This is a genomic window from Sphingomonas sp. BL-S-28 (assembly GCF_055521515.1).
Genome location: NZ_CM145483.1, coordinates 1,419,655 through 1,477,325, shown reverse-complemented (window position 1 = coordinate 1,477,325; position 57,671 = coordinate 1,419,655). Strand labels below are relative to the sequence as shown.

Sequence of the window (57,671 nt, the reverse complement as noted above, 5' to 3'; positions counted from 1 at the left end):
GCCGCTGGACAAGATCGTCGATCATGTGCGCTTCCCTGCCCGATCGCCCGACAGGAACGGCAGGAACAGGTCCCGCAATGCCACCGCGCCGGCGTACGTCATGTGGTTGTTGTCGAAATAGAGCGAGACGCCCCGCTGCATCCCGCTGCACTGCGCGGCGCAGAGGCGCGGCCAGGGATCGATCAGGCGCACGCTGCCCGCCGCCACCAGCGGATCGATCGCATCCTCGGCCAGACGCTGGCGCGCCAGCGCATCGGGCAGCGACACCGTGGCAAGCCGGCGTGCCTGTTCGGCGGTGAGCCGCCCATGCGCCATTTCCCGCGCGACGATGGGGCTGCTGTAGTAGGGCAGCTCGGGAACCTGCCGCAGCAGGAAAACCTGATAGCCGTCCCGCGCCAGTTCGCTGATGGTCATGCGCAGCGCCGCCCCGAATAGCGCGCCCTGCGCCTCACCCCCACCCTGCGGCAAACCGGAACCGTCGACGGGTGAGAGCCGGATCACGTTGTTGGCATCGCGCCCCACGCCGATCCCGTCGGCGTAATAGCTCCAGCGGCCCACCAGCAGCAGCCGCTTGACCGAAGGAAAATGCCGCAAGGCGTCGCGGATGCGCAGATTGTCGGTCAGGCAGGCGCGGTCTTCGTCGGGCGTTGCGGCGCTTTCCTGCTTGGCGACGCCGAACAGCGGCGGACATCCCGCATGCCAGATGATCACGCCGGGGCTTTTCGCCTCGCGCGCGGCCAGCGCCAGCCCGTCCATCTGCGCGCGCAAGTGGCTGTCTCCCCAGATCAGCACTTGCGGCGGCCCTTCCGGCCCGATGGCGCACGTGGTGATGCCGGCAAGCGGCCCCTCGGCCGACTGGCTGCAGCGGCTGGTATCCTGAAGGAACCCGCTCGATGCCGTTATGTGCACGCGCGTATCGGGGCTGAACCGGTCGGTCAGGCCATTGCCGCTCCAGATCACGAAGCCCAGCGCCACGGCCAACCCGCCCGCCAGCGCCATTCCGCCCAGCAGCTTCACCGGGCGGGGATGCGGCCCGCGCCGGAACGGTTGCTCGACGAAACGCCAGCTGAGCACCGAGAGGGCGAAGACCAGCGCCAGCCACGCCGCGCTTTCGCCGGGCGATCGATAGCCGTCGCGCCAATAGCGGGACAGGATCAGCACCGGCCAGTGCCAGAGATAGAGCGAATAGGAAATCACCCCGATGAACGCCAACGCCGGGTTGGCCAGCACCGCGGCGACCCGGTTGCGGCCCTCACCCCCCGTTCCGACAAGCAGGGCGCAAGTTCCCACGACCGGGAGCACGGCCTGCCACCCCGGAAAACCGGCGCTGCGAACCACCGCAATCGAAACCAGCACCAGCGCCAGCCCCGCCCCGGACAGCGAAAGAGCCAGCGCCGGGGTGAGGCGCGCGCGCAGCTTCAGCCCCGGATGCCGGAGCGCCAAGGCCACCAGCACGCCCGACAAAAGCTCCCAGGCGCGGTAGGGAAAGAGATAGAACGTGGCCGTGGGATGCGCCGGCGTCAGCAGCACGCAAGCGGCCAACGACAGGGCCCACAGCAGGCCGACACAGACGGCGATCGCCCCGCCGTTCCGGCGCAGCGCCGCCACCAGCATCAGGCACAGCGGCAGGAACACATAGAACTGCTCCTCCACGGAGAGCGACCATGTGTGCAGCAGCACGCGGTTCTCCGCGCCGATGTCGAAGTATCCCGCCTCGCGGTAGAACAACACGTTGGAGGCCCAGACGCTCGACGCGATCAGTTCCTTTCCGAAATTGCGGTATTCGAAGGGCAGCAGCACGAACCAGCCGACGATCCAGCAGCAGAAGGCCATTGCGAAGAAGGCGGGCGCCAACCGGCGGATGCGGCGCATGTAGAAGGCGACAAGGTCGATCCTGCCGCTCTGCGCCAGTTCGTCCACCAGCAGGCCGCCGATCAGATAGCCGGAGATCACGAAGAACACATCGACGCCGACGAACCCGCCCCGAAGGCCCGGCACGGAAAAGTGGAAAAGCACCACGGCCAGCACGGCGATCGCGCGCATCCCGTCGATTTCCCGGCGATAGGCAAGATGCCGCCCGCTCGCCGCCGCGCCGTCCCTGCCCGGACGCGCCGCACGCCACACGGATCCGGGAGCGGTACTGGAAACCTCGGGACAGACGGCTTGGCCCATGGACGGCATCACTCACGTTCGCGGCGGCTGCGAGCCACTGGCTCCCGCGAACTATACCGGCAGGCGGTTCGCCAACGTCATTTCTAAAACTGCCGTGTCGTTTTTCCGGATATACCGAATTGCCCTTTGATTTCCGCCGGACTTGGCGACCGGGAAGCCGGCCTAGTTAATTGGCTTTGCGAGAGGGGCGCACGATCATCACAACGAGCGGCAACAGAACAACCAGGCCAAGAACCACAGTCAGGGTTTTTATAACTCGGTATGCCACCGCCATGTGATCGACAGTGAACACGCTGTCATTGAAATTCAGCGCCGAGTTCGACGGATTTTCAGCTTCATAGGCGATAGGGACGGTGTGATTCCTCCTGGCCCAGGAAACGCGCGGATCATCTGATCTGCTGTCGCTGCCCAGATCGCCATAGCCGATCACAGGCGGCGTTCCGGGCGCGCTATTGCCGGGCACGAATTCATATTCCGCGCTGATGCGGCAGTTTCGCTTGCCGCAACTGCTCTCATAGATATCCAGAACCCGCGCAACCGCGCGCGTGCCATGCTGCTGGATGTGCGTCAGCGCCTTGCCCTCGATCAATTCATGCACGGAAAGCGCGCCAAATCCGAGCAGCACCAAGACCGCAATCCCCCCGAGAAAGAACCTCCTCGTAAAGGCCTTTTGCTCATCCTCATCCGGCATGTCTTTGGTCTTGTGCTTCATCCACAAGACACCACAGACAAGCATGCTGAACAGCAGGATTATAATACCGGTGGTACCGTGGAAAAGCACGTTTCGGGCAGATGAAGGCTGCACAAAGATCGGTATACCCAATTGGATCAAGGGCAGCAGAACCAGGATGATCGACCCGCGCTTCATCATTCTCTCCGGAACGAAACTCGCCCGGACATTTCTCTATATTTCCTAATAATCGATTACATGCCGCCGCATGCTGAAAGTGCTTTGCCAGTGTGTGCGCCACAATCGGCAATATCGAGAGGTTTTCGCAGTTTCTAAAAGCCGATTAAATTCCTGAAATTTGCCGCGCCAAGGCGCCGCAAGATTTATGTAAAATTAATCCGCCTAATTGTCGCCGCGTTTCCCGACGAAGATCCTCTCTGACCAATAAATAGGATCAGCATGGAAGCCACCCTAACTATATCTGAAACGCCCACGGATGCGATCTTGCGTTCGCTGGCCGCCTTCAAAGCCGAAAACGGCTACCCGGCAGACCCTCGACCGGTTGCCATTCCGCTTTCGGGAGTCCGGCTGAGCTTCGCCTATGGTAGGAAAGTCGGAGGAAAACCAGCGCAGACACTTTGAACCGGCGTCATCCCAGCGAAAGCTGGGATCGGCCTCACAATCGCGTGAGGTCGATGGCGATCCCAGCTTTCGCTGGGATGACGAGGGACTGACACACGCAGCGACGCGGGTGCTCAAAGGGCGTATGCCGCAAGTCATTTTCCCCCTTCAACCTGGCGGAAATCGCAAGATCAAAGGGGAGAGCGGCGTTGCCGGCTCTATTTCGAGTTCCTGTCCAGCGTCTGCCGGGCAGCCTCAGCCAGCTTGCACTCCTTCCCGGTCATCCGGCATTGCTGCTCAAGCGCGTCCACGATCTTCTGTTGCTCTTGCAGAACATAGGCATCGTGCCGGATATCCGGAGACCACATGTTTCTTGCCGGCGATTGGGAATGGGTCGGACGCAGACGGTCGCCGCCTGCCGGACCGGGCGGAGACACTTGAGCCGGGCGGGGAACTGCTAACCCGATCGCAATACCGGCGATCAGGAATGCCGCCGCGATGGCCACTGTTCCGCTGCGGGGGAAGCGCGTCATAGGCAGTTTTCAGTCCTGTCCGTGTCACCAGCGATCGTCGAGCACCGATCATTATGGCGAAACGTCACATCCTGCGATGCGAATGTTCTCCCCGAAAAGGCGTTGGCCAGATTGGGGCCCGATAGGCGGCGCGTCGAACGGGCCCGCTACCGGATCGGATAAGTCGCCAGCTTCACGTGCAGCACTTGCGGGGCGGCGGTGAAGTTGAGGCCCCAGTCCACCTGATCGCCGTTCCACACGCGCTGGAACTGCCACTTGCCTGCCGCATCGTAAGTGCCCTCCTCCACGCGGTCGAGGATCAGGTTGGCGGCTTTGGGGTCAGCTAGCGCGAACTCAACGCGGGCGAAGTAGCCGGTGACGAGGTATTCGTCCGGGCCGATCTGCGCGATGGCGACGCCGCCGGTGGGCTTGGCATTGCCCTTGGGATCGGTGGGGCCGAAGTCTCCGTTGCCGAAATTGGCGGTGGCGACGTACTTGCCCAGCGGGATCACCTGCTTGTGGCCATCGGCGGGGTCTTCGGGCTCGGACGCGCCCCAGACTTTGCCTTCGAAGGCCAGCTTTGCCCAGACGCGCGTCATCGGTGCGAACAGGGCGTAGTTGGCCGCGAACGGTGCGACTGCCTCGTCATCCAGCTTCGATGCCAGCGGCAGGCTGGGGCGATAGCGCAGCGGGTCGATGCCGAAGGGCGACCAGCCGATCGCGCCCTTGCCCAGCGCCGCGAAGAAGTGCCGCGCATATTCGGGCGCGTGGCCGGTCTCTGGCACGAACAGCGGATTGTCCGCGCGGCGATAGGCGTCGAGGAAGCCGAGATAGGCCTTGTGCTTCGGGTTGTAGATGTCCGGCGCCACCAGATCGAGGTGCGGGGCGGCGGCCTTGTAGACGTCGATCACGGTATTGGCCGGGCCGCCGCTCGCGTAAGTGTTCGGGTCCTGCCAGGTGAAGGGGTCGTTCGGCAGCGCGGCGTTGACGTACATCGGCAGCGGCTTCACCGCCTTGCCCGCCGCCGCCACTTTGTCGATGTAGCTGGCGACCTGCCAGGCGTGGAAATAGAGTTCGGCATCGCGGCCGAACAGCGCGCTCCAGTTGCCGGCGGGTTTGCCGAGGCGCTTGCGCAATTCTTCGGGCACGGGCGCGGCGAAGGCGGCATTGGCTTCGGGGGAATGATCGCGGGCGAGGCCGTAGGATCCGGCCTCGTTCTCCACCTGCATCATGATGACGGTGTTCTGCCGGTCCACTTCGGCCAGATGCGTCATCAGCGCGGCAAAGGCCTTGCTGTCCGCCGCCAGGGTCGCCTTGCCGAAGGGGGATAGGGCGTAATGCAGGGTGCCGTCCGCACGGCGCATGCGCGGGAAGCGGGCGTTGTCCAGCTTCACCCAGCGCGGGGTATATTGCGGGTTGGTGTTCTTCCAGGTGCCGAACCACAGCAGCACCAGCCGCACATTTTGCGCACGCGCCTGTTCGAGCAACTGGTCGACGAACGTGAAATCGAAGCGGCCTTCCTCGGGCTCGATCTGCTCCCAGCCGATCGGCACTTCCACGGTGTTGACGTGCATCGCCGCCATCATGGGCCAGACTTTGGGCAGCGTCGCCGGCCATGCGCTGGAGTTGTTGATCTGCGCACCCAGCATCAGGAAGGGAGCGCTATCAACGATCAGCGCATGACGGCCATCGCGGGTGACGATACGGGGCACCTCGTCGGATGCAGCCGACGCCGGTAATGGAGCAGCAGCAAGCGCGGCGCTAAAGGCGGTGAGGGTCTTCCAGGTGCCTCTCATGTCGCGTTAGGTTCCTTTAAGGTGCGTTTAGGTTCAGGCCACACCGCGACCTTCGATCTTCACCACCGGCACCGTGCCGAGCCCTTGCGGCAGGTCGATTTCCATCGCCTCCGCCCCCTGCCGGAACGGCAGCGCGCCGCCGCCGAGCAGCGTGACTTTTGCCACCTGTCCCTTGCCTGCTTGCGCCATCGCGCGGCGCCCCAGCGCCTTTACCGAGAGCGGCTTCTGCGGCGCTGCCAGCGCGAACATGTAGAGCGCACCGTCCTTGACGGTGAAGCGCACGTCGCCCTCGACAAAGCCCTTGAATCCGCCCTCGTTCTGCATCCCGACCGAGAGCACTGTCGGCCCCTCGCCATACACATGCCAGGGGCGCGATCCGAACACGGCCTGCCCGTTCACCGCCATCCAGCGGGCAAGATCGTCGAGGATCTTCTCCTCCTCGCTATCGATGGTGCCGTCACCCCGCTGGGGGATCGAGAGCAGCAGGTTGCCGTTCTTCGAAATCACGTCGGCCAGCCGCTGGAGCACGCCCTGCGCGCCGACATAGCTTTTCTGCGTGAAGCGGTTCCGATTGTAGAACCAGTCGCCGATGCAGGTGTCGGTCTGCCAGGGTTCGTCCCAGAGATGGTCGGTAAAGCCGCGCTCCACGTCCTGCACCAGCCCAAAGCGGGCGTAGGACTTCAGCTGCTTGGCGGTCAGCACCACGTCGATCTTGCCGTGCCATTCGATCGAGCGGTTGTAGTAGTCCGCCGCCGCCGCCAGGCCGTACTGGCCGAACGGCAGTTCGTAGTTGTCGAAATAGCAGAAATCCGGGCGATACTTGGCCACGAGGTCCATCTGGCGCAGCAGCCACTGGCGCGCGAACGTCTCGTCCCCCGGCGGCGCGGTTTCGATCCACTGGCCGTCGTTCTTGTCGTGCCATTCGTTCATCGCCGCGATGGAATCGATGCCGTCAGGGGCGACCATGTGCGGGCCGGTATAGAGTTCCTGCGGGTCCAGCCCATCCCACCACTTGCCTGCGCCATCGGCCTTGGTGAGGCGGTAGGCGTCGTAGCGCTCGCCCTTGCGCGGGCCTTCGGGATCGTAGGCATAGGCCGGCTGATACCAGTGCCAGGCATGCGAGATATGGTTGGAAACGCCGAACTTCAGCCCTGCCGCGCGCGCGGCCTTCTCCCAGGTGCCGACGACATCGCGGCCCGGCCCCACGCGCTGCGAATTCCAGGCGTGGTGCGAACTGTCGAAACAGTCGAGGTTGTCGTGATGGCAGGCGAGCGAGACGAAGTACTTCGCACCCGCCTTCACATAGCGCTGCATCAGCGCTTCCGGATCCCAGGCTTCCGCCTTCCAGCGGTTCTGGATCTCCATCATGCCGGTATCGGCCGGGTGGCCGTAAGTCTTCAGGTGATGTTCGTACATCGGATGCCCCTGCATGTAGAGGAAGCGTCCGTACCAATCGCCCTGCTCGGGCACCGCCTGCGGGCCCCAGTGCGACCAGATGCCGAACTTGGCATCGCGGAACCAGTCGGGATAGCGATAGTGCTCGACCAGCGAGGCCCAGCTGGCCTGAACCGGGCCGGCAGCCGCGCCGGTCGAGGCAGCAGCGGCGGCAAGCGGCCGCGCAGAAGCCCCTGCGGCAAGTGCGCCCGCCAGAAAGCGGCGACGATCCGGCCTCAGCCCCTTCACGGGTTGCACCTGCTGCGAAGGATTGCGCCGACCATCGTGTAAAACCCTCTCCTGATCCCGTTGAAATCTTGCCTGGCCGTTGTTTGGAAAATGCCCGGATGGGCATTTTCGGCGCGGTACCGGCCCACTCCCCCGCCCGACCACCCATCAAGGTACGCTCGTGGGTGGTCGGGTGGGGGCGTGGGCCGGTGCCGCAAAATTCGCCTTCAGCGAATTTTCAAACAAACCCTCAGCGCTTGGGGCGCTTCACTTGCAGCGCCTTGCCGGTCCAGCGCACTTCGCTGTCGAAGCTGTTCTGGTCGGTGACGGCGGTGCCGGGGACGATCCACTTGATCCGCACGGTGCGGGTCTGCGGCATGCCGGCATAGCCCTTGCCCTCACGCGCGCCGATGGAGACGGTGCCGGTGGCATCGTCATAGCGCACGGGCATGCGTTCCCACGCGCCGATGCGGTACTGTTCCGAACGGCCATCGTCGTTGTAGACCGAGAAGGAACCGTCCGCGCCGGTGTAGATGACCAGCGTGATCGGGGCGTCGGGCTTCTCGTCGGTGTACTGCATCACCGGGCCCATCGGCACGATCGAGCCTGCTCGCACGAACAGCGGCATGCGTTCGGCCGGGGCCGAAACCGTGGCGCTGGTCCCGCCCTGATAGGCCTTGCCGCTGGCGAAGTCGTACCAGGTCAGGCCCGCATCGCCGGGGAAATAGACCTCACGCTCGCGCGCCTTGTAGGTCGTGACCGGGGCGACCAGGAAGGCCTTGCCGAACAGGAACTGGTCGTTCGCCTTGCGGGCCTTCGCATCGCTGGGGAAGTCCATCACGAGGCCGCGCATGATCGAACCGTCGTTCTGGTACGTGTCCGCGCCCAGCGTGTAGATGTAGGGCATCAGGCGGTAACGCAGTTCGTCATACCACACCATCGAGGCGCGCATGGGCGAACCTTCGGGCGAGATTTCGTAGATCTCGCGCCAGGGCTGCTCGCCATGGCTGCGGAACAGCGGGCTGAACGCGCCGAACTGGAACCAGCGCAAGTTCAGTTCGCGCCACTCGTCGAGGTCCTCCGCCTTGGGCTTTTCGGCGGCAAAGCGCGGTTCGACCGAGAAGCCGCCGATGTCATGCGTCCAGTTGGGCAGGCCCGACATCGCGGTGTTCACGCCCGCAGAGATCTGCGCGTGCAGATCGTACCAGCGCGTCGCCACGTCGCCCGACCACACCGCCGCGCCATAGCGCTGGAGACCGCCGAAGCCCGAACGGGTCAGCAGGAACGGGCGCACGTCCGGCTTGAAGGCGCGCCAGCCGTCGAAGAACGACCGCGCATTCATCAGCGGGTAGGAGTTGAAGAACTCCGTGGCCGGCCCCATCGCCGTCGGGCCCATGGTGTCGATGCGCTTTTCGATCGACAGGTTCGAATGCATGTCGGGCTCGCTGGCGTCCGCCCACCAGGCGTCGAAGCCGAACTTGGCGATGCGGTCTTCCACCTGGCGCCAGAAGATCTGGCGGCCCTTGGCTGAATAGGGGTCATAGAAGGTGTTGGCAAAGCCCGGGCCGACCCAGTCCTTGTTCCCCTGGCGCAGATTGCCGTGATAGATCGCGCCGGCCGCATCCAGTTCCTTGAACGTGTCGGTGGTCGGATAGAACTTCGGCCAGACGGAGATCATGATGTTGGCATGATCGCCGTGAACCGTGCTGACCATCGCTTCCGGATCGGGGAAGCGGCTGGGATCGAACTTGTGGCTGCCCCAGGAATCGTCGGTCCAGTAGCGCCAGTCGAGCACGATGTTGTCCAGCGGGTACTGGCGCTTGCGGTATTCCTGCACAACGCCGGTCAGTTCCTTCGCGGTGTCATAGCGCTGGCGGGACTGCCAGAAGCCGTAGACCCACTTGGGCATCATTTCCGACTTGCCGGTCAGCTGGCGATAGCCCGCCACCGCGCCGTCCATGTCGCCACCGGCGATGAACCAGTAATCCTTGTCACGCGCGACTTCGCTGGTGAACCACACCGAATGGCGGTCCGCCTCAGGCAGCGGATCGTTGTGGAGCAGCGCCATGTAGCCGGCGTTCGGATCCCATTCGATGCGGATGTGCGCGGGCTTGCCCGCCGTCATCGGCACTTCGAAATTGGCGTACCAGGGGTTCCAGTTCTGGCGCCAGCGGTCCAGCTTCAGCTCACCGTCGACATAGACCTTGTAATAGCTGGAACCGTAAAGTTCGAACTTGTGCGTGCCGGTCTTGTCGGGCTGAAGATCGCCTTCCCACACCACCTTCTGCGTCTGCACGGCGTTGCCGGCAGTATTCTGGCCCTGCTCCGACGCGACGGTCTTGGCCTTGGCCGCTTCCGGCCACTTCGCCTGATCGTCCAGATACTGATAGTCGATCGTCGTTTCCTGGCGTTCCACCGCCAGCTTGTCGTCAAGGTAATAGCGCGCGGTGAAGCCGGGCTTGCCGCCGCTCGTCACCTTCATGCCCGTCTTGTCGCCAACCAGCGTGTAGGGCGCCGGGTTGCCGAAGCGGGTGATGCTCTCGTTATCCCAGAGCAGGCCGTAGCCCTTGCTGGAAACGACGAAAGGAATGCCGATGTCCATGTTGTGCTGGGCGAGCTGCACGTCCTCGCCATTGTAGTCCATCACCGCCTGCTGGTGCTGGCCAAGGCCGTAGATGCCTTCGCTGGTGCCGCGGTTGAACTGCTGCGAAACGGTGACGTAGGGGGTGCCGTCCGCCTTGGTCTGGGTGAAGACGGTGGAGGCCGCCTCGCCCAGCAGTTCCTTGCCCGCCGCGTCCAGGAAACGCACCTGCCCGCTGGCAAGGTCGATGTCGGCGGTTGCCTTCGCCGCCTTGACCTGCACGTGGCCGCCGGTCTGGCTGACCGTGTACTTGCCCGCTGCCGGGGGATTGGGCGCCATCAGGCTGGCGCTGGCGGCCGGGGCCTGAAGGCCGCGCGGATGGGCAACGACGTGGAAGATGCCGTCACCGTGCAGCGTCACTTCGACGCGGTCCGAAGGGCCGCTCTGCGGCGTGACCGCCACGCCGCCGGGCACGTTCTCCACGCCGCCGTCGGCAGCCAGTGCCATGGCCGGCATCAGCGCAATGGCGGAGCCCGCCAGCAGGGTTGCTATCGTGAATTGCTTCATGTCGTGATCCTCTGCCGCTTCAGGCAATTACTTGGAAGAATAGAAACCGGTGGTGATCTTCAGCACCTGCGGCCGGTCGATCAGGTTGATGCCGTAGTCGGTCTGGTCACCGTTCCAGACGCGCGTGGTCACCCACTTGCCGTCCTTGAACGTGCCTTCCTCCACGGCGACGATCACGCCATTGCTCTCCCCCTTCGCGGGCGAGAAATTGACGCGGACGTGATCGCCCATGACGAGGTATTCGGTGTCCGAAAGCTGGGCCACGGCCACGCCGCCCACCGGCTGATCGGCCCAGGGCGCGGGCTTGGTGGGGATCCAGGTCCAGTCCTTCTGGCCGAACTGCCACTGGCCCCAGTCGGCCGAAATCTTCCACTTGCCCATCACGGTTTCGCGCACCGCGCCGTCGTCCGGCTTGGCGGCGCCCCAGGTGGGACGGTCATAGGCGATCTTCGCCCAGTCGCTGGCGATCGGCGCCAAGGTGCCATAGGGCAATGCGAAAGCGGCCAAGGTCTCCTTGTCCAGCGCGGTCGCGCCGAGCGGGTAGTTGAAGTAGCCGGTGTCATCCATGCCGAAGGGCGCAAAACCGATGCCCCCGCGCCCGATGGTGGCCCAGAAGAAGCGCGCGAATTCCTTCGCATTGCCGATTTCCGGCACCATCAGCGCATTGTCCGGGCGGGCGTACTTATCAAGGTACTGGACGGCGTTGGCGCTGTTGCGGTCGTAGATATCGGGCGCGGCGAAGTCGATCGCCGGGGCGCCCGCCTTCCAGATATCCAGCACGTCCCACTGCGGGCCGCCGCTGGCGACGCCGGTGGGATCGGGCACGTTCGACGGCCCGGCGAGCGAGGCGTTGACGTACATCGGCAGCGGCTTCACCGCCTTGCCCGCCTCTGCCAGGGCATTGACGAACTGGGCGACGTACCAGGTGTTGAACGCGCGCGGGGCCTGCTTGCCGAAGGCGGCGTCCCACGAACCGGACTTGCCCGTCTTCTTCGCCAGCGCGGCCGGGATCGGCTTGGCGAACAGCGCGTTCGCCTCTGCCGAAAAGTCGCGAGGCACGCGGTAGGATCCGGTCTCATTCTCCGGCTGGACCATGATCACGGTGTTCTGCCGGTCATGATCGCGCAGGTATTCCATCACCTTCACGAAGGCGCGGCGGTCCGCCGCCATCGTGTTCTGCGACAGCGGCGTCAGCACGTAGTGGTCCGAGCCATCGGGCGCCTTCATCCGGGGAAAGCGCTTGTTGTCCAGCTTCACCCACGACGGCGTGTAACTGGGGCTGGTGTTCTTCCAGGTGCCGAACCACAGCAGCACCACCCGCTTGTCATGCGCGCGGGCGGCGTCGAGCAGGTTCTGCAGGTAGGTGAAATCGAACTTGCCTTCGACCGGCTCGACTTGTTCCCAGGCGACCGGGATTTCAAGCGTATTGGCGTGCATCGCATCGAGCACCGGCCAGACCGCATCGAGCATCGCGGGATAATTGCTGGAATTGTTCGCCTGTGCGCCCAGCATCAGGAACGGCTTGCCGTCGACGATCAGCGCGTGGCGGCCATCGCGGCTTTCCAGACGCGGCACGGGGGTCGCGGCATCCTGCGCCTGAACCGGCGCGGCCACGCCGATGGCGGCCGCGAGCATGAGCGATGCGATGAAGTCCTTGCTTTTCATTCTGTCCCCTTCCCGGGCTTCTGGGCCTGCCGTTCCTGCGGGTCGCCATAGACGATGCCCCGGCCGTCGGTACCGATGTAGATGCGCCCGAACTGGCGCGGGTCGCCGGAAATCACGCGGATGCGCAGGCCCCACTGGTGGGCCTCGTCATTGATCCGCTGCCATGTCGCGCCGCCATCGATGGAGCGCCACACCGCGCGCAATCCGCCCACGGTGCCCAGCGCATAGAGCGCCGCGCTATCGCGGCCCGGAGCGGCTTTGCCAAGCCCGTAGCGCTCGATGGCGATGGCCTGTCCGGTGCGCTGCCAGGTGTTCCCGAAGTCGGTCGAACGATAGAGCGCACCGCCCAGATTGAGCCACAAGGCCCCGGCGCGGTTCGGATCGGCCAGAATCGGCGCGGGTGCTTCGCGGTTGGCGCTCTGGGCGGCGGAAAGGTCTGCCGGCAGGCCCTTGCCCGCGAGCGCGTGGAACCGGGCACCACCATCGTCGCTGCGCACCACGCGGTTGTTCGCAAAGTCGATGGCGTAGAAGCGCCTGGCGTCCTGCTTGTCAGCCGTGACGCGGGTGCGGCTGGGCAAGCCGCTCACCGCCTGCCATGTCGCGCCGCGATTCTGAGTCAGGCGGGGCTGGTCGGTTTCGACAAGGAAGGTCTTGCCATCGGCCGAGACGGTGATCGCCGCATTGCCGGTCTCTTCGGGCAGCGGCGTGCCATCGGCATGCGGCGTGCCCTTGGGCACATGCAGAGGGCTCCACGTCGCGCCGCCATCGGCCGACCATGCCAGCGAAGTATCGGGCACCACGCGGGCATGGGTATTGCCGCTGCGCGCCATCACCAGCGGCGCGCGGCCGCCGTAATCGAGCGTGTTGGTGTTCGACAGGAACGGGTTGATATGCTGGTGCGCGGGCGAGACGGTGAAGTCGTCATGGCGGAAACCACCGATGTCGCCGAAGCCCGAAACCAGATGCGCGCCGCCGGTGGGGCTGACCAGCGTGATGATCGCGGTCTGCTCGATCCCCTGCGTCCACGGCGCCCATTGCATGGTGCCCGGCTTCTGCAAGGCGTCGGTCGCATAGACCGTGGCGCCGGTCACATAGGCGGCGTGGTTCGCGTCGAAGGGATCGATGGCAAGGCCCGCGATCCAATGGCCGAAGTTCGCCTTGCCGCCGAAATCGAGGAAGGGCGTTGCCGAAACGTCGCGCACCGAACGCTTCCAGAGTTCGTCCCAATGCGCGCCGCCGTCATGGCTGAGCCAGACGGTATCGACCGGATTGCCCCGGTCCACCGTGCTGACCGCGATGGTCTGCGGATCACTCGCGGCCACCGCCACACCCATGTAGCCGCCGATGGGAGCCTGCGCGCCCTTGATCGGTGTGACATCGCGCCATGTCCCGCGCACGGGATCGAAGCGCCAGACCGCGCCGCGCGTGATGCCGTTGGGGCCGATGCCGTCGCAATAGGTGATCGTCAGCACGCCGTCGCCGCCGATGACGGCTTTCACCGGCAGCATGTCGGCCGCCGGGCCGCCGGCAACCGCGCTCCATGTCTTGCCGCCGTCGTCCGAGCGGAACAGATGCCGCTCGCCCGGATCGGCGCTGCCCACAAAGACGCGGCCGCGCAGTTTGGCGTCGAACACCACGAACGACAGCCCGCCATGCGTCTCGCGCCGATTGGTCGGCAGGCCCAAACCGGCAAGCGGGAAGGCATCCAGCTTGCGCCAGTTCGCGCCCGCATCGTCGCTGGCCCAGAGGCCCTGATGGCGCGAACCGAACAGCAGGCGGTCATGCGCGAAAGGATCGATGGCCAGCCGCTCGCCCAGTCCGCGTCCGTTCTCGTTACCGCCCATCGCGAAAGGCACGCGCGTCTCGCGCCAGGTCTTGCCGTAGTCGGCCGAACGGAAGATCGCGGCAGGGGCAGACCAGCTCATGCCGGCGGCAAGGTAGACGGTGCCGCCATCGACCGGATCGGCGGCAATGCTCTCGATCCCCATGAAGCTGCCTTCGGACACGCGATCCTGCAGCGGCACCCACTGCTTCGCGGCGGCATCCCAGCGATAGGCCCCGCCCATGTCGCTGCGCAGCCAGACCAGACCGCGCTCGACCGGGCTGAACACGACGCCGGGCGTGAACCCGCCGCCGCCCACGCGCACGCCGCGCCAGTCATAGGCCACATCACCCGCTCGCGAAGAATCGATTCCAGAGGACGAAACGGTATCCGCAAACACCGGCGCAGCGCCTGCAGCAAAACCTGCCGCAATCGCTCCCGTCGCGATCGCTGTGAGCGCAACTAATGGCGCTCTCCTTGCCCCGCTGATGCCCACGGCCTCCCCTCTTTCCTCTCGCTTCCAAACCAGCGGATCACGGGTTCCGTGACCCGTCTTGACGTTGCGCTGCCGGTCGTAGATAACGCTAACACACCTGGAGAGGAATAGCGGTGACAAAAAATAGTTCGGTCGCGGATCGCGGCCTGCCCCATGACTGGCGTGAGGGTATTTTCCTGGGGCGCATCGAGACCGCGGAAGGTCCTACTCCCATCCTGATTCGCGGCGGCCAGGTTTTCGACATGGCCCGCATCGCCCCCACCACCGCAGGACTGATCGCCGCCGATGTGCGCAGCGGCGGGGAACTGCTGGGCGGTATCGAGGTGCTGGAATCCGCGCAGCTGCTCAGCCCGGTCGACCTTCAGTGCGTGAAGGCCTGCGGCGTGACTTTCGCCGTCTCCGCACTGGAACGCGTGATCGAGGAACGGGCGCGCGGCGATCACACCGTCGCGGCCGAAATCCGCAGCAAGATCGAGGCCGTTCTGGGCGGTTCGGTCCGCTCCACCGTGCCCGGTTCGGCCGAGGCGGATGCGCTGAAGCAGACGCTGATCGATGAGGGCATGTGGTCGCAGTACCTTGAAGTGGCCATCGGCCCCGATGCCGAAGTCTTCACCAAGTGCCCGGTGCTCGCCACCGTCGGCCACGAAGCGCCGGTGGGCGTGCGGTCGGATTCCGGCTGGAACAACCCCGAACCCGAAGTGGTGCTGATCGCCGGCCCGGACGGCAAGGCCGTGGGCGCGACGCTGGGCAACGACGTCAACTTGCGCGATTTCGAAGGGCGTTCGGCGCTGCTGCTGGGCAAGGCGAAGGACAACAACGCCTCCTGCTCGCTCGGCCCGTTCATCCGCCTGTTCGACGACGGTTTCACCATGGAAGACGTGCGCACGGCGGACGTGGCCATGACCATCGTGGGTGAGGACGGCTACGTCCTCGAAGGCCACAGCACGATGCGCGAAATCAGCCGCGATCCGGAGGAACTGCTGCGCCAGACCATGAGCGAGCACCAGTATCCGGACGGTTTCGCGCTGTTCTGCGGCACGCTTTTCGCGCCCACGCAGGACCGTGACGAGCCCGGCCGCGGCTTCACCCACAAGGTGGGCGACACGGTCACCATTTCCAGCGCGCGCCTCGGCACGCTGGTCAACCCCGTCACCACTTCGGCCGACGCGCCGGCGTGGACTTTCGGGATCGGCCAACTCTTCTCCAATCTGGCGCGCCGCGGCCTGCTGGCGGCATGACGGGCAATAATAAAACCATGCTCACACAGACTTCTTCGGGCGGCCTGACCGCCGTCTATCCCGAACTTCAGGACCGCCGCGTGATCATCACCGGCGGCGCCACCGGCATCGGTGCCGGCCTTGTCGAAGGCTTTGTTGCGCAAGGCGCGCAAGTCGTCTTCGTCGACATCCAGGATGCCGAAGGTGAGGCGCTCGCCGCCCGCCTGACCGCAGGCGCGCGCCACGCGCCGGTCTATCGCCATCTCGACCTTGTCGATATCGACAGCGTCAGTCAGACGATCCGCGCCATCGTTAGCGACATGGGCGGCATCGACGTGCTGGTGAACAACGCCGCCAACGACGATCGCCACCAGATCGCCGATGTCACGCCCGCGTTCTGGGAAGAGCGCATGAACGTGAACCTGCGCCACCTGTTCTTCGCCGCACAGGCCGTGGCGCCGACGATGCGCGAGGCGGGCGGCGGTGTGATCGTCAACTTCGGTTCGATTTCCTGGCACCTCGCCCTGCCCGATCTGGTGCTCTACCAGACCACCAAGGCGGCGATTTCCGGCCTGACGCGCAGCCTTGCCCGCGATCTGGGCGGCGACAACATCCGCGTGAACACCATCGTTCCCGGCAATGTAAAAACCCCGCGCCAGGAAAAGTGGTACACGCCCGAGGGCGAGGCAGAGATCATGGCCGCCCAGTGCCTGCCGGGTCGCATCGTGCCGCAGGACGTGGCGGCGCTGGTGCTGTTCCTCAGCTCCGACGGCGCGCGCATGTGCACCGGGCACGACTATTTCGTCGACGCCGGGTGGCGCTGAGCCATGCAGGCTGAGCACCTCCTCTCGGTCGGCGCCGAACTGGGCGAAGGCCCGGTGTGGATTGGCGACGCGCTGTGGTTCGTCGACATCAAACGCAACACCGTGTTCCGCTTCGATCCGGCGACGCGCGACCTTGCCAGCTGGCCCGCGCCCGAGCATGTCGGGTGGGTTCTGCCTTCCTCGGAAGGCGGCCTGATCGCCGGCCTGAAGAGCGGCCCGCACCGTTTTCTGCCCGAAACCGGCGCGTTTGAGCGGATCGCCCATATCCAGGCCGACCTGCCCGACAACCGCCTGAACGACGCGGCCATCGATGCCGAAGGCCGCATCTGGTTCGGCACGATGGACAACCTTGAAGAAAGCGAGACCGGCAAGGTCTTCGTGCTCGACAAGGGTGCGGTTCGCGAGGCGGGGCTCGATCCGGTGACGATCACCAACGGCCCGGCCATCTCGCCTTGCGGATCGCTGGTCTACCATGTCGACACGCTGGCCCGGAAGGTCATCCGCCACGCCGTCTCGGCCGATGGCACGCCCGATGCAGGCGAGCTGTTCCTCGACTTCACCAGCGAAGACCGTGCCGACTGGGGCTATCCGGACGGAGCGATCTGCGATGCCGAAGGCGGCGTCTGGCTCGGCTTCTATGCCGGCAGCGCGGCGCGGCGTTTCGCCCCCGATGGCAGCCTGACCGACGAAGTGCGCTTCCCGGTTTCCAACGTGACCAAGATCGCACTGGGCGGGGAGGACGGATGCACCGCCTTCGCCACTACCGCGCGTCAGGGGCTTTCGGAAGAACAGCTTGCCAGCCAGCCACTTGCGGGCGATCTGTTCACTTTCCGCACGGCGATTCCCGCCGCACCGCCACGCACCGCAAACACCTAAGACAAACCGGGCCCGGCCAGACAGAAAGATCAGGCCGGCCCGCCGGGAAAGGATATCCTGATGGACAGGATCGATATCAACAAGCGCCTCATCGCGCTGGTCGTTGCCGTGGCGACCATCGGCGGCTTCATGTTCGGCTACGACTCCGGCGTCATCAACGGCACGCAGAAGGGCCTTGAAGCCGCCTTCGCGCTGGGCCGTCTGGGCATCGGCGTCAACGTGGGCGCCATTCTCGTCGGCTCCTCGATCGGCGCCTTCATCGCCGGCCGCCTGTCGGACCTGATCGGCCGGCGCGGCACGATGATGCTGGCCGCGGTGCTGTTCCTGATCTCCGCCCTTCTGGCCGGCGCTGCCGGATCGTCGGAAATCTTCATTTTCGCGCGCATCATCGGCGGCCTTGGCGTTGGCGCGGCCAGCGTCACCTCGCCCGTCTACATTTCGGAAATGACCCCGGCGAACCTGCGCGGGCGTCTTTCCAGCGTGCAGCAGGTGATGATCATCACCGGCCTGACCGGTGCCTTCGTCGCCAACTTCGTGCTGGCCCGCTGGGCCGGTGGTTCCACCGCCAACCTCTGGCTGGGCTTCCCGGCTTGGCGCTGGATGTTCTGGCTGCAGGCCATTCCCGCCGCGATCTACCTGATCGCCCTGCTCTCGATCCCGGAAAGCCCGCGCTACCTGGTCGCGCGCGGCCGCAAGGACGAGGCGCATGCCGTGCTTACCCGCCTGTTCGGCGCGGGCGAAGCCACGCGCAAGGTGGCGGAAATCAACGCCTCGCTCGCGGCCGACCATCACCGCCCGCGCCTGTCCGACCTGATCGACAAGACCACCGGCAAGATCCGCCCGATCATGTGGGTGGGCATCGGCATCGCCGTGTTCCAGCAGCTGGTCGGCATCAACGTCGTCTTCTACTACGGCGCGACGCTGTGGCAGGCGGTGGGCTTCACCGAAGACAACGCGCTGCAGATCAACATCCTTTCCGGCGCGCTGTCGATCGGCGCCTGCCTTGCCGCCATCGCGCTGATCGACAAGATCGGCCGCAAGCCGCTGCTGCTGATCGGTTCGGCGGGCATGGCGGTGACGCTGGGCCTTGTCGCCTGGGCCTTCTCCACCGCCGTCGCCGGCGCGGACGGCGCACTTACGCTGCCCGGCCATTCGGGCCTGATCGCGCTGATTTCGGCCAATGCCTATGTCGTGTTCTTCAACATGAGCTGGGGTCCGGTCATGTGGGTCATGCTGGGCGAGATGTTCCCCAACCAGATCCGCGGCTCCGCGCTGGCCGTAGCCGGTTTCGCGCAGTGGATCGCCAATGCCGCGATCTCGGTCAGCTTCCCCAGCATGTCCGAACGGCCCGGCCTTGCGGTGACTTATGTGCTCTACGCGCTGGCCGCCGCCGTCTCGTTCTTCTTCGTGCGCGCAACCGTGACCGAAACGCGCGGGCGTGAGCTGGAGGACATGCAGGGATGAGCCAGAGCGGGATGATCCTTGCCGCGGGCGACTGGCGCCTGACCCTCGATCCGCATCGCGGCGGGATGGTCCGGGCGCTGACCCGGCGCGGCGCGGACATCCTGCGGCCGATGCCGGAAGGCGCAGATGCGCCTTTCGACAGTGCGTGCTTCCCCCTCGCCCCCTATGCCAACCGCATCGCCGGCGGCCGCTTCACATGGGATGGCAAGGCCTATGCGCTGGCGCCCAATGCTCCCGGCCAGAAACACCCGCTGCACGGCACGGCTTGGCTGGGCGACTGGTCGGTGGAGGCGCAGGAGGCGGATTCCGCCACTCTGATCCACCACCATGCCGCCGGGGCCGACTGGGACTGGGCCTTTACGCTGCGCCAGCATTTCCGGCTCGACGCCGATGGCCTTGAAGTGCGGCTGGAACTGACCAATACCGATGGCAGTGCGATGCCTGCGGGCCTTGGCTTCCACCCCTGGTTCACGCGCAATGGCGTGACCGGCGTGGCCTTTACCGCCAAGGCCGTATGGCTGGCCGATGCCGACATGCTGCCCACCGTGCGTGCCACCGCCGACACGCTGGGCGACTGGAGCCGGGGCGCCGGGCTGGAGCGGGCCGACCTTGTCGATCACTGCTACGCCGGTTGGAACGGCCAGCTACGCATTCAGCGCGAAGACGGCGATGTTCTGATCGAAGGGGACGACACGCCGTTCCTGCACTTCTACGTGCCGCCGGGGCAGGACTTCTTCTGCGCCGAGCCGCAGAGCACGATGCCCGACGCGGTCAATCGCGACGCCCCGGGCCCACTGGCGCCGGGTGAAACGCTCGGCGTGACAATGCGCATCCGCAGCGCCTGACGGCGCGCGCTTAGTTGCCGTTCGGAACCGGCGGGCGCAGCACCGGGCGGCGGCGCGGCGCGGCGTCGGACTGGCGGCGCACCAGCTTGTAGTCGATCTCGATCCGCTGATCGCCGATCTCGTTCTGCCGCTTGTTGCGCAGCATCGTCACCAGCAGCTCGACCGCGCGGCGGCTCATCTCGACGATGGGCTGCTGGATCGTCGTCAGTTCCGGCCAGATCGTCGTCGCCAGCGCCACATCGTCGAACCCGCAGACGGTCAGGTCGCCCGGAACGTCCAGCCCGCGCCGATGGGCGATGGCGACGGTGGCAGCGGCCATGTCATCGTTGCTGGCGAAGATCGCGGAGGGCTGGTCCTCCAGCGAAAGCAGTTCCTCCGCCGCGTCCAGGCCGGAGCGATACGTGAAATAGCCCTGCGCCACCAGCGCATCGTCGAAGGCGATGCCGGCTTCGTCCAGCGCCTCCCGGTACCCTTCCAGCCGTGCGCCGCTGGCCGAGAGATCGGGATGGCCGGCGATGAAGCCTATGCGGCGATGGCCAAGATCGATCAGATGCGCCGTCATCTCACGCGCGGCGCTGCGGTCGTCGATCATGATCGTGGCGATGCCCTCATGGGGCTTGGCCGTCGTCACGGCGACGGTCGGCATCTGCGCCTGACGCAGCACGGACAGCACTTCCACCGCCTCGTTCAGCGGCGGCGGCAGGATCACGCCGTGGATACCGCCCGCCACCATGCGCTCGGCCGCAAGGGCGAGATCTTCCCCGTCCTCCATTTTCTGGACGATCAGCTGGACGTCGGACCGCCCGGCTTCCTCAAGGCTGCCGACGATGAAGGCGCTGAGGAACGCTTCGGACGGGTTCGAATAGAGCAGGCCCAGCCGCAGCTGCGAGGCCCCGGCCAGACTGCGCGCGGCGCGGTTCGGCGCGTAGTTGAGCTGGGCGATGGCCGCGTTCACGGCATCGCGCGTCGCTTGGCGCACTTTGGGTTCGGAATTGATGACGCGCGATACGGTCATCATCGATACGCCCGCCAGCGCGGCCACATCGGCGATCGTCGGGGCCCCGGTCTGCCGGGATTTCGCGCTGCGGCGTTTGCGCTCACTGTCGGACATGACGTTTCTCTAGCATGTCTGCGGCCGGTGAAAAGCGCAGGCTTGCGCACAGTCCCCCGTCTCCGCGATCGGTTTATGGTAGCGCAATCATTTTCGATCGCCTAGACAGCGGCAATTGGGAAAACGAAGAGGATGAGATGAGGCGTATTCACCGCGTATTGCAGACCGTTGCCCTGGCATCGTGCGCCACTGTCGCACTGGCTCAGGCGGAGGCTCCCCATACCGCGCCCTCCCCTACCTCGGCCCCTACCCCCGTCCATCCCGAACGCTGGCCCGCCGCGAAAAGCCCGGGCCTTGTCGACGCCAAGACCGAAGCGCGCATCACCGCGATCATCGCGCGGATGAGCCTGCGCGAAAAGGTCGGCCAGATGATCCAGGCCGATACCGCCTCGATCAAGCCGGAAGACCTGAAGGAATACCCGCTCGGCTCGATTCTGGCCGGCGGCAATTCGCCGCCGATCGGCGCGCCCGATCGTTCGCCCGCCTCGGCCTGGGTCGCCACCTCGCGCGCGTTCAACGCCGTCGCGCTGGAAAAGCGTGCCCAGCATGAGCCGATCCCGATCATGTTCGGCATCGACGCCGTGCACGGCAACAGCAATGTCGTGGGCGCCACTCTCTTCCCGCACAACAGCGCGCTGGGCGCGATGCACGATCCGGCGCTGATGCAGGAAATCGGCAAGGCCACCGCCGCCGAAACCGCCGCCTCCGGCATCGATTGGGCATTCGGACCGACCCTGGCCGTGCCGCAAGACGACCGCTGGGGCCGTGCCTACGAAGGCTATTCGGAAGATCCGGCCGTAGTCGCCGCCTATGCCGGCAAGATGGTGGAAGGCCTGCAGGGCGCGCCCGGCACGCAGACGACCGTTCAGGCCGGCCGCGTCGCCGCCAGCGTCAAGCACTTCCTGGGCGACGGCGGCACGCATGACGGTATCGACCAGGGCGACACGCGCGTCGATGAAGATACGCTGATCCGCATCCACGATGCGGGCTATCCCGCCGCCGTCAATGCCGGAACGATGACGGTCATGGCCTCGTTCTCCAGCTGGAACGGCACCAAGATGCACGGCAACAAGGCGCTGCTGACCGATGTGCTGAAGGGCCGCATGGGCTTCGACGGCTTCGTGGTGGGGGACTGGAATGGCCACGGCCAGATCCCCGGCTGCACCAACACCGATTGCCCGGCGACGTTCAACGCCGGGCTCGACATGGCGATGGCGCCGGATAGCTGGAAGGGCCTGTTCGATTCGACGCTGGCCGCCGCCAAGGCCGGCACAATCCCGATGAGCCGCATCGACGATGCCGTGCGCCGCATCCTGCGCGTGAAGATGAAGCTGGGCTTGTTCGATGCCGCGCGCCCGTTCGAGGACAAGCCGCAGGAAATGGGCTCCGCCGCGCACCGCGCCATCGGTCGTCAGGCCGTGCGCGAGAGCCTCGTCCTGCTGAAGAACGAAGGCGTGCTGCCGATCAAGACCAGCGCCACCGTGCTCGTCGCGGGTGACGCGGCGGACGATATCGGCCGCCAGTCCGGTGGGTGGACGCTGTCATGGCAGGGCGATGGCAATACCAATGCCGATTTCCCCGGCGCCACCTCGATCTACGCCGGCATTGCCGATGCGCTGAAGGCGGGCGGCGGCAAGGCCGTGCTCTCGCCCGACGGCAGCTTCACCGCCAAGCCCGATGTCGCCATCGTCGTCTTCGGTGAGGAGCCCTATGCGGAACTGCGCGGCGATATCCGCACGCTGGAATTCCAGCCCGGCAACAAGAAGTCGCTCGCGCTGCTGAAGAAGTTGAAGGCGGCGGGCATTCCCACCGTCTCGGTCTTCCTTTCGGGCCGTCCGCTCTGGATCAATCCGGAACTCAACGCTTCGGACGCGTTCGTCGCCGCGTGGTTCCCCGGTTCGGAAGGCAATGGCGTTGCCGACGTGCTGATCGGCGGCAAGACCGACTTCCACGGCACCCTCTCCTTCTCCTGGCCGAAGACTGCTGCGCAGTTCACGCTCAACAAGGGGCAGCCCGGCTATGACCCGCTGTTCCCGCTGGGTTACGGCCTGACTTATGCGAAGACGGCGCACGTCGGGACGCAGAGCGAGGAAGCCGGCATCGATGCCAGCGCGTTCAACTCCAGCGTGTTCGTCGCCGCCGGCATCGTCGCCAAGCCATTCCGGCTTGAGACCGGCGCCGCTGTCAGCCAAAAGCTGGTGGACAGCGCCAACCGCCAGGAAGGTGCGATCCAGTTGGCGTTCTCCGGCACCGGCAAGGCCTCGGTCCTCGGCCCCAACCTGACGCTGGAGCGAGAGGCGAATGCCGACATGAACGTGGAAGTGCTCTACCGCGTGGACAAGGCGGCAAGCGGGCCGGTGACGCTGGCGCTCGGTTCGGGTGCGGTGCGGATCGACAAGGCCGTGGCGCAGCCCGGCAAGTGGGCATCGCTGCGGATTCCGCTCAAGTGCTTTGGCAACCACGGCACCTATCTGGGCGGCATCAGTCAGCCCTTCACGCTGGCCGCCGACGCGCCCTTCACAATCACCATTTCCGACATGCGCCTCGCCACCGATCCGGCCGGCGCGGTCTGCCCTGAGTAAAGAAGGAACAGCCGCTGTGAGCGACAAGACTTCCACTTCGCGCCGCGCCCTGCTCGGCGGAATCGCTGCCGCCGGAATGGCTGCGGCGGTATCTTCGGGCAAGGCCGTGGCCGGGCCGACCGCGATTTCCTATTCGGGCCCCTCGATCCCGCTCTGGCCGGGCAAGGCGCCGGGCGCGCCCGCAAAGCTGCCCGTCCGCAAGGTGCAGCAGCAGAGCAAGGACGCCGCCTTTGACGATCGCTGGATCACCGGCATCGCCGCGCCAAGCCTGGAAGTGCGCCAGCCCGCCTATCGCGACGGATCGGCCGTGATCCTGCTGCCGGGCGGCGGCTACGGCTTCCTTGCGTGGGACAATGAGGGCGAGGAACAGGCCCGCTGGCTGACCGCGCGCGGCGTCACCTGCTTCATCCTGTCCTACCGCCTGCCGGGCGAAGGCTGGGCCAATCGTGAGACGGTGCCGCTGCAGGACGCGCAGCGCGCAGTGCGCCTCGTCCGCTCGCGCGCGGCCGAGTTCGGGATCGATCCCAAGCGCGTCGCCGTGTTGGGCTTTTCGGCCGGCGGCCATCTGGCCGGATCGATCGCCACGCGTTTTGACGAGAAGGTCTACACGCCCGTCGACAAGGCCGACACGCTTTCGGCGCGCCCCGACCTTGCCGGCCTGATCTATCCGGTGGTCAGCCTGTCGCAGCCCTTCACCCACGGCGGATCGCGAGACAGCCTGCTGGGCGAAGGCGCCAGCGACGCGCTGCGTCAGGCCGGGTCGGTGGAGAACCGCGTGACCGCCGGTACGCCGCCGGTGTTCCTCACCGCCTCCAGCGACGACGGCCTCGTGCCGATCGGCAACAGCATTGCGATGTACACCGCCATGCTGGCGAAGGAGCGGCCGGTGGAATTTCACGGCTTCGACAAGGGCGGCCACGGGTTCGGCGCGCGCCTGCACGACGATGTTCCCGCGCACGCCTGGCCGGACCTGTTCCACGCTTATGGCAAGCGCCACGGCGTGTTCTCCGCGTGAAGAAATGGGCCCTGCTCCTGCCCGCCGCCGCTCTGCTGATCGGCGCGGGCGAGCCGCAGCATTACCAGTCCAGTCCGGAGCGCCGCACGGTGCAGGACACGCGCGACTGGGGGCCGTGGGCGGGGCCATTCCGCGAGAAGCTGGTGCCCTCGATGATGCAGGATTTCGGTGAGCGTTATCTCTACGCGCCCGCCAATGCTGCACTGCCTGCCCCCGCGAAGGATGAGCAGCGCGTCGTCTTCCTGGGCGATTCGATCACCGACATGTGGGATCTTCGCCAGTACTTCCCCGGCAAACCCTATGTGAATCGCGGCATCGGCAGCCAGGTGACGGCGCAAATGCTGGTGCGTTTCCAGCAGGACGTCGTCGCTCTGAAACCCCGCGCTGTGGTAATTCTGGGCGGCGTCAACGACGTTTCCGGCTTCCTGCAGATGGAGAGCGAGGACGGCATCGTCTCGAACATAGAGGCCATGGCTGACATCGCGGAAAGGCATGGCATCAAGGTGGTGCTCTGCTCGATTCTGCCGGTAACGAACACACCCAGCGCCGATTACGTGGTGAAGGAACGCAAGCCCGAAGAACTGCGCCGAATCAACGCCAAGCTGGAATCGCTGGCCAAGGCCCGCGGCTATGCTTTCGCCAATTACTACCCGGCACTCGCCGGCGCCGATGGGCTGATGGACCAGTCTTTCACCCATGACGGCGTGCATCCGCTCGCTGCCGGTTACGCGCGTATGGCGCCAATTGTGCAGGCAGCAATCGCACAGACGCTGCGCAGCAAAAACCGCTGATTTGCTGCAACTATCGCAGCATCGACGGGCATAGTGACGCAAAATCGTCACAGTTTATCGTGAGATGTTAGCGGTCAACAAATAGCGTGTTGCGCGTCTATTACTCCGATGTTAGGTAGCGCCGATATGGGCACGGCTATGCCATAAAGAATCGCCGCAGCCTGAGTGTAATGTGAAGTGATAGCGCTATCATATTGTTGCAGCGCAATATCACGTGGGACCGGAGGGGACACAGAATGGCGTTTTTCACACAGATTCGTCGCGGCTTCGCGACCCTTGACAGCCGTAGCGCCAGCCGCACCGCGCTGGGCCTGGGCGTTTCCGCAACTGCGCTGATCGCCTGCGCAGTGCCGACCGCAGCATGGGCGCAGGATGAAGCCGCCCAGGCACCCAGCGCCGCCGAAGCCGACGCCATCGTCGTCACCGGCCGCCGCGCCGCCATGCAGACGGCAGACGATCGCAAGAAGAATGCGATCTCGATCGTCGATTCGGTCGTGGCCGACGACGCCGGCAAGCTGCCCGACAACTCGATCACCGAAGTTCTCCAGCGCGTTCCGGGCGTTACCATCGTCCGCTTCCAGTCGCTGAACGATCCCGACCACTTCTCGGCCGAAGGTTCGGGCATCCAGCTGCGCGGCCTTTCCGGCGTTGCCTCGCGCCTCAACGGCCGTGACATCTTCAGCGCCAACGGCGGCCGTTCGCTGCAGTTCAGCGACGTCACCCCCGAACTGATGCAGGCTGTCGACGTCTACAAGTCGTCCACTGCCGACCAGATCGAAGGCGGCACCGGCGGTTCGGTCGACCTGCGCACCAAGCTGCCGTTCGACTATGGCTACGGCCTGCACTTCGCCGGCAGCAGCGACATCAGCATGGGCGACCTGTCGCAGAAGACGGACTATTCCGCTTCGGGCCTGGTCGCCGGCAAGTTCAACACCGGCATCGGCGACATCGGCTTCGTGTTCGACTACGCGCACAGCCAGCTGTCGACCAAGTCGCAGTTCGTGCGCATGGAAGAGTTCTACCGGACCAACATCCAGGGCAACGACTACTTCATTCCGGGCGGCTACACCTACGGTGAAGAAAACTACCAGCGTAAGCGCGACGGTATCTACGGCGCGATCCAGTGGGCACCCACGTCCGACCTGACGCTGACCGGCATCTACTTCCAGTCGAAGTACAGCAACACCGACACCGAATACGGTTCGTTCGTCACCTCGCAGAGCCTCGCTGTCGATCCGTCGCAGAGCGTGTTCGACGACAACGGCGGCCTGATCTCGTCGCCTGCCGTTTTCCAGCGCGACCCCGTAACGGGCCTCGCCACCGGTGCACCGATTTCCAGCGGCGGCACTTCCGCGTTCTGGGAAGGCAAGAACAAGACCGAGGATATCTCGGGCTCGCTGCACTGGACGCCGGCCAACCTGCCGATCACGTTCGATGCTTCGTACCAGCACACCAAGTCGACCGCGTCGGTGGACCGTATCTCGGTGTTCCGCACCGTCAACTTCCCGACCAGCTACGGCCTCGATCTCGGCGGCAGCCTGCCCCAGATCTCGGTGCCGGCCGGCACGCAGGCCGCGCTGCTCGATCCTGCCAACTACGCCTGGCAGGCGGTGATGCCGCATAACAACGACAACTCGGGCAAGATGGACTCCGCTCAGGGAGATCTGACCTGGGATGTCGGCGAAGGCTTCTTCAAGTCGGTGAAGGTCGGCGGCCGCTGGTCGAAGCGCACCGAGCGCGATCTGGACAATGGCTATGCATGGTCGGCGCTGGGTCAGGGCTGGAACGGTTCGCCGGTCGTGTCGTTCGCCGATAGCCGTGCGGGCGACTATGAAAAGCACGCCTTCAGCAACTTCTTCCGCGGTGATGTTCAGCTTCCGGGAACCCAGTACTTCCCGTCGCAGCAGTTCATCCAGAACACCAGCGTGCAGGGCTTCTTCGACCTTTACGGCGGTTCGCCGGGCCGTACGCCGGGCTTCATCCTGCCGGGCGACCAGACCGACTACACCACCAAGAATCTGGCCGGCTATGCCATGGTCAACTTCGGCACCAACTGGGGTGAATCGTCGCTGACCGGTAACGCCGGCGTGCGCGTCGTTAACATCAAGAACGCCAGCACCGGCTATTTCCAGCAGACGTCGACCCAGTTCACGCGCGACGGTCAGGTCTACACTCTGGCCAACACCGCCGAAATTCGTGACGATGGCGCCGAATACACGCGCGTCCTGCCGGCCGTGAACCTGACCTATGCGCCGATCAGCACGCTGCAGGTTCGTGCCGCCTACAACATCACGATGGACAACGCATCGTTCTACGACCTGCGCGCATCGGGCACGCTGGGCGTGAACACGCTTTCCGGCTCCGGCGGCAACGGCGCACCCGATACCTTCGCCAACTACACCACGACCAGCGGCGACCCCACGCTCAAGCCGACGATGTCGAACAACTTCGACCTTTCGGTCGAATGGTATCCCAAGCCGGGCACCACCCTGCACGTCGCGGGCTTCTACAAGCGCATCAAAGACCTTGTCGTCTTTGGCGCCGCGCAGCGTCAGATTACCGTCCAGTTCGCGGACGGAACCTCGGAACAGGCGCTGGCTACCACCAACGACGCGCACACGTCCGACGAGACCGCGACGGTCAAGGGCGTGGAAATCGGCGGCCGTACCTTCTTCGACCAGCTTCCGGGCTGGCTCGCCGGGATCGGTGTGGAAGCGAACTACACCTACATCCAGAGCAAGAACCCGGGCGATCTGTACTTCGACATCGACGGCGTGAAGCGCAACGACGTGCCGCTGAAGGGTCTTTCGAAGCACAACCTGAACGCTGCGTTCCTTTACGAAAAGGATCCGTTCTCGCTGCGCATCGCCTATAGCTGGCGTTCGAAGTATCTGCAGTCGACCACGGCAAGCGGTACGAACAACACCTATACGTACTATGACGCGAACGGCGTGGGCACCAGCATCGCCACCAACCTGCCGGTCTATGGCGCAAGCTATGGTACCCTGGATGCGGGCCTGACGCTACGCGTGAACGAGCACCTGAACGTCCAGCTTCAGGCGCAGAACATCCTGAATGCGACGCAGAAGACGCTGATGGGCGGCAACCCCGGCGGCGTGCTCTACGGCCGCAGCTGGTTCCAGAGCGATCGTCGTTACCGAATGGGCGTCAACGTCACGTTCTGATAAGATAAGTCGGGCGGGCCAAATGGTCCGCCCGATCCACATTGGGGAGAGTGTGGCACAATGGATGCCAAGACGAAGCGCGTTCTCGTGGTGGGTGGCGGCACGGCCGGTTGGCTGACCGCGGGCTATCTGGCGAAGATACTGGGCGCGGACCTTCCCGGCGGGGCGCAGATCACCCTCGTCGAATCTCCCGAAATCGGCATCATCGGCGTGGGTGAAGGCACCTTCCCCACCATCCGGCGCACCTTGGAGCGGATCGGCGTTCCCGAAAAGGAACTGCTCCGCCGCTGCGAGGCGACCTTCAAGCAAGGCGTGAAGTTCGTCGACTGGCTGCATCCGGCCGGGCATGGCGGTGCCGACAACTATCTCCACGGCTTCCAGGAAGCGGACGACCGCAATGGCGGGCCGGAATACCTTCCCTACTGGCTGCTGGGCGAAGCCGGCGACATGCCGTGGGACGAGGCCAGCACGCCGCAAAAGCGCACCGTAGACGCCCTGCGTGGCCCGAAACTGGCATCGCACCCCGAATATGCCGGCGTGCTGAACTATGCGTTCCATTTCGATGCCGCCGCGCTGGCCGAATTGCTGCGCGACCAGAGCGTCGCCAACGGCGTGGTGCATATCCCCGATACCGTGCAGGAAGTACTCTGCAGCGAAGACGGCGCGATTGCCGGCGTCCGCACCCAGAAGAACGGCGTGCTGGAGGCCGATCTCTACATAGACTGTACCGGTTTTCGGGCCGAACTGATCGGCAAGGCACTGGGCCAGAAGTGGAAGAGCTGCACCGATGTGCTGTTCTGTGACAGTGCCATTGCCGCGCAAGTTCCCTATGGCGCCCCGGAAACACCGATCCAGTCCTGCACGCTGTCCACCGCGCGCGATGCCGGCTGGATCTGGGATATCGGGCTCCAGACCCGCCGCGGAACCGGCTATGTCTATTCATCCGCCCATTGCGATGCCGAAGAGGCGGAGCGCACCTTGCGCCGCTATCTTGGCGCGCAAGGCGAAACGGCGACGACGCGCCGCTTGCAGTTCAACGCCGGCTACCGCGAAGTGAACTGGTACAAGAACTGCGTGGCCGTGGGCCTTTCCAGCGGCTTTTTCGAGCCGCTTGAGGCCACCGGCATCGTCTTTTCGGAAATCGCTGCCGGCGCCATCGCCAACCTGTTCCCGTGGGCCGGCGACTACGAAACCTCCGCCCGCCAGTTCAACGCGGTGATGCTGGAACGGTACGAGCGGGCGCGCGACTTCCTGAAGATGCACTACAGCCTGACCCGGCGCGCCGATACGCCGTTCTGGAGAGACAACGTGCGGCGGGAAACGATTCCGGACAGCCTGATGGAACTGCTCGATCGCTGGCGCCATCGTCCGCCGAACGAGAAGGACTTCAACCCGAATATCGACATCTTCCCCGCCACAAGCTGGCAGTGCGTACTCTACGGCATGGGCTGGGAGACGGACTTGTCGGCAAAATCCGGCGTGATGCGCCTGCGTTCCGAAGCGCGTGAGGCTTTCGAGCAAGTACGGCGACAAAGCGCTTATGCGGTGGAGAACCTGCCCGATAACCGCGAACTCCTGCGCCAGATGCTCACCCCCGACGCGGGATCGACGATCAAGGCCTTTGCAGGGGTAAGAGCCTGAAAGTTTGAGGGCGGCGCGCCATGCGCGACCGCCCTCGACCAATTCAAAGCTTGGCCTGAATGCCCACGAAGATGCGCTGGCCGGGGTAATACAGTTCCAGCGGCATGTCCTTGTTGATGTAGGTCTTCGAGTATTCCTTGCCGATGTTCAGCATCTCGAAGAAGACGTCGAAGTGGTACTTCGGGAAGCGCAAGGTGATCTTGCCGTCCAGGTAGCCTTCGCCCTTGCGGTAGATCGGGTTGTTGCCGTTGTTGGCGTCGCTGACCACATCCAGCCACTTCGATCGGTAGTTGTAGCTGAGACGCGCGTTCAGGAAGCCCTTGTCGTAGAACACGCTGCCGTTCCAGGTATAGGTTGAAAGGCCCGGATATTCCTTCAGTTCCTGGTTCGTCGCGCCGTTGGTCAGGTTGGTGCGGATCGCGCGGGCATACGTAAAGTTGGCCGATCCGCCGAACCCGTCCAGCGGCTTGGGCAGGAAGGTGAAGGCGGTCTGCGCGCTGGCTTCGATACCGTCGAGCAGCGCGCCGCTGCCGTTGACGGGCTGGCGGACGGTATAGGTGATGCCGTCGTGGAACAGGTCCACGCCGCTGCGCACGACATTGCCGATGACGAAGCTGGATTCGTACTTCTTGTAGTACCCCAGGCTCAGCATCGTATCCGGGTTGGGATACCAGGCCAGGTTCACTTCCCACTGATCCGCGCGGTAGGGCTTCAGATCCGGGTTGCCGGCTGTGCAGGTATCGTCCGCGCCGGAGATCGTCTGGTCGTCCACGCAGTTGATGTTGGGCACCAGATCGGTCGGCTTCGGTCGCGCCAGGTTCTTCGCATAGTTGGCGCGGAAGTAGAGATTGGGCTGCAGTTCCAGGTTGGCGTTGAAGGCCGGCAGGAAGTCCGTGTAGCTGTTGGAAATCCGCGCTTCCTGCGCCGCCAGCACCACCGTTTCGGTGCCGCCGGTCGCGTTGAAGCGGGTTACGCGGCTAACGTTGGTGCCAAGGCCTGTGTCCTTCGTGTGTGTCCAGCGCAGGCCTGCGTTGCCGGTCAGGTTCATGCCGAAGATCTGGGTATCGATGTCCAGCATCGCATAGCCGGCCAGCACGGTTTCGTTGATCTTGGCGCTGGGGATCTGGGGGTAGCCATCGGCTTCACGCACAAGGTCGTGATCGAAGCCGGACAGGTCGTAGATCTGCGAAAGGATGTCGGAATTGAAGTTCGGAAAGGCCAGTCGGCTCGGGATGCCGGAGGGCGCATTCTTCAGCCCGGAATAGAGCGGCGCGCCGCCCGTGACCCCGCCCAGCGACGAGATCAGCGAGGCATATTGCGCGGGCGTGATGTAATAAGTGTTGCCATTGCGCGCGACGGCCGGGTTGTTCTGGATCTGCGTGGTGTAAGAGACGTTGGCGCTGGACTGGTAGGTCATCGTCGCCGGATCGATCAGCATCGAACCGCCGCCCAGATAGTTCAGGAACTTCTGCTTGCGCGCCTGCGCGCCGAACTCGATCTTGCTGACGATCGGGTGATCGATCTCCCAGTCCGCATCGAACTTCAGCTGGTCTTCGGTGTTGTTGTACTCGGCCGGGCGGTACTGGATCGTCGGGCCGTAGATCGGCAGGACTTGCCCGTTGGCACCGGTGCGCGTGGCATCGGCATAGACGTTGGGATCGGCGGGATCGAAGTCCGACGGGAACTGGAAGACCGGGATCCCCTGCGCATTGTTGCGATCGATGGTGATGCCGGCAACGCTGGTGCCCAGCGAGATCAGGTTGGTCTGGGAATCGGTGTGCGCCTTGGCGTGCGATCCCATGAAATCGATGTGCAGGCGATTGAGATCCCAGCGGAATCCGCCGGAGAAATACTTGGAATCCTGATCGTAGCTGAAGTCGCGCCGCTGCACGCCGATGATATTCGCGGCCCCTCCCCAATTCGGAACGGCGGCCGTGCCAAGGTTTACGGCATTCTGCGCCGTGGTCACGCTGGTGACGACATGGTTGGCATTCACCGTCGAGGTACCGAGCGCCACCTGTTGCCGCGAAGTGCCACCACCCGCTCCCGCCGCAAGTTGCGGATCGAGATTGAAGCGCTGGATCGTGCCCAGATCGACCGAATAGTTGATGTCCTGCAGGTTCTGGTTGCGCTTGTTGATCTGCGCATTGGCATAGACGCGGAAATTGGGCGCGGCCTGATATTGCAGCGTCAGGTCGCCAGAGATGCGCTTGTCGTCACGCACGAGGTTGCGATAGCGCGGTGCCTTGGGCGCCCAGTCGAAGAACTGGGTTTCGCATGCAAGGCGGTTGGCAGTGGCCTTCGCGGTGGTGGCGCCGCCCACTCCGGCGCAGCTTTCATAGGTGTCGTAAGCGTCATAGAGCGGATCGGCGACGGTCTTCTCGGTCGAATGGTCGAAGTCGGCCATGCGCGACCAATTGGTGTTGCTGACGTAGTCCTGGCGCGTGTTCACGTCACTGTAGGTGCCGTTGAACAGCACGCCCAGCCCGTCGATCAGGAACCGCGGCGTGCCCGCGAAGAACGAGACGCGCGGCCGCCAGGTCTGCGTGGTGTCAAGGTGCTGGCCGGAGACGGTGGCGGACAGGATCGGCTTCATCAGGTCCAGCGGCTTGCGCGTTTCCACGCGCACGGTGCCGCCGATGCCGCCTTCGGTCAGATCGACCGCATAGCCCTTGTAGACGTCGATCGACTTCACCAGTTCGGTCGCCAGTTCGCGGAAATCGCCCGAACGGTCGCCCAATGCGCTGACCTGGCTGACACCGTTGATCTCCACGCGGTTGAGGTCCGGCTCCACGCCGCGGATCGAGACTTTCACGCCCTCGCCAAAGTCGCGGCTGAGCTGCACGCCGGTGATGCGGGCCAGGGATTCGCCGATGTTCTTGTCCGGGAAGCTGGCAATGTCGTCGGCAACGATGGAATCGACCACCGTCTTGGCATCGCGCTTGCGGTTGATCGCCGATTGCAGCGAGGCGCGGGTGCCGACGACGACGATGTCGTTCGCCGTGGTGATCGCCCGTTCGACGGTCTTCTGGTCGGGCGCCTGATCGGATGCGGAAATGGACTGGGGATCGGCCGCGTCATCGCCGGTATTTGTCTGAGCAATGGCCGGCATCGAAACCGTCAAGGCGGCGGCGAACGCCAATACGGAAGCGCTGCGCAGCATGCGCGAGTCAAACCGATTTGTGTGAAAATTGCACGCAACTTCAGCGTTATGAGCCTGCATAGCCTTTCCCCTCAATCCCCTGACGACCTCGCATTTCCGGTTTTCCGGTGACGGATCGAATCAGTTTCTAGACGGACACTTATTGAACCGATATGTGGGATGCAATGCTATAATTTGGACCGACATGGTTCAAAATCAGGAGGATGTTCCAAATGGCGGCACAAATCCGCGCTCTGGCCCTGATCGTGGGGCTGCTTTCTTCATCGTCGGCACTGGCGGCACCCACGCCGGTTCGCAGCGCCGCAGAACGGCTCGATCGGGGTGCCGTCGTCGTGCCTGCCAAGGGCGGCGGAATGCTCGTGAATTGGCGGTTTCTCGCCAGCGATCCGAAGGCCGCGCGCTTTCGCGTGCTGCGCGATGGCAAGCCGGTCCATGTCACCAAGACGGGCGAAGCGACCACCTTCGTGGACGCACAGGGCACGCCGGCAAGCGCCTACGCAGTCGAACGCATCGGTGATGGCGCCGGTCCGCAGCGTGCCATGATGTGGGGCAAGGGCTATCTCTCGATCCCGCTGACCCCGCCCGCCGATGGCGTCACGCCGGCCGGGGAGGCCTATTCCTACACCGCCAACGATGCCAGCGCGGGCGATCTGGATGGTGACGGGCAGTACGAGATCGTGCTGAAGTGGGATCCCACAAACAGCCACGACAATGCGCACACCGGCTATACCGGCAACGTCTTCCTCGACGCCTATCGGCTGGACGGCACCCGGCTCTGGCGCATCGATCTGGGCCGCAACATCCGCGCCGGGGCGCATTACACGCAGTTCCTCGTCTTCGATTTCGATGGAGACGGGCGCGCCGAAGTGGCGATGAAAACCGGCGACGGCACGGTGGACGGCACTGGCAAGGTGATCGGCGATCCGAATGCCGACTGGCGCAGCAGTGGCGGTGAAGTGCCGCAGCGGGACCGCACCGGCGCCAAAGTCCTGCCAGACGGCACCAAGGTCGCGCTGATGCAGGGCCGCATCGTCAAAGGGCCGGAATACCTGACGGTGTTCGAGGGACTGACCGGCAAGGCGCTCGCCACCGCGCCTTACGATCCCCCGCGCTATCCCGGCGGCAACCCTACGCCCGAACAGCTGACCGCATCGTGGGGTGACGGTTATGCCAACCGGTCGGACCGCTATCTGGCCGGGGTCGCCTATCTCGACGGGCAGCTTCCCAGCATGGTCTTCGGGCGCGGCTATTACGCCCGCACCGCGATTGCCGCGTGGGACTGGCGCGGCGGCAAGCTGACCCAGCGCTGGCTGTTCGACAGTTCGGCACCCGGCAACGCCGACTATGCCGGACGCGGAAACCACCAGCTTTCCATTGCCGATGTCGACGGAGATGGCCGTGACGAGGTGATCTACGGATCGATGGCGGTGGACGACAACGGCACGGGCCTCTGGACCCAGCCGCTGTTCCATGGCGACACCATGCATGTGGGTGATCTGGACCCGGCGCGGCCGGGCCTCGAAAAGTTCGGTGTGTTCGAGGATATTCGCCAGAACGGCGGCCTCGGTTCGGCCCTGCTCGATGCCCGCACCGGCGAAGTTCTATGGTCGAAACCGGCGGAGGAGGACACCGGGCGCGGCCTGTCCGCCGATATCGACCCGCGCCACTATGGCGAAGAGTTCTGGGGTGCCAACTCCGATCGCCTGCTCGATACCAAGGGGCAGCCGATCGGCCCGCATCCGCGCCAGACCAATTTCGCGATCTGGTGGGACGGCGACCTGCTGCGCGAACTGCTGGACGGTACGACGATCTCGAAGTGGGATTGGGAGCACGGTGTGGCGACACCGCTGCTGGCGCCGGAGGGGCTGGCCTCCAACAACGGCACCAAGGCGACGCCCGCGCTTCAGGCAGACCTGATCGGCGACTGGCGGGAGGAAGTGATCTGGCGCAGTGCCGACAACCGCGAACTGCGCATCTACACCACCCCCTATCCAACCACCCATCGCTTCGTCACGCTGATGCAGGATCCCGTCTATCGGGCCGGCGTGGCATGGCAGAACACCGCCTATAATCAGCCACCGCACACCGGCTTCTACCTCGGCGCGCCGCCGCCGAAGGACCAGTCGCCCCGCTAACCAGACCCACAATTAACTCCGTCGCCCCCGCGAAGGCGGGGATGACGGAGTGACCTGGCAAACAAGAGCTAACCGACCGTTTTGCGACGCTCGTACCCATTGATCGCCAGCCCCAGCGGGATCAGGCCAAGCGCCAATGCGGCCAGCAGTCCGAACGCCAGCCACCAACCCTCCGCCCCGCCCTGCAGCCAGCCGATCAGCACGGGCCCGAGCGCGGCGAAGCAATAACCCGCACTCTGCACTTTCGTCGAAATCCGGCGGTTTTCGTCCACGGAGCGGGCGAATTTCATGATCATCATGAAGATCAGCACGAACGTGCCGCCATGGGCGATGCTGCCGATCGGCGCCCAGAGCATCCACTGCGCGGGGGCCGCGACGATCCATAGCGGCGTCACCGTCCAGACCACGCCCATCAGCACCAGCAACCAGCCCAGCGACACGCGCCGCGCCAGTACCGGAATCCCCAGCGATCCGGTCAGCGAGAGGATCTGGAAGGCCGAGGCGACAATGCCTGCCTGGGTGCCGCTCATCCCGCCTGCCCTGGTCAGGAACGTCGGCAACCACGCGGTCAGCCCGTAGTAGGCGAAGATATGGATCGCGAAGGCGGCGACCATCAGCCAGACGAGCGCGGATGGCATCGCATCTGTCGGTGCGCTTGCCGTTCGCGCCTCCGCACCCACAGATGCGTCTGCCTTTTCTGGCCTCTGCCTATCGATCAACCACCGCGACGCGAGCGCGAGCAGCGCCAGCCAGACCCACCCGGCCAGCGCGATCTGCCAGCCTCCCCAGGCCGCGACCGGCGCGGTGAAGGCCAGCGTGAGCATCGCACCCAGATTGAGCGAGACCGTATAGAGCCCCGTCACCGCATTCACATTGCGCTGGAAATCGCGCGCGATCAGCATGAGCGCGACGATGTTTCCCATCGCGATGCACATGCCGATCACCAGCGTCCCGGCGAACATGCCGACGAGCCCGGTGTAGGGGCGGATCACCGTGGCCAGTGCAACGCCGATCAGCACCGCGCGGATCGATCGGTCGATCCCCCAGCGCGCGATCAGCGGGGACAGCAACGGCGGCAGCAGGCCGAAGCAGAGCACCGGAATGCTGGTGAGCAGCCCCGCCCCCACGCTGCCAAGACCCAGACTGGCGCGGATTTCGACCAGAACCGGCTGGATCGCAGTCAACGGGCTGCGCAGATTGCAGCCCAGAACGATCAAGGCAAAGAGCGGCAACCAGAGCGACAGGCACAGTGGCAACGAACGCCGCGACGCTGGCGCGCCGGGCTCCTGCATTCGCGAAAGAGGCATTGCGTGGGGATGGCCTCCCAAGGCGGGCTTGGCAATCCTCCAAAGCCGTGAAGCGCCATCCTGTCGCAACGCCGCGACACACTTTTTCTTGTCCGACTAGTTGACGATCAAATCCACATGATGAAATACCATCCCACATAAGATACCCGTTCGGGAAGGGAGAGAGCATGAGCAAGCTGGTCTGGAGCCGCCGCGAGATGTTGGCCCAAAGTCTGGCAACATCCGCCGTTGTCGGCTCCATGGCGCTCACCGCCGGGCGCGCCGATGCCGCCCCCGTGGCCGCGAAGGAGCCGCTGGGATCCGGCATTGCACCGGGCGACGACGTGGTCTGGCTCGACGGCGGCATACCCTCCGCGCACGAAGGCCAGTCGTGGGGCCAGCCCTGGCCGCGCGGCACCCGGCTCGACAAGCGCGGCTACGTTCTCGAAGGCGCGGGCGGTGCGCGGGAGGCAGTGCAGACCTGGCCGATGGCCTGGTGGCCGGACGGCTCGATCAAGTGGACCGGGCACGCCACCAGTGCCAATGGCGCGCGTACCGGATCGCTGCGCGTCGTTCCCGGCACCGCCAAACCGGCGCAGACGCTCTTCGTGCGCGAGGCGGGCGATGCGATTACCGTCACCGTGGGCCAGACCGTCTGGACAGTGGGCCGCTCGGGCGAAGCGCTGATCCGCTCGGCGCGGGTGGGTGCGAACGAGGTGCTGCAATCGGTGCGGCTGCTCGCCAGCGCGCAGGACCGCCCCGATGACGAGGACGGCGCACCCGCGCTGGCCCGCTGGACCAGCGCCATCGAAAGCGCCACCGTCGAACAGAGCGGCCCGATCCGCGCGGTCATCAAACTCGACGGTCGCCATCGCGGTGAGGCGGGCGACTGGATGCCGTTCTCCGTCCGACTCTACTTCCACGCCGGGTCGGACAGTGTGCGGCTGGTGCATTCGATGATCTTCGATGGCGATCCCGCCAAGCGCTTCATTCGCGGACTGGGCCTCGAAGGCGCGGTGCCGATGCGCGACAAGTTGCATGATCGCCATGTCCGCTTCGCCGGCGAGAGGGGCGGCCTCTGGGGCGAGGCCGTTCGCCCGCTGACCGGCCTGCGCCGCGATCCGGGCAAGGCCTTCCGCGACGCGCAAGTGGCGGGCGCGGCGACGCCCCCGCTCGACCAGATGGGCGCGGCGGTGCGGCAGAACATCGAATACATTCCCGCGTGGGGCGATTTCCGCCTGCGCCAGCCCAATTCGGACGGCTTTTCGATCGTCAAGCGTACCAAGCCCGGTTGCGGCTGGATCGATGTCGATACGGCAGGGCGCGCGCCGGGGCTTGGCTATATCGGCGGTCCTTCCGGCGGCGTTGCCTTCGGGATGCACGACTTCTGGCAGCGCTACCCGGTCGGCCTGGACATCTCCGATGCGGCCAGCGACACCGCGCGCTTCACCGTCTGGTATCACGCCCCCGATGCGCCGGCGATGGACCTGCGCTTCTATCACGACGTGATGGGCATGGAGAGTTTCGAGGCGCAGAACCTCGGCCTCGACGTGACTTACGAGGATTACGAACCGGGCTGGGGCGATGCCTCCGGGATTGCGCGCACGACCGAATTCCGCATCTGGGCCCTGCCCGCCACGCCGCCGCGCGAACGTCTGGCCGAGATGGGCCAGGGCCTTGCCACGCCGCCGCGGCTGGTCGCCAATGTCGCGCGGGTCCATGCGGCCGGGCTGTTCGGTCCGTGGAGCCCGATCGCCGCCGGCGGACCTCTGCGGGGCAAGATCGAGGCGCGGGCGAAGCAGGAACTCGATTTCTACATCGGGCAAGTGGACCAGCGCCGCTGGTACGGCTTCTGGAACTACGGCGACGTCATGCACAGCTATGACAACGACCGGCACGTCTGGCGCTACGATATCGGCGGTTTCGCGTGGGACAACAGCGAACTTTCGACCGACATGTGGCTCTGGTACGGCTTCCTGCGCACGGGCCGCGCCGACGTGTTCCGACTGGCGGAGGCGATGACACGGCATACCGGGGAGGTGGACGTCTATCACGCCGGCCGCTTCAAGGGCCTGGGCACGCGCCACGGCGTGCAGCACTGGGCGGACAGTTCGAAACAGCCGCGCATCTCCAACGCCGCCTATCGCCGGTTCTACTACTACCTCACCACCGACGAGCGCTGCGGCGACCTGATGCACAGTCTGGTGGACAGCGACCATGCGCTGAAGACGGTCGATATCGGCCGCAAGGTCATGCACCGGGCCGATGCCAGCAAGCCGCCTGCCGGAACCGGCGCGGTCGTGGCCGACCAGCCGCTGCCCGATGGCCAGATCTTCATGCAGTTCGGCACCGTCTGGGGATCGCTGCTGGGCGCATGGCTCACCGAGTGGGAGCGCACGCGCGACACCCGCTGGCGCGACCGCATCATTGCCGGAATGCGCTCCATCGCCGCCCTTCCCAAGGGCTGGCTGGCAGGCGGCGCGGCATTCGACCTCGCCACGGGCCGCTTTGTCGGCGGCGGGAACGAGGTGAACATGAGCCACCTCAACGGCGTGTTCGGCGTGTTCGAGATCACTGCCGAACTGCTGGAACTGCTGGACGAGCCAGCGTTCCGCAAGACCTGGCTCGAATACTGCGAACTCTACAACGCGCCGGAGGCGGAGTTCCGCGCCCGCACCGGCGCATCGGGCAAGGGCCGCGCGCTGACGCAGGCGCATTCGCGCTACACCGCCTATGCCGGGGTGCAACTCGGCAAGCCGGAACTGGTGAAGCGCGCCTGGGGCGAATTCTTCGGCGCAGGCGACCGCGAGGGGCGCGACCAGTCGCGCGGCGCGCGCAAGGTGACGGGCGCTGCCGTGCTCAAGCCGGTGGACGAGATCGCCGAAGTCTCCACCAACGATGCCGCGCAGTGGGGCATCGCCGCGACCGTGAACCTGACGCTGATCGGGGATGCGCTGGAATGAGGCGTCTCGCTGCCGCCCTGATACTTGTGTCGTTGTCGGCAGCGGCGCCCCCGCAAGCGGACGACTTCCGCCACGGCCTCTCCCACTGGCGTGTCGAGGCGGAAGCGCCCTCGCGCGTCACCGTTCAGGACGGCGTGATGGACATCGACGCACCGGAAGGGCTCTCGATCTGGTGGGGCGAGGAACTGCGGGGGCCCGTCGCCATCGAATACGAGGTCATGGCGGTGTCGGCCGGTGGGCCGAACGATGCGGTGAGCGACGTCAATGCCTTCTGGATGGCCACCGACCCTGCCGCACCGGACGGATCGCCCCTGGCCCGGCCCCGCAGCGGGGCTTTCGCGGCCTATGACACGCTCAAGACCTATTACGTCGGCATCGGCGGCAATCGCAACACCACCACGCGGATGCGCCGCTATGTCAGTGAACCGGGCAACCGTCCGCTGCTGCCCGAGCATGACAGGGCGGATCCGGCGGCGCTGCTCGTGGCCAATCGCTGGGTGCCGGTGCGGCTTGCCGCCGATGGCGCGACGGTGATGGTGGACTTCGGCGGCAAGCGGCTTTTCGCGATGATGGATACCGCGCCCTATCGCCGGGGCTGGTTCGCCTTGCGCACCACCAAGAGCCACTTGCGCATCCGCAATTTCCGGATCGTTCCGCTTGGGACCGGGCGCTGAGGAGCCGCAAGATGGCTCCTCTCGACACACCCTCCCCTTTACCCACTCGTCGCCCCCGCGAAGGCGGGGGCCCCGCTTCCTTCTCGCCATCACGCAAGAAAAGCGGGGTCCCCGCCTTCGCGGGGACGACGGGGGTTTTTGATCGCGGGCTCCTGCGCTCACGCCCCGTCGGACGGAATCCGCAACCCGTGCCGCGCCGCAAAGCGGGCAAAGCGCGTCAGCCACAACCCGGGCCGGCCATCCGGCTCGAACAGCGGTGCGCCGTGGCCGCCCTTCTCGATCACATGGAGTTCGGAAGGAATCTTCGCCGCCCGGCACCCCTCGAACATCGCAAGGCTGTTGCCGCAATCGACCACGGTATCGTCGGCCGCATGGCCCAGCAGGATCGGCGGCGTCGCCGCGGGAACATCGAGATTCACCGAATACCGCCGCGACAATTCCTCGCTCGGGTTCGCCCCCAGCAGTTCGCTGCGCGACTGGGCGTGGGCGAGCGGCGGCACCATGCTCACGACCGGGAAGAACATCCCCGCCACTATCGGCCGCGCGTCCAGCGCATCGGCAGCGTCGACCGGATCGTAGACTTTGGCCGCAAAGCGCGTGGCGATGCTGCCGCACAAGTGCCCGCCCGCCGAAAAACCGATGGTCGCCACATTGGCCGGATCGACGCGCCACTTCGCGGCGTTGGCGCGAATTACCCGCATGGCACGCTGGGCATCCTGCAGGGGCGTATCCGGTCCGCCGGTCCAGCCGTCATGCGGCAGGCGATAGAGCAGTTCGAAGGCGGTCACCCCCTGCTCCGCAAACCAGCGCGAGATTGCGGACGGCTTGGTCCCCATCGCCACGCGTGCATAACCGCCGCCGGGAAACATCAGCACGGCGGCACCGGTGGGCTTGGCCGCCGGGCACACCGTCAGCATCGGCGTCGCCACATGCGGCCAGGCGAAATCGTCGGGATTGTTCTTGTTGGAGCGCAGCACGCGCTCCTCCTTCACGCCGCCCTTGGGCAGCCCCGGCGGCGAGCCCGGCCAGATCGGAAAGCGCTCGGCCATACCCGCCCCCGCACTGTCACCGGCTTGCGCCAGCGCGCGGGTGGACAGCAGCGGCACTGCGGCCAGCGCGCTCAGCGAACCCAGGAATTGACGGCGATCACTCGACATATTGCACTCTCCCCGAAAGGTCATTCTATGCATTGGAACATGTTGAAATTCATCCGGCTTTTGGAGCGTGCGGCATGATCGCCGCCTCGCTGCTCCTGCTCGCCGCAGCGGCCGCGCCTGCCGCGGACGTGGCGCCAAAGCCGCTGTTCCGCGATCCGGTGCACGATGGCGCCGCCGATCCCACCACGGTCTACGATCCGGCCGCCCGCGAATGGGTGATGTTCTACACCAACCGCCGCGCCGACCTGCCGATGGAGGACGAGAAGGACGTGCGCTGGGTCCACGGCACCGCGATCGGCACTGCGCGTTCGAAGGACGGCGTGCACTGGCGTTACGGCGGCACGGCCGCGATCCCGGCAAGCTGCACCGGCGAAACGCTCTGGGCACCGGATATCGAGCGTTTCAATGGCCAGTGGCACATGTGGCTGACGGTCGTGCCCGGCGTGTTCCGCGACTGGAACGCCCCGCGCTTCATCGTCCACCTCACCAGCCGCGATCTGAAGTCCTGGACCTGCGGCGACCGCCTCGACCTCGGTTCGGACCGGGTAATCGACGCCAGCGTGATCGCGCTGCCGAAGGGCGGCTATCGCCTGTTCTTCAATGACGAGCGCATGGGCAAGGCGATCCGCACGGCGGACAGCACCGATCTGGTCCACTGGACGGTGAAGGACCGCCTCACCACCACGCCGGGGGAAGGCCCCAAGGCATTCCGCTGGAAGGGCCGCTGGTGGCTGGTCTCCGATGCGTGGAAGGGCCTGCTCGTCATGCGCTCCGATGACGGAGAACACTGGACCACCCAGCCCGGCCACATCCTGGCCACACCCGGACAGGCGCCGACCGACCGCGCCAAGGGCCAGCATCCCGACGTGATCGTTTCTGGGACACGCGCCTATATCGTCTACTTCGTGCATCAGGGCGGCGAGGACGAGGCGAAGGCGAACCCCGACTGGAACCGCCGCAGCGTGCTCCAGATCGCGGAACTGAAGGAGAAGGACGGGGTGATTACCGTAGACCGCGACAGCCCCGCGCATGTGCGGCTGACGCCGCCGAAGGAGGCGCGGCGATGAGCCTGCTGCTCGATCGCCGCGCGCTCTGCCTCGGCGCTACGGCGCTGGCAGGCTGCGTCACCACGCGCATTACCCCGTCCGAGCCGGAAGGCCCCCTGCTCTTCGCCTATTTCAGCACCGGAAAGGGAGAGGCGGACGGGCTGAAACTGGCGGTGAGCGAAGACGGCTTTGCCTTCCGCACGCTTGGTGGCGGCAAGCCTTTCCTCGTGCCGCAGGTCGGTGAGAAGAAGCTGCTGCGCGATCCGTTTCTCTGGCGCGGTGAGGGGCCGGACGCGCAGTGGCACTGCGTCTGGACCACGGCGTGGCAGGGCGTGACGATCGGCCACGCCACCACGCGCGATTTCGTGAACTGGACACCCCAGCGCGCGATCCCGGTCATGGCGTCGGTGCCCGGCACCCGCAACTGCTGGGCGCCCGAGGCGATCTACGATCCCGCCACACGCCGCACGGTGATCTTCTGGTCCAGCACGGTGGAAGGGCGCTTCCCCGAAACTGCAGGTTCGTCCGAAGGCGGCTACAACCACCGGCTCTGGTACACCACGACTGCCGATTTCGAGAGCTTCGCCCCGCCGCAAGTGCTCTACGACCCCGGCTTCAGCGTGATCGACGGCACATTCGCCCATGCCCCGGACGGCGGCCTCTGGCTGGTGGTGAAGGACGAGACGGTCACCCCGCCGCGCAAATGGCTGCGCACAGCTTCCGCGCGCGGACCGCTGGGGCCCTTCGCGCCGCTGGGCGAGCCCTTCACGCCCTCGTGGGTGGAAGGGCCGATGACGACGCGGATCGGCGACGACCTCGTCTGTTACTACGACGTCTATCGCGATGGCCGCTGGGGCGCCAAATCCACGCGCGACATGGTGACATGGCAGGACGTCAGCGACCGTCTCGCCATGCCGCAGGGCGCGCGCCACGGATCGCTTGTGCGGATCGATCGCCGACTCCTCGCTGCTCTGGAATCTTGAAAAAGCGGCTCCCGGATGGAGGATCCGGGAGCCGCCAGTGCCGGCGCGGGAGGGCCCCGCCGGGATCTGCAAAATCAGAACTTCACGTTCACGCCTGCCGAGATCGTCCGGCCGACGCGGGTCTGGAACAGCGTGTCCTGCCGCTGGCTGTCGGTGTAGAGGCTGTTCTGCTCATCGGTGAGGTTGGTGCCCTCAAGGATCAGCTTCACATTGTCCGTCAGGTTGTACGAGGCCGAGGCATCGACGTACGTCGTCGCATGGTTGCCCACCAGATCGCTGCCCGGCGACGCCGGGATGCCGCGAATGAACGGCCCGCGATAGTTGATCGTGCCGCGGATCGAGAACTTGTTGTTCTCCCAATAAAGCGTGCCCGATGCCGTGTCCTTAGACAGGCCGACCAGATCGTCCTTGGCCGTCACCGTGCAGACCCCGCCCGAGCTGGAGAGGCAGTAGGTGATCTTCGACATGACGTGCGTGTAGTTCGCCAGCACACCGAAGTGGCTGAGGAAACCGGACATGAAGTTGAACGGGATCTGCGCGTTGAGCTCGACGCCCTTCAGCGGGCCGCCCGGCGTATTGGTGGGCGTGGCGATGTTGAACAGTTCGTCCGGCGTGGTGTTGCTGCCGATCAGCAGTTCATTCGGCAGGCCCAGCGAGCTGTACGGCACCAGCGAGTTCACGTTCTGAACGTAAGTCTTGATGTCCTTGTAGAAGAACGCGGCCGACAGCAGCGCGCCGGGGCGGAAGTACCATTCCACGGCGGCATCGAAGGTATTGGCGCGGATCGGTTCGAGCAGCGGGTTGCCCAGCGAGCCGGAGCGCGTGACGGCATTGATCGCCACCGTCGGCGCCAGCAGCGTCAGCGCCGGGCGCGACATGACCTTGGCGGCAGACAGGCGCAGCAGCAAGTTCTGGACGGGTTCGATCACCACGTTGGCCGAAGGCAGCCAGTCGTCATAGCTGCGCGAAACCGCGCGGAACTGGCCGGTCAGCCCGGTGGGCGAGGTGGCATCCGACAGGTTGATGAAGCCGGTGGAGCGCTGCCAGGTGTGGATATAGCGCACGCCCACGTCGCCGCGCAGGCCGAAGCCTACTGCGTCCGAGAAATCGAACGTGCCCATCAGATAGGCGCTCGTTTCCTCTTCCTTGACGCCCGGATTGGTCTCTCCGCAGCCGGTGCAAGTGCGTGCATCGAACAGGTTGTAGGTGTCCGCCAGCTTCTGCCAGTCGAGGCTGGCCCAGCTGGACGGCGCGCCATGGCCCCAGAGGCTGTCCACCCCGGTGATCTGCGTGGTCAGATCCGACAGGGCGACACCGGACGGCAGTGCCTGAACCAGTGTATCGGCGGTGTAGTACGTGGTGAAGCGCTGCTTGAAGTCGCTCGACCGGTACTGCGCGCCGGCATGGACCTTGAACGCATCCGACACTTCGTAATGCGCGTTCCATTCGGCCAGCACGCCCTTGGTGGTGTTGCTGGCCGGCTTGCCCTGAAGGCTGAAGCCGCCGGTGACGACGCCCGCGCCGGGCGTCGGGCCGTAAAGGAAGTTGTTCGGATCGGAGACGTCGAAGCCGAAGCCCAGCACCGGCGTACGCCCGCCGCCCGTGTAGTCGATGGAGAAATTGTCCGTATCCAGCGCATCCATGAAGTACTGCATGCGGATCTTGTCTTTCCAGACAGACTCGTTGAGGCCGACCTTGGCGTCGACCGTCAGCCGGTCGTTGAACCGGTGCATGAAGTTCAGGTTCGCCTGCTTGAACGTGGTCGAATACTTGGAGTGCAGGCCTTCCGAACGCACGTCCACGCCGTCGAGCAGCGCATAGTCCACCGAGCCGAGGTCGGACAGTTGCACGTCCTTCAGCGACATCATCGGAAAGCCCTGGTTCGACGCGGAGCGGCCGAACGAGATGGCTTCGATGTAGTTGTCGTCACGCGTAACGTTGAAGCGCGAATAGAGCAGGTCCAGCGAGATATCGGTGTCGTCGTCGGGCTTGTACTGCAGCGTCAGGGTGCCGCCGATGCGTTCCTGCGTCTGTTCGGAATTGATGTAGCGCGGGATGCGCGGGAAGAAGGCGCCACTGCCGGGTGTGTTCGGCATGTCATCGCGGCGGGCGTCATAGACGGTCTGATAGGCCGCCGGATCGCTGGTGCGCGGGTTGCCGGTGGAGCAGTTCGTGGCGCTGGCGCCGGTCGAGGCGCTGTTCGCCGGGTTCTGCGGCGTCACGCCCAGCGGCGAGCAGAACATGCCGTTCTGGTTGGCGGAAAGGATGTCCACCGCCGAATAGCCCACTTCGCGTGTGTGCCGCTTCTGGTAGGCGATGGAGCCGAGCACGCCGAAGCCGCTGTCCCCGAACTGCTTGGATACCAGCGCCGAGGCGCGCGGATCGACTTGCTTCGAAAGTTCGTTCCAAACGCCGCGGCCGGTGGCCGAAAATACGAACGGCTTTGCGGAATCGAACGGCTTGGGCGCGGTAAGGTCCACCGTCGCGCCCAGCGAGCCTTCCTCCACATCGGCCGACGGCGTCTTGCGCACGGTCAGGGCCGAGAAGATCTCGGTCGGGAACACGTTGAAGTCAAAGCTGCGGCCGTTGTTGCCGGCGCCGTAGATGTCCGAACCGCCAGTCTGCGCGGCGGCTTCCATGCCGTTGATGCGCACGCGGGTGAAATCGGCGCCCAGGCCGCGCACGGAGATGTTCTTGCCCTCTCCCCCGTCACCGCGCTGAAGCGCCACGCCGGGGATGCGCTGCATCGATTCCGCAAGGTTGGAATCGGGGAACTTGCCAAGGTCTTCCGCCTTGATGGTGTCGATCGCGGCGGTCTGATCGCGCTTGTCCGCCAGCGCTGCGTTCAGCGAGGCGCGAAAGCCGGTGACGATGATATCCTCGGCGCTGGGCGGAGTGTCCGTACCGGGGTTAGCCTGCGGAGCGGCGGCATCCTGCGCGAAAGCAGGGAGAGAAACCGACATCAACGCGGCAACAGCCAGCGCCGGAGCCGAAACGCGGCTGCGCATGATGGTTTTGAAGGACGCCCTTCCCATTATCTCACTCCCGTTATCGTTCTTTAACTTGTCCCATTATGTGGGATTAGGTTTTACGATATATGACGTTTTCGCTCAAATCCAGTCAAAATCGCTTCCAAACGATCCTTACCCCTTATTTCCACGCAGGCCGGGAACGGCTCGCCGCCGGAAAGCACGCGCTGTGCGGATTGACTTTCAATGCTCCCGATATATGCGATCATAAACCGTCATATGGGATATAATCCCAAAGCGGTAGATGACGAATGATCAGGAGAGGATCGCTATGTCCCTGACCACGGCGCTGGCTTTGGCCGTTACCGCAGCAACAGCATCGGCAAGTCCGTCCGGCGCGCCGGTCATCGATATCGACCTTGCCGGCAAGACGCCGGACCAGATGCCCAGCTATCGGCCCGGCGCGAACGGAGTGGAACGACGCGATCCCTCCGGCGCGTTCCTCTATTCGGTGGCGCTGCCCGAAGGCATCTACCGCGTGACGCTGACCTTGGGCGATAGGCGCAGCGCGGGGAACACCACGGTGAAGGCCGAGAGCCGCCGCCTGTTGCTGCGCGATGTCGCCACGCGGCGCGGACAGACGGTGACGCGCAGCTTTCTGGTCGACGTGCGCGATGCGCGCCTGCCGCGCCAGCCCGCGGGCGCTCCGCGCTTCGGCCAGACGGTGCTGCTGGACGAGCGTGACCTTGCCAGCTTCAATTGGGACGACAAGCTGACCTTCGAATTCCTCGGCCAGCCGCGCGTTGCGGCCATCCATATCGAACCGGCAAGCGCCCCGCGCCTGTTCCTCGCCGGCGATTCCACCGTGGCGGACCAGTATACCGAGCCCTTCACCAGTTGGGGCCAGATGTTGCCCGCGATGCTGGACGATCATGTGGTCGTGGCCAATCACGCCAAGTCCGGCGCGACGATGAAGTCCTTCATCGCCCAGTTGCGCTTCTCCAAACTGCTGACGCAGGTCCGCGCGGGCGACTGGCTGTTCATCCAGTTCGGCCACAACGACCAGAAGACCGAATGGCCGATGACCTACCTCGATCCCGAACTGACCTATCCCGCCTACTTGCGCAGCTACATCGCCGAAGCGCGGCGGCGCGGCGTGCATCCGGTACTGGTCACTTCCCCCGAGCGGCGCAATTTCGATGAGGGCGGCAAGATCAAGGACACGCTGGGCGCCTATGCCGCCGCGGTGCGCAAGGTCGCCGCCGAAGAGAACGTGCCGCTGATCGACCTCAACCGAGACAGCATCGCGATCATGCAGGCGCTTGGCCCCGAAGTCTCGCCGCGCGCCTTTGCAGAGGATGGCAAGGACCGGACGCACAACAACAACTATGGCGCGTGGCTTTTCGCCGCCGCGATCGCCCGGCAGGTGGCCGAGAAGATCCCCGAACTCGCGCCTTATGTTGTGCTGAAGACCTTCGATCCCGCGCATCCGCCGCTGCCCGACGCGCTGCCGATCGCGCCGAGCATTCCTCTGGAGGAAACCAAGCCGGAAGGGAGCTAGGGGCGATGAAAGTGCCTCGCCGCGTGTTTTCCGGCCTCTGTCTGGCGGGCGCGCTGGCGCCTCGCTCCGTGCTTGCCGCGGATGGGCACTTCGATGTCCGCCACTTCGGCGCGAAAGGCGACGGCCTGGCCATCGACAGCCCCGCCTTCAATGCCGCGATCACCGAAGCGGCGCGCGTGGGCGGCACCGTGCTGGTGCCGTCGGGGCGCTATCTCTGCTTTTCGATCCGCCTCCAAAGCCGCATCCGGCTGGTCTTCGAGCGCGGCGCGACGATCGTCGCCGCCGATCCGGCGCTTCATGGCGGCCGCTACGACCTGCCCGAACCGGCACCCGGCCTCTATCAGGATTTCGGCCATAGCCACTGGCGCAACAGCCTGATCTGGGGCGAGGATGTGGCGGATGTCGTGATCGAAGGCCCCGGCCTGATCCACGGGCTTGGCCTCACCCGCGACGGCCCCGGTGCGCGCTGGAAAGCGCAAACCGGCGAGCGGCCGCTTTCCATGCAGGGCATGAGCGAAAGGGAGATCGCAGACCTCGAACCCGCGATTGCCGCGATGGACGGGCTGGGCAACAAGGCCATCGCGCTGAAGCGCGGGCGCAATATCCGCCTCTCCGGCTTTACCGTGCTCAAGGGCGGGCATTTCGCGATCCTCGCCACCGGCACCAGCGCCCTGCTGATCGAGAACCTGACCATCGATACCGACCGCGACGGCATCGATCTCGACTGCGTGAAGGACACGCTGGTGCGCGGCTGCAAGGTCAATTCGCCGAACGACGACGGCATCGTCGTCAAGTCCAGCCTTGCACTGGGTGAGCCGATCGCGGCCGAAAACGTGGTGATTCAGGCCTGCGCGGTCTCCGGCTACGACATCGGCACGCTGATCGACGGCACCCGCCAAAGGACGCAGCAATTCGCGCCCGACCGGGACCGCGTGACCGGGCGCATCAAGCTCGGCACCGAAAGCAACGGCGGCTATCGCAATGTCGTGGTGAAGGACTGCACCTTCACCCATTGCCGGGGCCTTGCGCTGGAGACGGTCGACGGCGGGGTGATGGAAAACGTCGTGGCCCGCCGCCTCACCATGCGGGGCGTAACGACCGCGCCCCTGTTCGTGCGGCTGGGCGACCGGCGACGCGGGCCGGAGGGAACCGGGATCGGCGCAATCCGCCGCGTGGTGCTTTCCGAGATCGACGCGCGGGGAATCGACCCGCGCTTTCCCGCAGCCTTCGCGGGCCTTGCCGCAAGGCCGATCGAATCGATCGTCATGCGCGACGTCCATCTGGTCTATGGCGAGGCCACGAAACCGCGCGAAATCCTCCCTGAGCCAGCCGAAACCGTACCGGAACTGGCCGCCGCCTATCCCGAACCCAGCATGTTCGGCATTCTCCCGGCATGGGCACTCTGGGTCCGCCATGTGGAACGCCTGACCGTGGACAAGTTCCATGCGGAAACGATTATTCACGAAGCGCGCGCCCCGATCCTGCTGGAAAACGTCGCATTCCCGAGCTTTTCGCGCACACCGCTGCGCCAGAATGGCGATTGACGGACACGTGTGGACGAGTTACCAAATATCGGTATTGATATCCACATAATGGAACGTCGGGAGAGTGGTAGTGCCAGATATGGGGATGGCGACGGGATCGATCCACGCTTTCAGGATGCAGTTGAAGCCCGGCACGGTCGATGAATACCGCCGCCGTCATGACGCGATCTGGCCCGAACTCTCCGCCCTGCTGACCGAAGCGGGCATTCGCGACTATTCGATCTTTCTCGACGAGCAGAGCCTGGCGCTTTTCGCGGTGCTGCGCGTCACGCCGGACAACACCCGCGACACCCTGCCCGACCATCCGGTGATGCGCCGCTGGTGGGACCATATGGCCCCGCTGATGGAAGTGGAGCCCGGCAACCGGCCGAAGGAATGGCCGCTCCCGCTTATGTTCCACATGGACTGAGCCGATGAAGCGCGCGTTCCTTGCTGCTCTGCTGTTGTCCGCCGTTCCGCTGCCAGTTCTGGCGCAGGACGCGAAGCCGACCGCCGATCTTGCCGCCCCGGTCCGAACATTCGGCCGCGTCTCGTTCGACGCGCGTTCGCTGATGATCGACGGCAAGCGGCAAGTGATCTGGTCGGGCGAGTTCCACCCGTTCCGCCTGCCCAGCCCCGATCTCTGGCGCGATGTGCTGCAGAAGATGAAGGCCAGCGGGTTCAACACCGTCGCGCTCTATTTCGACTGGGGCTACCACTCGCCCAAGCAGGGCGTCTACGATTTCAGCGGGATTCGCGACCTCGACCGGCTGCTGACGATGGCGGAGGAAGAGGGCCTCTGGGTCATGACCCGCGCCGGGCCTTACGTGAACGCGGAACTGTCGCGCGGCGGCTTTCCCGGCTGGCTGGTCAACCAGAAGGCCCGCGCCCGCACCGACGATCCCGAATATATGGCGGCGGCGGACGAGTGGCTGACTGAGGTCAACGCGATCATCGCCCGCCACCAGATCAACGGGGACGGCAAGGGCCATAAGGGATCGGTGATCCTCCACCAGATCGAGAACGAACTGGCGCTGACTACGCCCGCGCAGCGCCGCTACATGGACCACCTTTACGCCAAGGCGCGCGCCGACGGCATTACCGTGCCGATCTTCCACAACGATCAGGGCCGCAACGGCTACTGGGTGCCGGAAGGTTCACCCGTCGACAAAGTCGTCCACGGCCCCAACGACATGTATGCGTTCGACGGCTATCCCGGCGGCACCTGCACCGTGGAAGGCAAGCCGACGCGCAGCGTGGCCGCGCCGGACTGGGGCTTCTACGGCCCCGGCGGCGCCAAGGGCGGTGCTTCCGCCTCGCCGAAAACACCGGGATTCCTGGCCGAATTCGGCGGCGGCTGGTTCGACTATTGGGGGTCCAACGGCGGCTACGAGTGCAACGCGGTCCAGCGCGGCAAGCGGTTCCAGCGGGTATTCTACGGCACCAATCTGGCCAACGGCATCGGCATCCAGAGTTTCTACATGACGTATGGCGGCACCAGCTGGGGCTGGCTGCCGGCCCCGGTGGTGTTCACCAGCTACGACTATGGCGCCGCCATTTCCGAGGCGCGGAACCTGCGCGAAAAGGCGCTGGAGATGAAGCAACTGGGCGGATTGATCGCCTCCGTGCCGGACCTTGCGGGGATGATCCCGGCAGGCGCGCCTGAGATCTCCTCGCCCAATATTCAGGTCTATCACAACAAGAGCCCGGAGACCGACGCGCGCTTCCTGCTGGTAGCGCACAAACCTTCCAACGGCCAAACCGACGACAGCTTCACGGTCACCGCCGCGCTGCCGGATGGGCGCTATACATTTCCGATGCGGCTCAATGGCTTCGATGCCAAATGGCTGGTCGCGGGCGTGAACCTTGGCGGGCAGCGGCTGGTCTATTCAACCTCCGAACTGCAATCCTTGTCCAAGGCTGGAAACGCCGATCTGCTGCTGCTTTACGGCCGTGCCGGGGAGCCGGGCGAGACCGTTCTGCGCTATGCCTCGGCCCCGAAAGTCACGGTTCTGGAAGGCACGGCACAAACCGCCTTCAACGACACCAAGGGTGACCTGAAAGTCACCTACACCCACACAGGACGCACCGTGCTGCGCCTGACCGGTGGCGGACGCGACGACCTGATCCTGATCCTTGCCGACGAGGCCGAAGGCACCCGCTACACCCGCGTGGAATCGCCGATAGGCCCCGTTCTCGTGCGCGGTCCTGAGCTGGTCCGTCACGCCTCACTGAAATCCGGCGCGCTGGCGCTGACCGGCGATACCGACGCGGCGAGCGGACTCGAAGTCTGGGCGCCCGGCGCCATTCGCGCGCTGACATGGAACGGCGCGCGTGTTCCTGCCAAGGCCTCCGCCGTCGGCAGCCTCACCTCCACCACGCCCCTGTCCGGCCCTGCTCCGGTCGTGCTTCCCGCCCTCACCGGCTGGCGCATGGCCAAGGGTTCGCCGGAGGCCGATCCGAAGTTCGACGACAGCACATGGCAGGCTGTGGGCGGCAATCGCCCCAATGCCACGATCACCCAGCGCCCGGACGGCCAGCCGAACATGGCGATGGATGCCTATGGCTTCCACGAGGGCGACGTCTGGTATCGCGGCAAGTTCGAGGGCAACCCCGGCGCGAAGACCGTCTCGCTGTTCTACGGCGCCGGCGGCTCCGGCCTCGTGCAGGCTTGGCTCGACGGCAAGTTCATCGGTCAGGCCGAGACGCCGAGCGGCCTGCCCCGTCCGATTACCACCGGCACCGTCACGCTGGACCTTCCGCCCGAGACGCAGGCGGCTGGCAGCCATGTCCTTTCGGTCATGGTCCGCAACAACGGCCATAACTGGGACCTCGATTCCGACGACTTCCACAAGGAAGCGCGCGGGCTGATTTCCGCATCGATCTCTCAGCCTGGCGGGCGCAGCTTCGCCGTGCCGATCGCGTGGAAGATCCAGGGCCAGCGCGGCGGCGAGGACATTGCCGACCCCGTACGCGGCCCCGCCAACAACGGCGGCCTCTATGGCGAGCGCATGGGCTGGCACCTCCCCGCCTTCGACGACCGCCAGTGGTCTGCCGCGCAAGTACCGGCAACCAGCGCGGAGCCGGGCACGACATGGTATCGCACCGCGTTCGACCTTGCCGTGCCCAAGGGGCAGGACGCCACCATCGCGCTGGCCTTCGGCGATACCGAGACCCCGCGATCGGCCGCGAAGTACCGTGTGCTGATCTTCGTCAACGGCTGGAACATGGGTCAGTTCATCGCCCACATCGGCCCGCAGCGCGTGTTCCCGATCCCCGAGGGTATCCTGAACCACCACGGCACCAACCACGTCGCGCTGGCCGTAACCAGTGATGGCGCGCCGGGCGATGCGCTGGAGGCGGTGAAGCTCGTCACCCTGCACAACGTCAAGGGCGGCCTCCCCGTGCAGATGGTGCCCGCCCCCACCCGCCCGGATCAGCTGAAATGACCGGCGACGCGCTCACCCGCCGCCAGTTCGGCATCGGTAGCGCCGGCGCGTTCTGCCTTGCCGGGCTGCCCGGCATCGCGAGCGCAGCACCCAAGAAGGGCGCACGCCCATGGCCCTACCTTATCGGCGCCGACGTCTCATGGGTGCCCGAAGACGAAGCGCAGGGCGCCACCTATTACGAGGACGGCCAGCGCAAGGATGTGCTCGCGATCTTCCGCGATGCCGGGTTCAACGCGATCAAGCTGCGCCTCTTCGTCGATCCCGCGAACGGCTATTCGCGGGGGCAGCCCGGCGGCCCGTGGTGCGACCTGCCGCACACGATCGAATTTGCGCGGCGGATCAAGGCAGCGGGCTTCCACCTCTCGCTCACGCTCCACTATTCGGACACCTGGGCCGATCCGCAGCATCAGGACAAGCCGGCGGCATGGGCGAACCTGCCCTTCCCCAAGCTGGTCGATGCCGTCCATCGCCATACCGCAGAGACTTTCGCGGCGATGAAAGCGGCGGGCGTCGCGCCCGATCTGGCCATCCTGGGCAACGAGACGACGTTCGGCATGCTCTGGCCCGATGGCCGCGTGCCGCTGACCATTCCCACCGGCAATCCGGTGACCGACAAGGAACACATGCATGTCCGGGACGCGGGCGGCTATGACAAGTTCGCCGCGCTGCTGAAGGCCGGGATTGCCGCAAGCCGCGATCAATTGCCGGACACGCCCGTGGCGCTGCACAACCACCTCGGCCGCCACTGGCCGATCGTGCAGCATTGGACCGACAGCCTCATCGCCCGCGACGTCCGGTTCGATGCGCTGGGCTTCTCCTGCTATCAGCAGGCCGCGCAAGGCGACTGGCAGCGGACCTTCGCCGAATTCAGCCGCCGCTACCCGGACAAGGGCTTCTTCGCGATCGAGTATTCGTCGCGCAAGCGCTACCTGAACGATCTGGTCCAGGCCCATCCGAACGGCTGGGGCAGCTTCATTTGGGAACCGACGCGGCATCAGGAAGCGATCTTCCTGAAAGACGGCAAGAGCGCAGGCGAAGGCCCGCGCGCCGACCTGCTTTCGCAAGGCCTGAACGCAGCCGAAGCGCCCGGCGCGACGCCCGCTTTGGAGCCTGCCCCCAGCGCACCGAAATCCGAAAACCATGGCGGCCGGTACGATGCCGATCCCGCCTTCCTGCAACTCTATCGCCAGATGGCGCGCGATTACGGAGTCCTGAAATGACCCACCGCGCGCCCTGCCGCAGCTACGCCCACAGGAGAACTTGAGTGGCCGCCCTTACCCATGACATCCCCCGCCAGCAGGTCACCGCGGCGATCGACCTGCTGATGCACAACCTCGTCAACATCAAGGACGAGACCGGCGAATTCCTGCTGCATCTGGAAGACGGCCGCGTGATCGACACCAAGGGCTGGGCCGGCTGGGAATGGACCCACGGCGTCGGCCTGTTCGGCATGTGGCGCTATTTCGAGCAGACCGGCGATGAAAAGGCGCTTGCCATCATCCGCCAGTGGTTTGCCGACCGTTTCGCCGAAGGCACGCCCACCAAGAACATCAACACGATGGCGCCGTTCATCACGCTGGCCTACCTCTACGAACTGGACGGCGATCCCAGCTACATCCCCTATCTCGACACCTGGGCCGAGTGGCTGATGGCGCCCGACGGCTTGCCCAAGACCGAGGAAGGCGGCTTCCAGCACATCGTCTACAACGACGAGAATCCGGGCGAGCTGTGGGATGACACGCTGATGATGAGCGTGCTGCCGCTGGCCAAGATCGGCCTGCTGCTGGACCGTCCGCAATACATCGAGGAAGCCAAGCGCCAGTTCCTCATCCACATCAAGTATCTGGCCGACAAGAAGACCGGCCTGTGGTTCCACGGCTGGGACTTCACCGGCCGCCACAACTTTGCAGAGGCGCTGTGGGCGCGCGGCAATTGCTGGGTGACGATCGCCATTCCGGAAATCATCGAACTGCTCGATCTGGAGCCGGGCGATGCCTTGCGCCTGTTCCTGATCGATACGCTGGCCGCGCAAGTCCGCACTCTGGCCGCGACGCAGGACGGTGAGACCGGCCTGTGGCACACGCTGATCGACGATCCGACCAGCTATCTGGAAGCATCCGCCACGGCAGGCTTCGCCTATGGCATCCTGAAGGCCGTGCGAAAGGGCTACCTGCCGCGCGAGTACGAGGATGTGGGCATCCGGGCCGTGCGCGGCGTGCTCGCCAATATCGACGAGACGGGCGAGTTGCAGCAGGTGAGCTTCGGCACCGCAATGGGCGACACGCTGCAGTTCTACAAGGACATCGCGCTGACCTCGATGCCTTACGGACAAAGCCTTGCCATCTGCGCGCTGGCCGAGTTCCTGCGGACCTATATCTGACGATGCGGCGGGCGGCTTCCCTGTTGCTGGCGGCGAGTTTCGTGCTCGCCGGTCCAGCGCGGGCGGCTGCTCCGCAATCCTCCGCTGCCTGGGTCCATTTCGAGCCCGCGCGCGGGGATTTCGCGCTGGCGACGGATGGCCGGGTGGCGCAAGTCGTCACGGCAGTGGAGGATCATGAACTGGTGCGCATCGCCGCCGAGGATCTGCGCGGCGATCTGGCCGCCGTCAGCGGCGCGAAGACGGCATCGGATGCGCAAATCTGGATCGGCACGCTGGGCCGCAATCCGGCGATCGACCGGCTCGTGGCGGCAGGCCGGATCGATGCGGCAAAACTGCGCGGCGCTTGGGAAAGCTTCGTCATCGCCGCGGTGCCGAACCCGGCCCCCGGTGTGAAACAGGCGCTGGTGGTGATCGGCAGCGACCGGCGCGGCACGGCCTATGGCGCCTACGAACTTTCCCGCGCCATCGGCGTGTCGCCCTGGCACTGGTGGGCCGACGTTCCGCCAGAACGGCACGCCGCGCTTTACGTTTCCGCCGGAACCCGCCGCTTCGGCCCGCCCTCGGTCAAGTATCGCGGAATCTACATCAATGATGAGGACTGGGGCCTCGTGCCCTGGGCACAGGGCACCTTCGCGCCGGACGAACCCGCCCCCGGCCCCAGGACTTATGCCAAAGTCTTCGACCTGCTGCTGCGCCTGAAGGGCAACATGCTCTGGCCGGCGATGCACAAGGTCAGCCGCGCGTTCAATGCCAACCCGGCCAATGCGGCGCTGGCGGAGCGTTACGGCGTGGTCATGGGGTCCAGCCACTCCGAACCGATGCTGCGCAACAACGTGGGCGAATGGACGGGGACGGCGGAACAGTTCAACTACCTGACCAATCGCGATGCGATCCGCGATTACTGGCGCGCGCGGGTGCAGAGCAATCGCGGTTACGAAACGATCTGGACGCTGGGCCAGCGCGGCATCCACGACAGCGCGATGATCGGCCCGACGACCGACGAAGGGCGGCGACAGGTGCTGGAACAGGTCTTCGCCGACCAGCGCGACCTGCTGCGTGAGGCCGGGATTGGGGGCGCCCCGCAAGTCTTCACGCCGTACAAGGAAGTGCTCGATATCTATCGCGCCGGGCTGAAAGTGCCGGACGATGTGACGCTGATGTGGACCGACGACAACTTCGGCTACATCCGCCAGTTCCCCAATGCGGCGGAACGGCAGCGCAGCGGCGGGGCCGGCGTCTATTACCATGTGTCGTACCTCGGCGCGCCGCTCTCCTACCTCTGGCTCTCGACCACGCCGCCCGCGCTGATCCGCGCGGAAATGGGGCGGGCGTGGGACTTGGGCGCGCGGCAGATGTGGATCGTCAATGCCGGAGACATCAAGCCGGCCGAACTCGACATCGATTATTTCCTCAGCCTCGCCTGGGACGTGGACGGCACCCGCGCCGCGCCTATCGACACATGGGTGGGGCGTTGGGCGGACGAGACCTTGGGCCGGGGCACCGGCGCGGAAGTGGCGGCGATCCTGCGCGATTACCACCGGCTGAATTTCACGCGGCGGCCCGAGCATCTGCAGTGGTATCTGCCCGGCGAGAAGCCGCACGCCAGCCCGCTTTCGATTGCCGAAGCCGACGCGCGGCTGGGCGACTTCGCGGTGATGGAGCAGCGGCTTGCCGCGATGCGTGCAAAGATTCCCGCCGAGCGCGCCGATGCCTTCTTCGAACTGGTGGACTATCCGGTTTCCGCCTCCGCCGCCGCCAACCGGCGCTTCTTCGCCGCCGAAGCGCATGACGCGCTGCGTGACAGGGATGCCGCCGAAAGCTGGCGGCGCGGGCAGATCGCGGCCGAGGCCGATGCGCAGATCGGCGCGCTGACTTGGCGCTACAACCGCGAGATCGCCGGCGGCAAGTGGCGCGGGATCATGACGGTGGAGCCCGCCGACGGCCAATGGCGCAGTTTTCGCCAGAGCCTGCCGGTGATCCCGGCGCTGGCCTCGATGCCGGCTGGGCCTATTGCCGCGCCACCGGTTTCGGCGCCGGTCGCGCCGCTGCCTGTACTTCGCCCCGACCAGTTCGCGCCCGGCAAGGGGTGGCGCCTGATCGACGGCCTTGGCCGGCTGGGTTCGGTGCTGGGCGCCTCCGGCACCGCCGCTTCGGCGCAAGGGGCAATCACGCTGCCGGCCGGCAACTGGCGCGCGGTGATCGATGTGCTGCCAAGTTACCCCTCCGACAATGGCGATGCGCTGCACCTGACCTTGCGCATCGACAGC

Annotated in this window: 36 protein-coding genes (2 of these 36 only partly in view); 22 read left to right on the top strand and 14 right to left on the bottom strand. The window is 65.5% G+C overall.

Going from position 1 to position 57,671, the window contains the following annotated elements; genetic code table 11:
• The 9 genes from ACZ1JC_RS06170 to ACZ1JC_RS06130 all read right to left on the bottom strand — a co-directional run.
• Positions 1–25 carry the 5' end (the start) of a GMC oxidoreductase gene (locus ACZ1JC_RS06170; protein ID WP_465138810.1) on the bottom strand. It extends 1,568 nt beyond the left edge of the window, so 25 of the gene's 1,593 nt are visible here — the first part of the coding sequence; its start codon is at positions 23–25; the stop codon falls past the left edge of the window.
• Positions 22–2,043 carry an acyltransferase family protein gene (locus ACZ1JC_RS06165; protein WP_465138811.1) on the bottom strand — a complete coding sequence of 674 codons (2,022 nt, stop codon included), beginning with the start codon at positions 2,041–2,043 and terminating at the stop codon, positions 22–24. The genes ACZ1JC_RS06170 and ACZ1JC_RS06165 overlap by 4 nt, the downstream gene beginning before the upstream one ends.
• Positions 2,044–2,338: 295 nt before the next feature.
• Positions 2,339–3,043 (bottom strand): hypothetical protein, encoded by a 705-nt coding sequence (locus ACZ1JC_RS06160; protein ID WP_465138812.1) that lies wholly within the window; start codon positions 3,041–3,043, stop codon positions 2,339–2,341.
• Positions 3,044–3,681: 638 nt separating this feature from the next.
• Entirely contained in the window at positions 3,682–3,996 is a 315-nt protein-coding gene (locus ACZ1JC_RS06155) for a hypothetical protein (protein WP_465138813.1), read from the bottom strand.
• A gap of 146 nt (positions 3,997–4,142) precedes the next feature.
• Positions 4,143–5,771: a DUF5597 domain-containing protein gene (locus tag ACZ1JC_RS06150; RefSeq protein WP_465138814.1), complete on the bottom strand. Its 1,629-nt coding sequence runs from the start codon at positions 5,769–5,771 to the stop codon at positions 4,143–4,145.
• 33 nt (positions 5,772–5,804) lie between these two features.
• Positions 5,805–7,454, bottom strand: a complete 1,650-nt coding sequence (locus tag ACZ1JC_RS06145; protein WP_465138815.1) for an alpha-L-fucosidase — start codon at positions 7,452–7,454, stop codon at positions 5,805–5,807.
• Positions 7,455–7,683: 229 nt separating this feature from the next.
• A complete protein-coding gene (locus ACZ1JC_RS06140; RefSeq protein WP_465138816.1) occupies positions 7,684–10,581 on the bottom strand; it encodes a TIM-barrel domain-containing protein in 2,898 nt (965 codons plus the stop codon).
• Between the two features lie 27 nt (positions 10,582–10,608).
• Complete coding sequence (locus ACZ1JC_RS06135; RefSeq protein WP_465138817.1) at positions 10,609–12,246, bottom strand: DUF5597 domain-containing protein; 1,638 nt, start codon at positions 12,244–12,246, stop codon at positions 10,609–10,611.
• Entirely contained in the window at positions 12,243–14,468 is a 2,226-nt protein-coding gene (locus ACZ1JC_RS06130; protein ID WP_465138818.1) for a WD40/YVTN/BNR-like repeat-containing protein, read from the bottom strand. Before ACZ1JC_RS06130 ends, ACZ1JC_RS06135 begins: the two co-directional genes overlap by 4 nt.
• A gap of 209 nt (positions 14,469–14,677) precedes the next feature.
• Here ACZ1JC_RS06130 and ACZ1JC_RS06125 point away from each other — a divergent pair, with 209 nt between their 5' ends.
• The 5 genes from ACZ1JC_RS06125 to ACZ1JC_RS06105 are packed head-to-tail and all read left to right on the top strand — an operon-like array spanning position 14,678 to position 19,790.
• On the top strand, positions 14,678–15,802 hold the full coding sequence (locus ACZ1JC_RS06125; protein ID WP_465138819.1) for a fumarylacetoacetate hydrolase family protein: 1,125 nt from the start codon (positions 14,678–14,680) through the stop codon (positions 15,800–15,802).
• Positions 15,803–15,819: 17 nt separating this feature from the next.
• The gene (locus ACZ1JC_RS06120; protein ID WP_465138820.1) at positions 15,820–16,605 is read left to right on the top strand and encodes an SDR family NAD(P)-dependent oxidoreductase; all 786 of its coding nucleotides are present in this window, start codon (positions 15,820–15,822) and stop codon (positions 16,603–16,605) included.
• Positions 16,606–16,608: 3 nt separating this feature from the next.
• The gene (locus tag ACZ1JC_RS06115; protein ID WP_465138821.1) at positions 16,609–17,481 is read left to right on the top strand and encodes an SMP-30/gluconolactonase/LRE family protein; all 873 of its coding nucleotides are present in this window, start codon (positions 16,609–16,611) and stop codon (positions 17,479–17,481) included.
• A 60-nt stretch (positions 17,482–17,541) separates the two neighbouring features.
• Complete coding sequence (locus tag ACZ1JC_RS06110; protein ID WP_465138822.1) at positions 17,542–18,945, top strand: sugar porter family MFS transporter; 1,404 nt, start codon at positions 17,542–17,544, stop codon at positions 18,943–18,945.
• The gene (locus tag ACZ1JC_RS06105; protein WP_465138823.1) at positions 18,942–19,790 is read left to right on the top strand and encodes an aldose 1-epimerase; all 849 of its coding nucleotides are present in this window, start codon (positions 18,942–18,944) and stop codon (positions 19,788–19,790) included. Before ACZ1JC_RS06110 ends, ACZ1JC_RS06105 begins: the two co-directional genes overlap by 4 nt.
• 10 nt (positions 19,791–19,800) lie before the next feature.
• Here ACZ1JC_RS06105 and ACZ1JC_RS06100 read toward each other — a convergent pair whose 3' ends face one another.
• Complete coding sequence (locus ACZ1JC_RS06100; RefSeq protein ID WP_465138824.1) at positions 19,801–20,901, bottom strand: LacI family DNA-binding transcriptional regulator; 1,101 nt, start codon at positions 20,899–20,901, stop codon at positions 19,801–19,803.
• 137 nt (positions 20,902–21,038) lie between these two features.
• Between ACZ1JC_RS06100 and ACZ1JC_RS06095 the strand changes: the two genes are divergently transcribed.
• The 5 genes from ACZ1JC_RS06095 to ACZ1JC_RS06075 all read left to right on the top strand — a co-directional run bounded on the left by ACZ1JC_RS06095 (position 21,039) and on the right by ACZ1JC_RS06075 (position 30,115).
• Positions 21,039–23,483: a glycoside hydrolase family 3 N-terminal domain-containing protein gene (locus ACZ1JC_RS06095; RefSeq protein WP_465138825.1), complete on the top strand. Its 2,445-nt coding sequence runs from the start codon at positions 21,039–21,041 to the stop codon at positions 23,481–23,483.
• A gap of 76 nt (positions 23,484–23,559) precedes the next feature.
• Positions 23,560–24,498: an alpha/beta hydrolase gene (locus ACZ1JC_RS06090; protein WP_465140280.1), complete on the top strand. Its 939-nt coding sequence runs from the start codon at positions 23,560–23,562 to the stop codon at positions 24,496–24,498.
• Positions 24,495–25,289, top strand: coding sequence for a GDSL-type esterase/lipase family protein (locus ACZ1JC_RS06085; RefSeq protein WP_465138826.1), 795 nt, complete (start codon positions 24,495–24,497; stop codon positions 25,287–25,289). The genes ACZ1JC_RS06090 and ACZ1JC_RS06085 overlap by 4 nt, the downstream gene beginning before the upstream one ends.
• Positions 25,290–25,525: 236 nt before the next feature.
• Positions 25,526–28,474 (top strand): TonB-dependent receptor, encoded by a 2,949-nt coding sequence (locus ACZ1JC_RS06080; protein WP_465138827.1) that lies wholly within the window; start codon positions 25,526–25,528, stop codon positions 28,472–28,474.
• 60 nt (positions 28,475–28,534) lie between these two features.
• On the top strand, positions 28,535–30,115 hold the full coding sequence (locus ACZ1JC_RS06075) for a tryptophan halogenase family protein (protein WP_465138828.1): 1,581 nt from the start codon (positions 28,535–28,537) through the stop codon (positions 30,113–30,115).
• 43 nt (positions 30,116–30,158) lie between these two features.
• Here the strand turns inward: ACZ1JC_RS06075 and ACZ1JC_RS06070 are convergent, their stop codons facing one another.
• Complete coding sequence (locus ACZ1JC_RS06070) at positions 30,159–33,278, bottom strand: TonB-dependent receptor (protein ID WP_465138829.1); 3,120 nt, start codon at positions 33,276–33,278, stop codon at positions 30,159–30,161.
• Between the two features lie 212 nt (positions 33,279–33,490).
• Between ACZ1JC_RS06070 and ACZ1JC_RS06065 the strand changes: the two genes are divergently transcribed.
• A complete protein-coding gene (locus ACZ1JC_RS06065) occupies positions 33,491–35,413 on the top strand; it encodes a rhamnogalacturonan lyase (protein WP_465138830.1) in 1,923 nt (640 codons plus the stop codon).
• A 68-nt stretch (positions 35,414–35,481) separates the two neighbouring features.
• Here ACZ1JC_RS06065 and ACZ1JC_RS06060 read toward each other — a convergent pair whose 3' ends face one another.
• Positions 35,482–36,720: an MFS transporter gene (locus ACZ1JC_RS06060; protein WP_465138831.1), complete on the bottom strand. Its 1,239-nt coding sequence runs from the start codon at positions 36,718–36,720 to the stop codon at positions 35,482–35,484.
• Positions 36,721–36,887: 167 nt separating this feature from the next.
• Between ACZ1JC_RS06060 and ACZ1JC_RS06055 the strand changes: the two genes are divergently transcribed.
• Both ACZ1JC_RS06055 and ACZ1JC_RS06050 read left to right on the top strand, forming a co-directional pair.
• Positions 36,888–39,662: an exo-rhamnogalacturonan lyase family protein gene (locus ACZ1JC_RS06055; RefSeq protein WP_465138832.1), complete on the top strand. Its 2,775-nt coding sequence runs from the start codon at positions 36,888–36,890 to the stop codon at positions 39,660–39,662.
• Positions 39,659–40,336: a DUF6250 domain-containing protein gene (locus ACZ1JC_RS06050; RefSeq protein ID WP_465138833.1), complete on the top strand. Its 678-nt coding sequence runs from the start codon at positions 39,659–39,661 to the stop codon at positions 40,334–40,336. Before ACZ1JC_RS06055 ends, ACZ1JC_RS06050 begins: the two co-directional genes overlap by 4 nt.
• Before the next feature lie 158 nt (positions 40,337–40,494).
• On the opposite strand, the gene ACZ1JC_RS06045 is transcribed toward ACZ1JC_RS06050, so the two are convergent.
• A complete protein-coding gene (locus ACZ1JC_RS06045; RefSeq protein ID WP_465138834.1) occupies positions 40,495–41,493 on the bottom strand; it encodes an alpha/beta hydrolase in 999 nt (332 codons plus the stop codon).
• A 74-nt stretch (positions 41,494–41,567) separates the two neighbouring features.
• Here ACZ1JC_RS06045 and ACZ1JC_RS06040 point away from each other — a divergent pair, with 74 nt between their 5' ends.
• Together ACZ1JC_RS06040 and ACZ1JC_RS06035 are read left to right on the top strand one after the other, a co-directional pair.
• Entirely contained in the window at positions 41,568–42,560 is a 993-nt protein-coding gene (locus ACZ1JC_RS06040) for a family 43 glycosylhydrolase (protein WP_465138835.1), read from the top strand.
• Positions 42,557–43,522, top strand: coding sequence for a glycoside hydrolase family 43 protein (locus ACZ1JC_RS06035; protein WP_465138836.1), 966 nt, complete (start codon positions 42,557–42,559; stop codon positions 43,520–43,522). Before ACZ1JC_RS06040 ends, ACZ1JC_RS06035 begins: the two co-directional genes overlap by 4 nt.
• 74 nt (positions 43,523–43,596) lie before the next feature.
• On the opposite strand, the gene ACZ1JC_RS06030 is transcribed toward ACZ1JC_RS06035, so the two are convergent.
• A complete protein-coding gene (locus ACZ1JC_RS06030) occupies positions 43,597–46,557 on the bottom strand; it encodes a TonB-dependent receptor (protein ID WP_465138837.1) in 2,961 nt (986 codons plus the stop codon).
• 265 nt (positions 46,558–46,822) lie between these two features.
• Between ACZ1JC_RS06030 and ACZ1JC_RS06025 the strand changes: the two genes are divergently transcribed.
• From ACZ1JC_RS06025 to ACZ1JC_RS05995, 7 genes are all read left to right on the top strand, one after another.
• The gene (locus ACZ1JC_RS06025) at positions 46,823–48,052 is read left to right on the top strand and encodes a rhamnogalacturonan acetylesterase (RefSeq protein WP_465138838.1); all 1,230 of its coding nucleotides are present in this window, start codon (positions 46,823–46,825) and stop codon (positions 48,050–48,052) included.
• Between the two features lie 5 nt (positions 48,053–48,057).
• Positions 48,058–49,596, top strand: coding sequence for a rhamnogalacturonidase (locus tag ACZ1JC_RS06020; RefSeq protein WP_465138839.1), 1,539 nt, complete (start codon positions 48,058–48,060; stop codon positions 49,594–49,596).
• Between the two features lie 79 nt (positions 49,597–49,675).
• Entirely contained in the window at positions 49,676–50,005 is a 330-nt protein-coding gene (locus tag ACZ1JC_RS06015) for an L-rhamnose mutarotase (protein WP_465140281.1), read from the top strand.
• Positions 50,006–50,009: 4 nt separating this feature from the next.
• The gene (locus tag ACZ1JC_RS06010; RefSeq protein ID WP_465138840.1) at positions 50,010–53,024 is read left to right on the top strand and encodes a glycoside hydrolase family 35 protein; all 3,015 of its coding nucleotides are present in this window, start codon (positions 50,010–50,012) and stop codon (positions 53,022–53,024) included.
• Complete coding sequence (locus ACZ1JC_RS06005; protein WP_465138841.1) at positions 53,021–54,244, top strand: glycosyl hydrolase 53 family protein; 1,224 nt, start codon at positions 53,021–53,023, stop codon at positions 54,242–54,244. Before ACZ1JC_RS06010 ends, ACZ1JC_RS06005 begins: the two co-directional genes overlap by 4 nt.
• A gap of 44 nt (positions 54,245–54,288) precedes the next feature.
• Positions 54,289–55,404, top strand: a complete 1,116-nt coding sequence (gene bglB / locus ACZ1JC_RS06000; RefSeq protein WP_465138842.1) for a beta-galactosidase BglB — start codon at positions 54,289–54,291, stop codon at positions 55,402–55,404.
• A 41-nt stretch (positions 55,405–55,445) separates the two neighbouring features.
• Positions 55,446–57,671: the 5' portion of a glycosyl hydrolase 115 family protein gene (locus ACZ1JC_RS05995; RefSeq protein ID WP_465138843.1), read on the top strand. 201 nt of this gene lie beyond the right edge of the window; only the first 2,226 of its 2,427 coding nucleotides appear in the window; the start codon lies at positions 55,446–55,448; the stop codon falls past the right edge of the window.

Bases quoted from the DNA above. Each gene is read 5' to 3' on its own strand.
- ACZ1JC_RS06090 (WP_465140280.1), top strand. From the start codon at position 23,560: ATGGCTGCGGCGGTATCTTCGGGCAAGGCCGTGGCCGGGCCGACCGCG.
- ACZ1JC_RS06165 (WP_465138811.1), bottom strand. From the start codon at position 2,043: ATGCGCGCGATCGCCGTGCTGGCCGTGGTGCTTTTCCACTTTTCCGTG.
- ACZ1JC_RS06160 (WP_465138812.1), bottom strand. From the start codon at position 3,043: ATGATGAAGCGCGGGTCGATCATCCTGGTTCTGCTGCCCTTGATCCAA.
- ACZ1JC_RS06115 (WP_465138821.1), top strand. From the start codon at position 16,609: ATGCAGGCTGAGCACCTCCTCTCGGTCGGCGCCGAACTGGGCGAAGGC.
- ACZ1JC_RS06025 (WP_465138838.1), top strand. From the start codon at position 46,823: ATGTCCCTGACCACGGCGCTGGCTTTGGCCGTTACCGCAGCAACAGCA.
- ACZ1JC_RS06065 (WP_465138830.1), top strand. From the start codon at position 33,491: ATGGCGGCACAAATCCGCGCTCTGGCCCTGATCGTGGGGCTGCTTTCT.
- ACZ1JC_RS06110 (WP_465138822.1), top strand. From the start codon at position 17,542: ATGGACAGGATCGATATCAACAAGCGCCTCATCGCGCTGGTCGTTGCC.
- ACZ1JC_RS06080 (WP_465138827.1), top strand. From the start codon at position 25,526: ATGGCGTTTTTCACACAGATTCGTCGCGGCTTCGCGACCCTTGACAGC.
- ACZ1JC_RS06040 (WP_465138835.1), top strand. From the start codon at position 41,568: ATGATCGCCGCCTCGCTGCTCCTGCTCGCCGCAGCGGCCGCGCCTGCC.
- ACZ1JC_RS06120 (WP_465138820.1), top strand. From the start codon at position 15,820: ATGCTCACACAGACTTCTTCGGGCGGCCTGACCGCCGTCTATCCCGAA.
- ACZ1JC_RS06105 (WP_465138823.1), top strand. From the start codon at position 18,942: ATGAGCCAGAGCGGGATGATCCTTGCCGCGGGCGACTGGCGCCTGACC.
- ACZ1JC_RS06075 (WP_465138828.1), top strand. From the start codon at position 28,535: ATGGATGCCAAGACGAAGCGCGTTCTCGTGGTGGGTGGCGGCACGGCC.
- ACZ1JC_RS06100 (WP_465138824.1), bottom strand. From the start codon at position 20,901: ATGTCCGACAGTGAGCGCAAACGCCGCAGCGCGAAATCCCGGCAGACC.
- ACZ1JC_RS06005 (WP_465138841.1), top strand. From the start codon at position 53,021: ATGACCGGCGACGCGCTCACCCGCCGCCAGTTCGGCATCGGTAGCGCC.
- ACZ1JC_RS06050 (WP_465138833.1), top strand. From the start codon at position 39,659: ATGAGGCGTCTCGCTGCCGCCCTGATACTTGTGTCGTTGTCGGCAGCG.
- ACZ1JC_RS06020 (WP_465138839.1), top strand. From the start codon at position 48,058: ATGAAAGTGCCTCGCCGCGTGTTTTCCGGCCTCTGTCTGGCGGGCGCG.
- ACZ1JC_RS06095 (WP_465138825.1), top strand. From the start codon at position 21,039: ATGAGGCGTATTCACCGCGTATTGCAGACCGTTGCCCTGGCATCGTGC.
- ACZ1JC_RS06030 (WP_465138837.1), bottom strand. From the start codon at position 46,557: ATGGGAAGGGCGTCCTTCAAAACCATCATGCGCAGCCGCGTTTCGGCT.
- ACZ1JC_RS06060 (WP_465138831.1), bottom strand. From the start codon at position 36,720: ATGCCTCTTTCGCGAATGCAGGAGCCCGGCGCGCCAGCGTCGCGGCGT.
- ACZ1JC_RS06045 (WP_465138834.1), bottom strand. From the start codon at position 41,493: ATGTCGAGTGATCGCCGTCAATTCCTGGGTTCGCTGAGCGCGCTGGCC.
- ACZ1JC_RS06155 (WP_465138813.1), bottom strand. From the start codon at position 3,996: ATGACGCGCTTCCCCCGCAGCGGAACAGTGGCCATCGCGGCGGCATTC.
- ACZ1JC_RS06010 (WP_465138840.1), top strand. From the start codon at position 50,010: ATGAAGCGCGCGTTCCTTGCTGCTCTGCTGTTGTCCGCCGTTCCGCTG.
- ACZ1JC_RS06015 (WP_465140281.1), top strand. From the start codon at position 49,676: ATGGGGATGGCGACGGGATCGATCCACGCTTTCAGGATGCAGTTGAAG.
- ACZ1JC_RS06140 (WP_465138816.1), bottom strand. From the start codon at position 10,581: ATGAAGCAATTCACGATAGCAACCCTGCTGGCGGGCTCCGCCATTGCG.
- ACZ1JC_RS06055 (WP_465138832.1), top strand. From the start codon at position 36,888: ATGAGCAAGCTGGTCTGGAGCCGCCGCGAGATGTTGGCCCAAAGTCTG.
- ACZ1JC_RS06070 (WP_465138829.1), bottom strand. From the start codon at position 33,278: ATGCTGCGCAGCGCTTCCGTATTGGCGTTCGCCGCCGCCTTGACGGTT.
- ACZ1JC_RS06035 (WP_465138836.1), top strand. From the start codon at position 42,557: ATGAGCCTGCTGCTCGATCGCCGCGCGCTCTGCCTCGGCGCTACGGCG.
- ACZ1JC_RS06150 (WP_465138814.1), bottom strand. From the start codon at position 5,771: ATGAGAGGCACCTGGAAGACCCTCACCGCCTTTAGCGCCGCGCTTGCT.
- ACZ1JC_RS06135 (WP_465138817.1), bottom strand. From the start codon at position 12,246: ATGAAAAGCAAGGACTTCATCGCATCGCTCATGCTCGCGGCCGCCATC.